Here is a 40,925-nt window from a genome sequence, read left to right as displayed (position 1 = left end):
CGAATCCTGGGTGAGCGCCCGAAATGCAGCGGGGGTAAAGATCAATTGGCAATTCTCGACCCAGGATGCCCGTCGCAGCTTTGGTCGGCACTATCAAGCTATCCGTATTAATTGAACGCTGTACTAGGTCGAGTTCCTCGGTGCTCATGCCCTGCACCATCTGCAACGTCGTGAAGCGGGCATAGTCCATCATGCCGATCAGGCGCGAGATCTGCGGCGTAAACCCCTCGCGGTCACCCAGGAATACGTTCATTTCCATAGTTCAGGGTAAGGGACAGGTGTAGGTTCACTGTACGCATGTGAGGCGCAGCTCGGGCTCAGCCCCGGACTTCGGTAATCAGGCCCAGCACGGCCTTCTTCATGTTGCCCACCGCCTCGCCTTCCACCAGCACCTCCCCTGTCGTCTTGTCCACCACGCGGGCATGAATGACGGGTTTGCCCTTCTGTCCCTGCTCCAGTACGATCTCCAGGCGCTGCTCCGGGGTCAGGCCCTCCCTGGCGTAATTCAGACACCAGGCGGCCCAGTTGACTTTCTCCTCGGGTTCGGCGGCGGCTTTGGCGGCCTGTTTCTCGTGGTACGCCTGCGTTTTCTGGTTGACGTGCTCACGCACCACCTCGAAGCGCTGGGTGGGCGAAAGGGTGCCGAGCGCCACCTCATCGCCGCTTTCCGGGTGGTACACGGTGGTGTCGGGCGTCATCTTCTTCACCACCGTCGCCATGATCTTCATTTCCGGCGCGGCGGCTTCCTCCCAGGGGGCCACGTCCCCCGTTTCCACGGCCCGGCGCTCGTCGATCAGGCGCGACACCAGGCGCTGCTGCTCGGGCTCCAGTTCCTCGTAGACCTTCACCGCCGGCTTGAATTTCCGCGCCTGCGCTTCGCTGACCGGGTCGATGCCGATGGGTTCCAGCACGCGCGCCACCTGCGCTGCGTCGATCAGTTGCCCGGCCTGCCGGGGCGTGAAACCCCAGCGGTCTTGCAGGTAAACCTCGAAGCTGCTGTGCGTTTCGCGGTAAAACTCGTTGTCCCGGATCTCGCTGAGTGCCTGCCCGGTCTGACGGAAGTCGCGCAGGCCCGCGCTGACGGTGTCCTCTAAAGATTTGAAGCGCTGTTCCTCGTGCGGCGCCAGGCTGTTGTCGGGAAAAGGCAGGTCTTGGTCGGTCATCAGGTAGGCAGTTTAGAAGAGGTGACGGGCCATGAGCTCTGGGCTATGAGGTTTTTGCCATTGAACGAACGTCATGGGAAAGAAAATGAGCAGCGCGACAAGGTAGAACTGAATCAGAATCTGAAAGCCACGGGTGATTGGCCCTGGCGATTTCACAGTCAGCAGGGCGAAGGTGGGATCTGCCGGGTCGTAATGCACGGTGACGTGATCGCCGGGACGGGCCTCATTCAGGTCAGGCCGCTCCTGCGGGTCGAAGGTGTAACACGGGGTGGAATCCGGGTCATCCCACAGGTCATCGGCGTTTACCCTGTAGCCTGTGAACAAAGTGTTGTTAACGCGATAGTTGTAAACCACCTGGCATTTATAGCCGGGTTTCTTGACGTCAGTACGCACTTTCTCGACTTTCCGAAGAATCCCAACGGTGGTGCGGTACTCACGGTTCAGGTGAAGTGAATGTCCGATGGCCGCCCACAACAGAAGTGGACAAAGCAAAATCACAATTCGGGCCAGGAGTCGTTTACTCATCCTGCTTTTTAGCTGGTTGCAACGAATTATTCTGATCGAGGAATTTGTTCTGCATCGGGATATTCATTGTCAGCATAGTAAAAAATGAACTCCAAACTCATTCTGTTGTCCCCATGGGCGTAACATATCCTCCCTGCTCGTGCCTGACCCGGTAACGCCCGCTGTGGTGACACTGCGCCGTATGATGGGAGGGTAACAAGCCCTCAAGGCTCACAAGCACAAGGAGGATTCATCCATGACGGACAAGGCCCCGAACCTGTTTGGCACCCGCGACACGCTCAGCGTGGGCGGCAAGCAACTGTACTTTTACAACCTCAACAAACTGCAAGGCTTCGACGTTTCTCGCTTGCCCGTGAGTATCAAGGTGCTGCTGGAAAGCGTGCTGCGCGAGGCCAACGACTACGACGTGCGCCGCGAGGATGTGGAAACCGTCGCCAGATGGAGTGCCACCAACCCCGAAGTCGAGATTCCCTTCAAGCCCGCCCGCGTGATCTTGCAGGACTTCACGGGCGTGCCCGCCGTGGTCGACCTGGCCGCCATGCGCACCGCGATGGTGTCCCTGGGCGGCGACCCCAGCAAGATCAACCCGCTGATTCCCGTCGACCTGGTGATCGACCACTCGGTGCAGGTGGACGAGTTCGGCACCGAGTTCGCCCTCGCCAACAACATGGCGCTGGAGTTCGAGCGCAACCGCGAACGTTACGAGTTCCTCAGATGGGGCCAGCAGGCCTTCGACAACTTCGGCGTGGTGCCTCCCGCCAGCGGCATCGTGCACCAGGTCAACCTCGAGTACCTCGCCAAGGGCGTCCAGAGCCGCCCCGAAGATGACGGCACCGTCGTGTACCCCGACAGCCTCGTTGGCACCGACAGCCACACCACCATGATCAACGGCCTGGGCATCGTCGGCTGGGGCGTCGGCGGGATCGAGGCCGAAGCCGTCATGCTGGGCCAGCCCATCTACATGCTGATGCCCGACGTGATCGGCTTCAAGATCACCGGCCAGATGCCCGAAGGCGCCACCGCCACCGACCTCGCGCTGCGCGTCACCGAGATGCTGCGCAGTGCGGGCGTGGTCGGCAAGTTCGTGGAGTTCTACGGCGCGGGCCTCAGTAACATGACCCTCCCGGACCGCGCCACCATCGCCAACATGGCCCCCGAGTACGGTGCCACCATGGGCTTCTTCCCGGTGGACGACGAGGCCCTGCGCTACCTGCGCCGCACCGGTCGCCTGGAAGACGAGATCGAACTGGTCGAGGCGTACTACAAGGCCCAGGGCATGTTCCGCACCGACGAGACGCCCGACCCCGTGTTCACCAGCACCATCGAACTCGACCTGGGCACCATCGTCCCCAGCCTGGCCGGCCCCAAGCGCCCGCAAGACCGCGTGAACCTGAGCGACATGCACAGCGTCTTTGCCGAAGCGCTGACCGCCCCCGTGAAAAACCGCGGCTTCGAGCTGAGCGGCGACAAGCTGAACGCGCAGGGCACGATCGCCGGCACCGACATCAAGATCGGGCACGGCGCGGTCACGCTGGCCAGCATCACCTCCTGCACCAACACCAGCAACCCCAGCGTACTGATCGCCGCCGGCCTGGTCGCCAAGAAAGCCGTCGAGAAGGGCCTGAAATCCAGGGCCTGGGTCAAGACCTCCCTCGCCCCCGGCTCCCGCGTGGTGACCGAGTACCTGGAAGCCGCTGGCCTGCAACAGTACCTCGACCAGATCGGCTTCAACACCGTCGGGTACGGCTGCATGACCTGCATCGGCAACAGCGGCCCGCTGCCCGAACCCACCGTCGCCGCCATCAACGAGGGTGACCTGGTGGTCGCCAGTGTGCTGTCAGGCAACCGCAACTTCGAGGGCCGCGTGAACCCGCACATCAAGGCCAACTACCTCGCCTCCCCGCCCCTGGTCGTGGCCTACGCGCTGGCCGGCACGGTCGTCAACGACATCGTGAACCAGCCCATCGGCCAGGATCAGAACGGCCAGGACGTGTTCCTGAAAGACATCTGGCCCACCAATGCCGAGATTGCCGACGCCATGGACAGAAGCATCACCGCCGACATGTTCAAGAAGGTCTACGACGGCATCGAGAAGAGCAACCAGGACTGGAACGCTATTCCCGTGGCCGAAGGCGACCTGTTCGACTGGAAGGAAGACAGCACCTACATCCAGAACCCGCCCTTCTTCGACAACCTGGCCGGCGGCGCCAGCGAAATCGAGGACATCAAAAACGCCCGCGTGCTGGTGAAAGTGGCCGATTCGGTCACCACCGACCACATCAGCCCCGCCGGCAGCTTCAAGGCCGACACCCCCGCTGGCAAGTACCTCACCGAACGCGGCATTCCCGTCAAGGACTTCAACTCCTACGGCTCCAGGCGCGGCAACGACCGCATCATGACGCGCGGCACGTTCGCCAACATCCGCCTGAAAAACCAGCTCGCCCCCGGCACCGAAGGTGGCTTCACCACCGACTTCACCACCGGCAATGTGACCAGCATTTACGACGCCAGCGTCAACTACAAGGAAGCGGGTATTCCCCTCGTCGTGCTGGCCGGCAAGGACTACGGCATGGGCAGCAGCCGCGACTGGGCCGCCAAAGGCACCTTCCTGCTCGGCGTGAAAGCCGTGATTGCCGAGAGCTTCGAGCGCATTCACCGCAGCAACCTGGTCGGCATGGGCGTCCTGCCCCTGCAATACAAGAACGGCGAAACCGCCGACAGCCTGGGCATCACGGGCGAAGAAACCTTCGACTTCATCCTGCCCGCCGACCTTAAGCCCCGCCAGGACGTGCAGGTCAAGCTGACGGACAAGGACGGCAACAGCCGCGAAATCACCGTGCAGTGCCGCATCGACACCCCCGTGGAGATCGACTACTACAAGAACGGCGGCATCCTGCAAACCGTGCTGAGAGGAATCCTGGCGCGGGAAAAAGGTGGGGTTAAGGCGTAAGCCAGCGCACCTAAATAGCTAAGCCGTCAGGCACTCGTCAAAAGCGGGTGTCTGACGTTACTTTTGTGGTTATGGATTGGACTCAGCTCAGTAGGTGACAACTTCACTTTCAGCCGCTCCTGGCGGGCAAAAAGCCTGGATTAACACCTCCAGGACCTCCATGAACTGTTCGGGTTTCCACCGTAGGGCATCCACGAGATGCTGAGCACCGTGCCGCACCAGACTGACCGCTCTCCGACCATGTTTCAGGACGGGAATGGGATGGGTCTGGCCGAGCCAGACCCCCAGCTGCAAACAGAACATCCAGGCCAATGTCACCAGGCCGAAGAGTCGCTGTAGACGGCTCCTTTCCGTCATTCCAGTCCGCTCCAGGTCGAAGCCTCGCTTCTTGAAACTGCTGAAGGTGCACTCAATCGACCAGCGCTGCTTGTAGAGCTTCCAGGTCTTCCGAGCACTGAAATCTGTGGCGATGATGACGAGGTCACCTGTGGGTGACCTCGTTGCGACTACCCGCATCAACTCCCCGAACACGAACACCTTTTCAGCGATCTCGTGAAAATGACCGTGCTGGACGTGCTCAAACCACTCTTTCCCACTCATGTCGTCCAGCATGTCGCTGTGCCGAATGCGGATGGCCCGCTTGATGCCATGCCGACGGAGAAAGCGGAACCATTCCGCACCAATGAACTCCCGATCGGCCACCAGGCCCAGCCAGCGTTTCGCTGGCAAGGCCCGAAGCAGCTTCAACACCAACCACATCCGGGCGTACGTGTGACTGTTCCCAGAGTCATCAAGAGGCACCCAAATCAGGGGCAGGGTGAAGCCATGAACCACGGCTCCAAGCACCAGAAAGTTGATAGGCGTTTCCCCGTGCTCCCAGTTGGTGCGGTCCAGACTCAGCAAAACCTTCCCTGGTGGGAGATGCACGACGAGCAGCGCGATGAAAAAGCCCATGTCCAGTTGGTCATCCCGGAAGGTGCGGTCCGCCCGCCTTTTCTTGGCTTGTGGCGTGCTGATACCGGGCATGTGGGCACTCAAATCGTGATGATTGACGCTCCTCGCGGCAATCATCGCCAAGAGGACATCGATGAGCCGCTGGAGCGTGTCGATGCGGAGGTGACTGGCGTGCGTTTTGAAGTGCTGGGTGAGTGCGGTAGCCTGCTGGGCAGCGGATTCTGTGGACTTCACACCTTCAGAAGACCGCGAACAGTCAGCCCCATCAAGCTTGATGGGGCTGACTATTGATTTTTCCCGTCTGGGACGACATCGAAATGAAGTTGTCACCTACTGAGTGGACTCAGGAACGGATCGAAGCACTGTTTTTGAAAGTCGAGGAAAGTCAGAGGCTCGATTACAAAGACGGGCGCTTCCTGAAAAAAGACTGTCAAGATGCGCTGACAAAGCAGATAACAGGTTTCGCAAATTCCGATGGTGGAACCCTGATTATTGGTGTTGCTGAAGGACAGGGAGAACAGAAGCATCTTGCAACTGGATTTGCCCCCTGTGATGGCGTCGAGTGGTCAAAGGAGCGGCTAGAAGCTCAGTAGGTGACAACTTCACTTTCAGCCGCTCCTGGCGGGCAAAAAGCCTGGATTAACACCTCCAGGACCTCCATGAACTGTTCGGGTTTCCACCGTAGGGCATCCACGAGATGCTGAGCACCGTGCCGCACCAGACTGACCGCTCTCCGACCATGTTTCAGGACGGGAATGGGATGGGTCTGGCCGAGCCAGACCCCCAGCTGCAAACAGAACATCCAGGCCAATGTCACCAGGCCGAAGAGTCGCTGTAGACGGCTCCTTTCCGTCATTCCAGTCCGCTCCAGGTCGAAGCCTCGCTTCTTGAAACTGCTGAAGGTGCACTCAATCGACCAGCGCTGCTTGTAGAGCTTCCAGGTCTTCCGAGCACTGAAATCTGTGGCGATGATGACGAGGTCACCTGTGGGTGACCTCGTTGCGACTACCCGCATCAACTCCCCGAACACGAACACCTTTTCAGCGATCTCGTGAAAATGACCGTGCTGGACGTGCTCAAACCACTCTTTCCCACTCATGTCGTCCAGCATGTCGCTGTGCCGAATGCGGATGGCCCGCTTGATGCCATGCCGACGGAGAAAGCGGAACCATTCCGCACCAATGAACTCCCGATCGGCCACCAGGCCCAGCCAGCGTTTCGCTGGCAAGGCCCGAAGCAGCTTCAACACCAACCACATCCGGGCGTACGTGTGACTGTTCCCAGAGTCATCAAGAGGCACCCAAATCAGGGGCAGGGTGAAGCCATGAACCACGGCTCCAAGCACCAGAAAGTTGATAGGCGTTTCCCCGTGCTCCCAGTTGGTGCGGTCCAGACTCAGCAAAACCTTCCCTGGTGGGAGATGCACGACGAGCAGCGCGATGAAAAAGCCCATGTCCAGTTGGTCATCCCGGAAGGTGCGGTCCGCCCGCCTTTTCTTGGCTTGTGGCGTGCTGATACCGGGCATGTGGGCACTCAAATCGTGATGATTGACGCTCCTCGCGGCAATCATCGCCAAGAGGACATCGATGAGCCGCTGGAGCGTGTCGATGCGGAGGTGACTGGCGTGCGTTTTGAAGTGCTGGGTGAGTGCGGTAGCCTGCTGGGCAGCGGATTCTGTGGACTTCACACCTTCAGAAGACCGCGAACAGTCAGCCCCATCAAGCTTGATGGGGCTGACTATTGATTTTTCCCGTCTGGGACGACATCGAAATGAAGTTGTCACCTACTGAGGGCTAGAAGCCCTTATTGACTCAAATATTTCCCCCCGAATTCCAGGCATAGTCGTTCATCCTATCCGTGTAAACGGTGATATCCGGAAGTCGGCTTACATAATTGAAATCCCGAAAAGTGATACATGTCATCAGGCATCGGACGCCCACTATTATTGCCGCTTAAATTTCTCAACTGAACCAATGAAAGATTTTCAGGTTCGAGACGTTATGAATCGTGATAAATCAACACGGTTAGAGCTGAGTTTCAGGGTAGATCGTTTGGAATATGTAGATATTGGGATACAAAATAAGGGTAAATCAATTTGCCGGAATTGGAACTTAACAGTAATCGTACCCAGAGGAGCTATCGAATTTCGCTCAAATTTTAACGGCGGGCCGATCATAAGCCCATCATCTGCTTATAAAGATATTTTACGGGCAAATATAGAATTTGGAGAAATTTCCAATCCGGCTAAAGCTCTATTTTCCTCACAAGATCATCATATCTTTCAAGAAGACCGTCTGAGGCTAGATAGAGCCGAGGCAATTTTCCCCCTAACGCGTCTAAGTGTTATCAATTTAAGAGCTGACCATATTGATAAATCTCATCTGGCAGTTTATTGGTAGGTTGATTCTGATGATGGTCGGCGAACATACGGTTTAATTACCCCCACGCAATCAGAATCATACGAATATATAGGAGGTTCTACAGATGATCTAGCCTATGTGGAAAGGTAAACTTTCAGCTCTCTGCTTTTGCCTGTGCGGGGTGTGGGGGCGGTGGGGAGCGGCGACGCGGCGTACCACCCCTCTGCCCCTTCGGGGCATCTCCCCTTAAAGGGGCGACAAGTTCGGGGGCGGGGTTTCTCGCGTTTCGTGTATTCCCTTGGCTCCCTTTTAAGGGGAGCTGTCAGCGAAGCTGACTGAGGGGTAGTCTTCGCGTATGCGGGAGCACTACTCGAAGCGTCTTGTTCCGCGTGCCCGTGAGTTGCGGCGGGAGTTGACACCTGCGGAGCGCAAATTGTGGTTCGTGTTCCTACGTACACATCCGGTGAAGTTCCGGCGTCAGGTGCCGTTTGAGCGGTTCATCCTTGATTTCTACGCGCCGTCATTGAAGCTGTGTATCGAGTTGGATGGCGCGAGTCATGATTCAGTCGAGGCTCAGGTTTACGATGCCGAGCGTTCAGCACTGCTGGCGGGTGCAGGCGTTCTGGTGGTGCGTTTCACGAATGCTGAGGTGGAACAGAATTTCGCTGGGGTGTGCGCGGCCATTGATGCGGTTTGCACTGGCGGCGTACCGTTTTAGCTTTACGGGTATACAAGAATTCCTGCCACATCCTTCCCCAGTCTCTTAAAATCTTTGGGGTTCAGGGTCAGCAGCTTCTCAGCCCCAGCTTTCAGGGCGGCCTGGGCGATCAGGGCGTCGAAAATGACGCTGCCGCTCAGGTGGTGGTCGGCCAGGCGCTGCATGACCGCGAAGTAATCCTGGTCGTCCAGGTTGATCTTCTCGTACTGGCGAGTGGTTTCTTTGATGACCTGTAATGCGATTTGCGGCGGGAGAAATTCCCTGGGGTACGTGGTCAGCACCTTGAGCACTTCTGCCAGAGTGTGCGTGCTGATCAGCACCGTCTGTTGTTCGGCCTCGGCCAGGTGTGCGTCGGCCCAGGCGTGGGCGGTGTGGTGGCTCATCAGGGCGGCGACCAGGGTGCTGGTGTCCACGAGGGTTCGTGTCACTGTCACCCCAGCTTCCCGCCGCGAATCAGCTGCTCGGTTCGTTCATCTCGCATGGCCCTGACCGGGTCGTCCCCCTCAGGCCAGGGAGCCGCGTTAGGGAACTGAATGACGGGCCTGCCGCTGGCACTTTGCGAGATCACGTACCGGGGTTCCGGGCCGCTGAGGGTGAGGTGTGGCCCGTCAAGTTCGCCTGTGACTTTGCTTCCCGCCCTGAGGTTCAGCGCGTCGCGTAGTTTTTTGGGAATGAGGATGCGCCCAAATTTGTCCATCTCCAGTTCAAACTGCGCCATGGCAAAATTTTATAAAATTGGCAATTTAGTTTGATGAGCTGCTGATGGTTCAAGCTCTCGCGTGCGCCAGGGATGAGGCGGGGTTAGAGGGTGACGCTGCCGCTCAGGTCGTGTTTGTTAACGGTGCGGGTGTTGGGGGGCCGTATTCTTGTGCTTATGGCCCGGAAACGTCCTGAATCGAGCTGGCATGTAGAAGCGAAGCCCCCTGAGGTGTGCGTGTTGTGCGGGCGGGAAGCCCCGAACCTGACGGATCATCACCTGGTGCCCAAATCGCAGGGGCGGCGGCAGGGCGTCAAGCTGGGCGAGATTCCCACTGTGAAGATGTGCCCGGCCTGCCAGGGTTACCTCTCCAAGACCTTCAGCAATGCCGAGCTGGCGAACGAGCTGAACACCGTGGAGGCGCTGCTGGCCCGCGAGGAAGTGCAGAAGTTCGTCAAATGGGTCCAGAAACAGCCGCTGACGAAAGGGGTACGGGTGCATTGAACGCGCCCCGGCCGCGCCGTTTTGGGGCTGTCACTGTCCGGGGCAATGCGGCCGAAGTGTGTGACGGCGGTTGTTTGGCGTTGTTTTTTTCGTGATAAAACTGTAAGGGAATGTTTTTATTTTGAGCTGTTTTCCGGTTCTCTTTTTTTTGACCCTTTCGTGCTGATTTTCACAAGTCAGGGCTGAAGGTCGCCAGAAAGGGCAGGAAACGCAGAAGGAAGGGAGATAACCATCGAATACGCCAATTTTGTGATCATGCTCGTCGCGTCGCTGGGGATCGGCATTATTGCCGTGATCGCCAGTGCGCTGCTCGGCCCCAAGAAAGGCAGCAAAGCTAAACTCATGCCGTACGAGAGCGGCAACGACCCCGAGCACGGCGGCGTCGGCACCGGCCAGCGCTTCCCGGTTCACTTCTACCTGGTCGCCATGCTGTTCATCGTGTTCGACATCGAGACCGCCTTCTTCTACCCGCTGGCCGCCGCCTACCAGAAACTCCCGCAGTTCGCTTTCTTCGAGGCGCTGACCTTCGTGCTGCTGCTGCTGGTCGGGTACTACTACATCCTGAAAAAAGGAGTGCTGGAGTGGAGGTAAGCGCCATTACCCCAGCCCGTTTGGAGGCCTCATGCCACTGAAGGAACTCATTGAAAAGGACTGGCAGGAACTGGAGTCCGAGGGCGTGCTGTTTTCCAGCCTGGAGAAACTGGTGGCGTGGGGCCGCAGCAACAGCATGTGGCCTGCCACATTCGGGCTGGCGTGCTGCGCCATCGAGATGATGCAGTCCACCAACGCCCGCAACGACATGGCCCGCTTCGGCAGTGAGGTGTTCCGCGCCTCGCCCCGCCAGGCGGACGTGATGATCATCGCCGGTCGCCTCAGCAAGAAGATGGCCCCGGTCTTGCGGCGCGTGTACGATCAGATGCCCGACCCCAAGTGGGTCATCAGCATGGGCGCGTGCGCCTCGTCGGGTGGGATGTTCAACAACTACGCGATTGTGCAGAACACCGACAGTGTGGTGCCGGTGGACATTTTCGTACCGGGCTGCCCCCCGCGCCCTGAGGCGCTGCTGTACGCCCTGATGCAACTCCAGAAGAAGGTACGCGGCGAAGCCTTCGACGAACTGGGACATCAACTCCCGATGGTGGACGCATGGACAAGGTAACAGCACCCAACATGCCGGGAACCTCCCAGACCACCACGGACACCGCCACCCAGCCCAACACGCCCCACCCGGCGCGGGACGTATCACAGCTTATTCAGGAATTGAAACTGACCGAGGATCACGCCGCCGAACCCACCGTGGTGGTGGAACCCGGCGAGCTGAGGGCGGTGGCGCAGAGCCTCAAGGAACGCGGCTTCATGCTGATGGACTGCGTCGGCATCGATTACCTGACGTACACCGAGGAGCGACCCAAGCGTTTCGCGGTGCTGTACAACGTCTACCACCCCCGCGATCACCGCCGCGTGTTCCTGCGCGTGTGGCTGGACAATGGCCAGCCCTGCCCCAGCCTCTACCCGGTGTGGAAGGCGGCCAACTACATCGAGCGCGAGACCTACGACCTGGTGGGCATCGAGTTCGAGGGGCACCCGGACTTGCGTAAAGTCCTGACGCCGGACGACCTCGAAGGCCACCCGCTGCGCCGTGACTTTCCCATCGGTGAGACGCCGACCCTGTTCCGCGAGGGCCGTTTTCTCGACCCGCACGCCTTCCGTGCCGGCATGAACGGCCAGCAGGCGGGCCTGACCGGCTGGCGCGGCAGCCTGCGCCGCGGCGAGCAGCGCGACATCGAGCCGCCCGTCATGCCTGAAGGAGGCCCCAAGTGACCTACCTCCCCAGCCCCAAAGTCACGCCCAACACCGCCAAACCCAGCGAAGGGGCGCTGCTGCACACCGAGATCATGTCCCTGAACGTCGGGCCGCAGCACCCCAGCACGCACGGGGTGCTGCGCCTGGTGGTGGATATGGACGGCGAACAGGTCACCCGCGTCATCCCGCACATGGGCTACCTGCACACCGGGTTCGAGAAGACCATGGAGAACCGCACGTACCAGCAGAACGTCACGTACGCGCCGCGCACGGACTACCTGCACTCCTTCGGTCACGAACTGGCCTACGTCCTGAGCGCCGAGAAACTCGTCGGGGCCGAGGTGCCCGAGCGCGCCCAGATCGTCCGCGTAATCCTGCATGAACTGGGCCGCCTGCACAGCCACCTGGTGTTCGTGGGCACCGGCCTGCTCGACCTGGGCGCCCTGACGCCCCTGTTCTTCACCTTCCGCGACAAGGAGAACGTCAACGACCTGTTCGAGGCGGTGTGCGGCTACCGCATGAACCAGGGCTACTTCCGCATCGGCGGGCTGTACCGCGATATTCCCGACTACTGGCCCCAGATGGTCGCCGCGTACTGCGACACCCAGGAGCGCGGCATCGACGAGTACCTGACGCTGTTCGGCGGCAACCCCATCTTCCTCGACCGCGCCACCGACGTGGGCATCATTCCCACCGAGGTCGCCATCGACCTGGGCCTGACCGGGCCGAACCTGCGCGCCAGTGGCGTTCCCTTCGACCACCGCAAGGACAACCCTTACAGCGGCTACGAGAACTACACCTTCGACGTGCCCACCTTCCAGAAAGGCGACAGCCTGGCCCGCTTCCAGATTCGCATTCTGGAAATGCGCGAAAGCGTCAAGATCATCCGTCAGGCGCTGAAAATGCTGCAGCCGGGGCCGATCAAAGACCCTAACCGCAAAATTTCCCTGCCGCCCCGTCAGGAGCTGGAAACCAGCATGGAAGCGGTTATTCACCACTTCAAGCTGGTCACCGAGGGCTTTCACCCGCCCAAGGGCGAGGTGTACGTGCCCGTGGAAACCGCGCGCGGCGAAGTTGGGTATTACATCGTGTCGGACGGCGGCAGCATGCCCTACCGCGTGAAAATCCGCGCCCCCAGCTTTGTCAACCTGCAAGCCCTGGAATACGCCTGTGTGGGCGCGCAGTTCGCCGACCTGATCACTATTCTGGCGACTATCGACCCGGTGCTTGGGGACGTAGACCGTTGATTTCGCCTGGTCACAACAGAGAAGAAGTGAGGCCACTTTGAGTTACTTTGCAGATAAACAAGACCTTGTCGCGGATATTTTTTCGCGCTACCCGGATTCACCGCAGGGGCGGCGCTCGGGCCTGATGCCCCTCTTGCGTGAGGTGCAGGACGCCGAGGGCTTCGTGACCGAGGAGCGCATGCACGAGATTGCGGCGCTGTGCGGCACGACCGCCACCGAAGTCCGTTCGGTAATGAGTTTCTACTCGACCTACCACACCGTGCCCACCGGCAAGTACCACCTCCAAGTGTGTAGCACGCTGATGTGCGCCCTGGCGGGTTCGGACGAGCTGTGGGACGAACTGGTGACGGAACTGGACGTGCAGCCCGGCGAGGTGTCGCCGGACGGGCGTTTCAGCGTGCAGAAAGTGGAGTGCCTGGGGTCGTGCGGCACCGCGCCGGTCGTGCAGATCAATGACGACGGCTTTTACGAGAACGTGACGCCCACGAAGTGCCGGCACCTGCTGGCGCAACTGCGCGCCGACCATAAGCCGCAGCCGGACAACCTGGTGCCGGTCAAGGTGAACAATCAGGGCCTCCAGATGATGGCCAACGGCCAGAACGCCGGTGCCCCGGGCGAGAGCCTGCGCCCGCTGGCAGTCAATGACCTGCCGGTCACGAGCGGGGGGGTGAAGGGATGACCGCCACCACACCAGCGCCGGCCAGCCCTATCGTCAGTGCCCGCGATCCGCGCTTCACGCCCACGCTGTACGCGCACGTGGGGCAGGAAGGCAGCCACACGCTGTCCTACTACCTGGGTCACGGCGGCTACGAGGCCTTCAAACGCGCCGTGGCAATGGGGCCGGACGCGGTGATCGACGAGGTGAAGAAGTCGGGCCTGCGCGGACGCGGCGGGGCCGGCTTCGCCACCGGCCTGAAGTGGTCGTTCATGCCGCTGAATGACGGACGCCAGCACATCGTGCTGTGCAACGCCGACGAGTCCGAACCCGGCACCTTCAAAGACCGCTACCTGATGTCCGAAGACCCGCACCAGCTCATCGAGGGCATGCTGATCGGCGGGCTGGCCATGCGGGCCACCAAAGGGTACATCTACATTCGTGGCGAGTATGTCCACGCTGCCGAACGTTTGTGGGCCGCCATCAAGGAAGCGCGCGAAGCCGGGTTTCTCGGGAAGAACGTCTTAGGCAGCGGTTTCGACTTCGACCTTCAGGTGCACCGTGGCGCCGGGGCGTACATCTGCGGCGAGGAAACCGCGCTGATGAACTCGCTGGAGGGCCTCCGCGCCAACCCGCGCCTGAAGCCGCCCTTCCCCGCCGCCGCGGGCCTGTACGGCCTGCCCACCACCATCAACAACGTGGAAACCTTCTGCGCCTGCACGCACATTCTGCGCTACGGCGCGGACTGGCACGCGGGCATGGGCACCGAGAAGAGCAAGGGCATGAAGCTTTTCCAGATCAGCGGCCCGGTCAAGCGTCCCGGCGTGTACGAACTGCCGCTGGGAACCACCTTCCGCGAACTGATCTACGACTGGGCCGGCGGGCCGCAGGAAGACATCAAGGCCATCATCCCCGGCGGGATTTCCTGCCAGCTGCTGAAGTGGAGTGACCAGATCCTCGACACGCCGATGGATTACGAGTCGCTGGTCGCGGCAGGCAGTTCGCTGGGCACGGCGGGCGTCACCCTGATCCCGAGCAGCGTGTCCATCGTGCAGACCACCTGGAACAGCGTGCGCTTCTACGCCCACGAATCCTGCGGCAAATGCACCCCCTGCCGCGAAGGAATTAGCGGCTGGATGGTCAAGATGTACGAGAAACTCGGGCGCGGCTACGGCCAGCCCGGTGACACGCAGCTCATTCTCGACATGGCCGACAACATCGGCGGACGGTCTTTCTGCGCGCTGGCCGACGCCTGCATGGGGCCAGTCCTGAGCAGCATCAAACTCTTCCGCGAGGAATACGACGCCGCCGAACGCGGAGAACTGATCGGAGCTGGAAAACGCTGGAGGGAAGTGTGAAAGTCACTGTAGACGGCATCGAACTCGACCTGCCAAACGGAACGTCCGCCATCGACGCGGTGTTCGCGGCGGGTCAGGACGTGCCTTACTTCTGCGCCCATTCGTACCTGAGTCCGGTGGGCGCGTGCCGGATGTGCCTGGTGGAGGCGGGAACGCCCCGCAAAGGCAAGGACGGCAACCTGGAAGTGGACGAGAACGGGCAGACCAAGATCTTCTACTTCCCGAAACCGATGGCGTCCTGCACCATGCAGGCCACGGAAGGGATGCACATTAAGACCGCCAAGACCAGCGAGACGGTCGCCAAGTCGCAGGCGGGCATGATGGAGTTTCACCTCATCAACCACCCGCTGGACTGCCCCACCTGCGACAAGGGCGGCGCGTGCGAGTTGCAAGACCGCGCTTTCGAGTACGGGTACGGTGCCAGCCGCTTTGGCTTCGACCGCCGCCACGCGGACAAGCACTACCCGCTCTCGGATTTCATCATCCTGGATCAGGAGCGCTGCATTCACTGCAAACGCTGCGTGCGTTACTTCGAGGAAGTGCCGGGGCAGGAGGTGCTGGACTTCATCGAGCGTGGCGGGCACACCTTCATCGACACGCAGGAGGGCGGGCTGCCCACCGGCTTTCAGGGCAACATCGCCGACATCTGCCCGGTGGGGGCGCTGCTGGACAACGTGGCGCGTTTCCGTGGCCGCAACTGGGAATACGACCACACGCCCACCACCTGCACGCTGTGCCCCACCGGCTGCGCCATCACAGTGGACGCCCGCAACGGCCGCCTGGAGCGCATCGTGGGCCGCGAGAACCGTGACGTGAACGAGCAGTGGATCTGCGACGCGGGCCGCTTCGGCCACACCTTCGCCTCGGAAGGCCGCCTGACCACGCCCATGATCCGGGTAGACGGCCAGTTGCAACCCGCCACCTGGGACGACGCCATCAACGCCATGAAGCAGGGCCTGGGCACGGTCAACCCCGCCGACATCGCGCTGTTCATCAACGCGGACAGCACCCTGGAGGAAGGCGCGGCGCTGGAATCGCTGGCCGACGCGATGAATGCCCGCAGCGTGGACCACTGGCCGCGTTACGCCGCCTCGGTGAAGTCCACCGCTACCCTGACCGACGTGGCGACCGCCGACGGCATCCTGGTGCTGGGCGCCGACCTGGGCGAGGAAGCCCCGGTGGTGGAACTGCGCATTCTGGAAGCCCTGCGCGGCGGCCTGCTGCCCCCCGAGTTCGACCACGGCACCGCCATTGCCGACCTGCGGCTGGTGGAACGCCCCGCCCGCAAACCCGAGAAAGTCGCGGTGATCGGCAAGCCCTCGCGCCTGTGGGCGCACGCGGGCACCCAGGTGGAAGTCCACGAGGGCAATCCGCTGGGCAAACTGATGAACGCCGACACCGACGAACTGAAGGCCGCCCTGACCATGCTGGAGAAAGCCGAACGCGCCGTGATTATCGTGGGCGCGGACGTGCTGAACAGCACCAGCGGCAGCCTGGGCGTCAACCTCAGCGACCTGGCGCAGCGCCTGAAAGCCAAAATCCTGGCCATTCCCGCTGGGGCCAATGCCAACGGCCTGGCCGCGCTGAATCTGGTGCCGCGCAGTGGCGGCCTGAACTACGCGCAGTTGCCGCAGGCCCGCGCCGCCTTCATCAGCCGCCTCGACCCCAAGACCCGCGCCGCCGGCTTCACGGTGGTGCACGATACGCACCTGACCGACACGGCGCAACTCGCAGACGTGGTGCTGCCGGCCGTGACGAACTACGAGAAACGCGGCACCACCGTGAACCTCGAAGGGCGTTACCTGGGCCTGCAACAGGCCGCCCTGAACGCCGGGGAGGGCGCAGACCTGATCCGCACCCTGACCGCCGTGGCGGAAAGCGTCGGTATCCGGCCCAAGGTGCGTGGCCTCAAGAGCGCCCAGAGCCTGCTGCAAGAGCGCCTGGGCCGCAGCCTGGACAACCTGCCCGAGCAGGGCGAAGTGCGCCCGGCCGCCCCTGAATTCACCGCCCCGGTCGGCGCGGCCTACACGCCCCGTTTGTGGACCGAGCGCATGATGGACAAGAACTGGAACGTCACCTGGGTGCAGCACGTCGAGAACCTCGCGAGCAGCGGCTGGACGCTCCCCATGGCCGGGCCGATGCCCGCAGGAGGAAACGACTGATGCCCGACTGGCTCGCCGCTGGACTCATCACGCTGCTGAAGGCCGTTCTGGTCATTCTGGGCCTGCTGACCGGCTTCGCTTACATGACGCTCGTCGAGCGTAAACTGCTGGGCCGCTTCCAGATGCGCCCCGGCCCGAACCGCGTGGGGCCGTTCGCCCTGCTGCAACCCGTCGCCGACGCCATCAAGTCCATCTTCAAAGAGGACATCAACGTCACGATGGCCGACAAACTGGTGTACACCATCGCGCCCATCATCAGCGTGACCTTCGCGTTGCTGGCCTTCGGCGGCATTCCCGCCGGCCCCGCCGGGAGCCTCTTCGGCGAGAACCCCTGGGTCTACAACCTGGACGCCGGCATCCTGATCCTGCTGGCCATGACCAGCATGGGCATCTACGGCATCTTCCTGGGCGGCTGGGCCTCGGGCTCCAAGTACCCGCTGCTGGGTGGCCTCAGAAGCAGCGCCCAGATGATCAGTTACGAACTGGGCATGGGCATGAGCCTGCTGGGCGTCCTGATGATGGTCGGCAGCACCCGCATGACCGACATCGTGCAGTACCAGGCGGTCAACGGCTGGTTCATCTTCTTCCAGGCCTTCGCGTTCATCCTGTTCCTGATCAGCGCCTTTGCCGAAACGAACCGCGCCCCCTTCGACCTGCCCGAAGCCGAGCAGGAACTGGTGGCCGGTTTTCTGACCGAGTACAGCGCCATCAAGTGGGCCTTGTACCAGATGGCCGAGTACATCGGCATGTTCACCGCCAGCGCCTTCATGGTCACCATGTTCTTCGGCGGCTGGAAAGGCCCGCAGTTCCTGGACGGCCTGATTCCCGGCATCAGCGACTGGCCCCTGATCTGGTTCATCGCCAAGATGGCCTTCTTCATCTTCTTCTTCATCTGGGTCAAGGCCAGCATCCTGCGTATCCGTTACGACCAGTTGATGCGTTTCGGCTGGAAGGTCATGCTGCCGTTTGCCCTCTTCAACACCATGCTGGTCGCCGCCTACATCGCCTTCGTCGGGCGTACCGAGTGGAAAGGCGGCAACGTGTACGAGCGCTTCGGCCTCAACCAGTCCCTGGGCTGGTGGGCCCTGGGGCTGATCAGCCTGGGGCTGGCCGCCTTCATGATCGTGCGCAGTGACGTGTTCCGCCCCTGGTTCAACAAGACGGCCCCGGTGCGCAGCCGGACGCCGCAAGTCCCGCAGACCGGGCGCGCAGGGGGAGACTGACTTGACCCCCCACCTGAAAGGAGCTATTCATGGGCGTTCTTGAAATCGCCAAGGGCATGGGCTTGACGATGAGCAAGCTGTTTCAGAAGCCCCTGACCGTCAGCTATCCGGAAGAGAGAATCACCTTGCAACCGCGCTTCCGCGGGCGTCACGTGCTGACGCGCCACCCCGGCACCGGCCTGGAAAAGTGCATCGGCTGTTCGCTGTGCGCCGCCGCCTGCCCCGCCTACGCCATTTACGTGGAGGCCGCCGAGAACGACCCGGCCAACCCGGTGTCGCCCGGCGAGCGGTACGCCAAGGTGTACGAGATCAACATGCTGCGCTGCATCTTCTGCGGCATGTGCGAGGAAGCCTGCCCGACCGGCGCGGTGGTGCTGGGCAACGAGTGGGAGATGGCCGACTACCGCTACCGTGACTTCGTGTACGGCAAGGAAGACATGCTGGTCGGCGTGGAGGGCAGCCGCCCGCAGCGCCGCGAGGCGGAGCGCAAGGGCCAGCCGGTGCGGCTGGGCTTCAAGGTCGCGCACGGCGGCGCGCGGCCCGAACTGGAGGGGGTGGATTACCCGCAATGATCGCTTTCATTCTTCTGGCCGTGCTGGCGATCGTCGGCGGGGTCGTGACCATCGGGGCGCGCAACGCCGTTCACGCGGCGCTGGGCCTGGTCAGCACCCTGCTGATGGTCGCCGGGTTGTTCGCCACCATGAATGCGTCCTTCCTGGCCGCCACGCAGGTGATCGTGTACGCCGGGGCCATCATGGTGCTGTTCCTGTTCGTGATCATGCTGCTCAACGCCAACGCGCCCATCACCGGGCAAGACCCGGTGCCGTTCGTGCGTGAAATCGGCGGCATCGGCGCGGCGCTTCTGGCGGGCGCCTTCGTGGTGCTGGCCTTCAGTTACAAAGACCCCGTCAACCTGGCCGAGCGGGCCGGGCAGCTTCAGGACGGCAGCGCCGCGAACGTTGGCGTGACCCTGCTGACCCGCTTCCTGTTTCCCTTCGAGGCCGTCAGCATTCTGCTGCTGGTCGCCATCGTCGGTGCGATTGCCCTGGTGCAGCGCCCCGAGAGCGAACCCGACGGCCAGCCCGACAGCGAACCCGAAGCGGCCACGCCCAGCGTGCTGGTCGAGGCGCGTTCTGCCGCCCTGGCCGCGCAGTCCCAGCAAGCTCAGCGCCAGCAAGAGGAGGTGCGGGCCTGATGGTCGGTACTGGAGCTTATGTGGCCCTTTCGGGCGTGCTGTTCGCCCTGGGCATGATCGGCGTCCTGACCCGGCGCACCGCGATCATGGTCTTTTTGTCCGTGGAACTCATGCTGAACGCCGCCAACCTGGCGCTGGTGGCCTTTGCCCGCGCCTGGGGTGACCTGGTCGGGCAAACCGCCGTGTTCATCGTGATGACCCTCGCCGCAGCGGAGGTCGCCATCGGTCTGGCGATCATCGTTGCCATCTTCCGCAAACGCGAAACCACCAACGTGGACGACCTCGCGCAACTGAAAGGCTGAGTGGCGACCCAGATGCGACTTTCCCTGATGCCCCTTTTCCCGCTGATCGGCTTCGCGCTGCTGATGCTCTTGCCCAAACTCCCGCGTAGCCTCGCCGGACTGATCGGCGCGGGCAGCGTCCTGCTGAGTTTCCTGGTGGCTGTGCTCAATTACCGCGCCGCCGGGGCCGCCCCCATTCATGAGGTGCTGTGGCAGTGGCTGCCCAACATGGCCCTGAACGGCACCCAGACCGTGAACCTGTCTATCGGGTTCTGGCTCGATCAACTGTCCAGCGTGATGACCCTGATCATCACCGGGATCGGTTTCCTGATTCACGTCTACTCGATGAGCTACATGTCCCACGACCGGCAGTTCAACCGCTTCTTCGCGTTCCTGAACTTCTTCGTGTCCATGATGCTGATCCTGGTACTGGCCGACAGTTACCCCCTTATGTTCGTCGGGTGGGAAGGCGTCGGCATGGCTTCCTTCCTGCTGATCGGCTTCTGGTTTAATGGCCGCAACACCGAGGCCAGCACCCAGGACGTATGGGAAGCCAACAACAGCGAAGCGGTGAACAACAGCAACGCCGCCCGCAAGGCCTTCATCATGAACCGCGTCGGGGACGCCGGCTTCATGCTGGGCATGTTCCTGCTGTTCAAGGTGTTCGGCACGCTGAACATCCCGCAACTGATGCAGAACCCCGTGCTAGGCGCACACGAAGGCTCCAGAGTGTTCCTGAGCGGCAGCATGCAAGGGCAACTGGAACTGGCCTGCCTGTTCCTGCTGGTCGGGGCCATCGGCAAATCCGGCCAGTTGCCCCTCACCACCTGGCTGCCCGACGCCATGGCCGGCCCCACGCCCGTCTCGGCGCTTATTCACGCGGCCACCATGGTCACGGCCGGCGTGTACCTGATCAGCCGCAGCCACTTTCTGTTCGACCTGGCCCCCCAGGCCAGCACCTGGGTCGCCTGGGTCGGGGCCGCCACCGCGCTGTACGGCGCCCTCTCAGCCCTGAACCAGTACGACATCAAGAAAATTCTGGCCTTCAGTACCGTGTCGCAACTGGGGTACATGTTCCTGGCGGTGGGCCTGCACAGTTACTCCGCGGCAGTGTTCCACCTGCTCACGCACGCCTTCTTCAAGGCGCTCTTGTTCCTGGCCGCCGGTGCCGTGATTCACGGCCTGCACGAGGAACAGGACGTGCGGCGCATGGGTGGCCTGGCCCGCTTCATGCCCTTCACGCACATCGTGTCGGCCATCGGCGTGCTGGCCATCGCGGGTATTCCGATCTTCAGCGGGTTCTTCAGTAAGGACGCCATCTTGGCCGCCGCTTACGCGCAGAGCCCGGTGCTGTACCTGGTGGGCCTGGGTGTGGCTTTCCTGACCGCCTTCTACATGGGCCGCTGGTACTTCCTGGTGTGGCAGGGCAAATACCGGGGCCACGTGGATCACCCCCACGACGCCGACCTGCTGATGAAGGCCCCGCTGGGCGTGCTGGCCGCCGGCGCGACCCTGGCCGGCTTCCTGAACATCCCCGCCTTCCTGGGCGGCGGCCACCGCTTCGACGACTACCTCAGCCGCGCCGTGCCGGTTCACGTCCACGAGATCAGCCACTCCACCGAACTGCTGCTGACCTTCCTGGCCGTGGCGGCGGGTGTGGGCGGCCTGGCGTGGGCCTGGTGGGAACACCGCGGCGACCACCTGTACAACGGGCCGCTGGGGCGCACCAGCACCAACGCCCTGTACCTTCAGGACGCCTACGACGGCCTGGTCGGCAACCCCAGCCGCGCCGTCGCGCACGGTCTGGACATCGTGGATCGCGGCGTGGACGGCACCCTGGGCGGCATCGGGCGCAATTTCTCTGCCCCCGGTGGAGTCTTTGCGCTGTGGCAAAGCGGATTCGTGCGGGCCTACGCCGTCAGCATGGTGCTCGGCACCGCCGCCATCATCGGCTACTGGGCCCTCAAAGTTATGGGAAGTGGACAGTGAAACGGCTTTTTAATCTCCCCAATACCCCTGCCGGGCAGGAGTTGCCCGCATGATGCACCTCATGATCTTCCTGCCGCTGCTCGCGGCCCTGCTGGTCATGGTCGTTCCTAACAAATGGCGCGAGGAAGTCGCCATCGGCAGCACGCTGCTGACCCTGGGCCTGGGCCTGGCCATCTGGCTCTCGGGCGGCACCGGCGCCTACGTGCGTGACTGGGTGGCGCCGCTGGGCATCACCTACAGCGTGCAACTGAACGGTGTCAGCCTCATTTTCGCCGTCATCACCGCGTTCATGACCTTTATCGCGGCACTGTACGCCGTGAAGCGCATTCCCAACCCCGGCACCATGCTGGGCCTGATCCTGGCCATGGAAACGGGCCTGCTGGGCATCTTCGCCTCGCGCGACCTGGTGCTGTTCTATGTGTTCTTCGAGTGGGCGCTGATTCCCGCGCTGATGATGCTGGCCATCTACGGCGGCCCCAGCCGCATGAAGGCGCTGGTGAAGTTCGCGGCCTTCACGCTGTTCGGTAGCCTGCTGATGCTGCTCTCGATCATCGGCGTGAAGTACTACAGTGGCGCCGACACCTTCGCGCTGTACGGCTTCGACGTGAGGCTGGCCGACGGCACGCTGCGCCACCTCAGCGGCCTGACCGAACGGGTCGTTCCGCAACCCGTGCAGAACTGGCTGTTCCTGGGCTTCCTGCTGGCCATGGCCGTGAAACTGCCGCTGTGGCCGCTGCACGCCTGGCTGCCGGACTTCCACGAGCAGAACCACCCCAGCGGTGTGCCGGACGTGATGGGCACGCTGTACAAGGTGGGTGGCTACGGCCTCTTCATCTTCGCCATGCCCCTCTTTCCCAACGCCATGCACGACTTCCGCCCGGTGCTGATGGGCCTGGCGGCCTTCACGGCGCTGTACGCCGCCTGGATCGCCTTCAGCCAGCAGAACTGGAAACGCCTGCTGGCCTACGCGGGCCTCTCGCACATGGGCTTCGTGGCGCTGGGCATCTTCAGCCTCAACGAAACGGCCATCATCGGGGCGATGTACTTGCTGGCCTTCCAGAACCTGTACACCGGGGCACTGTTCCTGTCGGTGGGCATGCTTCAGGAGCGCATCGGCAGCGTGGACACCCGCGTGGGCGGCGTGATGACGCAGGCCGGCGCCATGGGCGGCCTGACCATGGCCCTGTGGTTCGCCAGCATCGCCGTTCCTGGCCTGGCTGGTTTCATCGGTGAATTCAGCGTGCTGCTTGGCGCCTACCAGGTGCAACCCTGGATTACCGCCGTGGCCGCCCTGACCGTCATCGCCGCCGCCGCCTACGCCCTGACCGCCTTCCAGACGACCTTCTGGCAGGCCCGCCCGCTGGGCGCCGTCGCCACGCGGGACCTGCACGGGCTGGAGTGGTTCGTGCTGGGCCTGCCGCTGGCCCTCGCCATCTTCTTCGGCGTGTACACCCTGCCCGCCCTGAACCTCATTCAACCGGCGGTTCAGAACGTCCTGGGCCTGGCCGCCCGCGCCCTGGGAGGCAACCCATGACCTACACGCTTCCCGACGTCAACTTCCTGCCCCTGATGCCCATCCTGTTCGTGCTGCTGGGGGCCATCGTCAGCACCGTCGGCGGGTTCAACACCAGCCGACGGAACGTCACCTGGTTCAACATCGCCATGCTGGTGTTGGCGGGCCTCTCGATGACCAGCCTGCTGGGCTTCGGCCTGTGGAACCGCGACCTGAGTGCCTTCAACGGCGGCGTCCGCGCCGACAACGTGGCCCTGATGATCGGCGGCGTCATCGTGCTGGGCAGCATCATGTCCCTGCTCGTCTCGCTCGACACCGCCTGGCGCGCCCGTGTCAGCTTCCCCGAATTCGACGCCATGCTGATGTATGCCATCACCGGCTGCCTGCTGATTGCGTTCTCCGGCGACCTGATCGTCATGCTGATCGGCCTGGAGATCATGAGCCTGGCCGGCTACGTACTGGCCACCCTGCAGGATTCGCGCCGCAGCGAGGAATCCGGCCTGAAGTACTTCCTGCTCGGCTCGGCCGGCAGCGCCATCCTGATTTACGGCATTGCCTTCCTGTACGGCGCCACCGGCAGCTTCAACTACGCCGGCATCGCGGGCCGCGTGGCCGAAGTGCTGAACCCCGCCACCGTCAATGCTGCGGCCGACGCGGCCACCACCGTCGCGCTGGCCCCCAACAACATGGGCATCCTGGTGGCCGGCGCCCTGCTAATTCTGGCCGGCTTCTCCTTCAAAGTCGCCCTGGCGCCCTTTCACCAGTGGACGCCCGACGTGTACAGTGGCGCGCCCACCAGCATCAGCCTGTTCCTGAGCACGGTCGTGAAGGTCGCCGCGTTCGCCGGGATGCTGCGCGTGTTCAGCGGCGCTCTGGTCGACGCGCCCGCCTGGCACAGCGTCCTGCAGTGGCTGATTGCCGCCACCCTGATCATCGGGAACATGGCCGCGTACTTCCAGACCAACTTCAAGCGCCTGATGGCCTACTCCGCCATCGCGCACACCGGGTTCCTGGCGATGTGCCTGCTGGCGCAGCCCAGCGCCGGCGGCCCGGCCCTGGTGTACTACCTGCTGACCTACACCCTCATGAGCGGCGTGGCCTTCGCCATCATCGCTGCCCTGCAACGCAACGAAAGCGGCCTGAGCATCGGTGACATGCGCGGGTTGTTCTACCGCCACCCCGCCTACGCGGTGGCCCTCGCCATCTGCCTGGCGTCGCTGGCCGGACTCCCGCCCTTCGCCGGGTTCTTCGGCAAGTATCTGGCCTTCCAGGCCGCGTTCCAGAACGGCTACCAGTGGCTCACCGTGCTGGCCGCCATCACCAGCGTCATCTCGCTGGTGTACTACCTGCGCCCGGCCATGCTGATGTTCATGCCGGACCGCACCCCCGCCCGTGAGTACGCGCACGGCCAACGCCCCCCCACCAACGCCACCGTGCTTCTTGGCGTGCTGGGCGTCATTCTGCTGGGCCTGATTCCCAGCCTGTGGTACAACTTCGCCGCCAACCCTGGCATCTGGCGCCTCCTCGCCGGCATAGGGCAGTAAAAAGCGACGAGTCAGAAAGATCCCCTGGGTTTCGCGCCCGGGGGATTTTCATTATGGAATGCCCAGCGTGATAAGGAAGAGAAGCGTCCCGGACGTGGAGTTCTCCCTCCGGTGTTCTCCCAGGAGGAGAACAAAACAAACAGGAGGCTCAATTCTGGGGGAGACCGTCAGGCCTTGCGGCGCTGCTGGAAAAAGGCGAAAGTCAGAAGCAGGAGGATGAGCAGAAACGAACCCAGGTTCCAGAAATCCAGTGCGTCGCCGGCCTGGGCGTCTGCCAGGAGTTCGGAAGCGTACCGCAGACCGACCATCATCAGGTACACCTTGATCCCCAGTTGCCTGTGTGGCTGGCTGGTGCGGCGGGCCCTGAACCACTCGAACCAGCCCCAGCAGGCCAGCGGAAGGCTGAGCAGCAGCAACACACCGGGCCAGTTGAATCCCCCGAGCACCCCGGGGATCAGCAGCAGCACGGCGGTCAACGAGGCCAGGACGAGAAACAGGGGATCCAGGCTGTCCGTGCCGAACTTCACGCGTCGGGTTTCCCTGACTGCGGGGTCGCCCTGCAAACCGAACCGGTCGTTGGTGCTCATGGTTGATGTTACGTCTCAGCCGGCCTGAAAGCTCCGTCTCTGCCCGGTTTCAGGTGCCTGTCACAGCGGAACCTTCACTTTTGTTAAGCGCCGCGCCGCGCCAGGCGGCTTACCCTGAAGGCACTTCACCTCATACGGGCTCCGATTGAATCGCCCATTCAGGGCGATGAAATCCGACCGGAGAGAGTGGGAGCAAAACGGGTTCCGGGCGTGGAATCCGCAATCCGGCGTTTTCCCGGAGGGTGGATGCAACAGACGGAAGCCGTATCAGGAGGTCACCCCTTATGATGGATATTTTCAACATGCTCGGCGGAATGGGACAGACCCAGCAGCAGGTCAGTCGGCAACTCGGCACCGACCCCAGCCAGACCGCCTCAGCCCTGGAAGCCGCCGTGCCACTGCTGCTCGGCGCCCTGACCCGCAACGCCCAGTCCCCACAGGGCGCCGCCTCGCTGGAAAGCGCCCTGAACGACCACACCGGCAACACCATCGGCCTGTTCCAGCAGGGCCAGGTGCCGGATCAGGGCGCAGCGCAGCGCATGCTGGGGCACATTTTTGGCGGGCAGCAGAACGCCGCCGTGAACGCCGTCAGCCAGCGCGCCGGCATCAGCCCGCAACTCGCCATGCAAGTCCTGATGATGGTCGCGCCCCTTATCCTGAATTACCTTGCCCGCCAACGCGGCAGTGCCCAGAGTGGCAACATGGGCGCGAACGCGGGCGGCATCGACATCGGCAGCATCCTGGGCGGCATTCTCGGTGGCGGCGGCCTGGGCAACGTGCTTGGCGGGGCGCTGGGCGGCCAGCAGAACCAGAGTCAGGGGTATCAGCAATCTCAGGGCAGCGTTCTGGGGGGTGGGAGCGTTATTCCCGGCTATCCTGGCGCCAGCAACCAGATGAGCCAGCGCAGCGGACAGATGGGCGGGGGTGGCAACCTGGGCGGCATGATCGGCACGTTGAACAATGTCCTGGATCGTGACGGCGACGGCAACGCACTCGATGACCTGATCGGTATGTTCGGCGGACGCCGCGCCTGAGCTTCAAGCCAATGAGGGAAGCCAGGTCGGTGGGCCTGGCTTTTTCTTTTGCTGCTGGGCGGCCCCAACCCCCTATCCCCACCGGGGACAGGGGGAGCTTACGTTGCACTGGGCAGGGGTGGGATGTGGGCGGTTGTTGGTTCTGGGACGGGGCTTAAAGCAGCGGGGCCGAATGTTTTGAACGTCCGGGTTCGTGGCGTATGGCCCGTGCGCTCCGCGCCCGACGGCCTCGGTCTGATTGAACGGCGAAGTTGACTGGGACGCGAACAAGATGGACTGCTTTGCCTGTACCTGTTTGGGAGAGGGGAGGAGGCTTGCAGGTGGGGCATCCAAATCAACTTGAAGTTCTCATCTCAGTTGTCTGCCCTAAGCTATGGGGCCTGGACGTTGACGCCTGCCTGTTCCAGGGCATGCCGCAGGTTTCTGGCGATTTCGGCGGCTTCGGCGCCGTCGCCGTGCAGGCACAGGGTGTGGGCAGGAACCTTGACCTGTTCGCCCGTAACAGCGGTGACGGTACCCGTGGTGGCAATGCTGACGCCCTGCCCGATGGCTTCGGCTTCGGGCCGCAGGGCCCCTGCCTGACCGCGTGGCCACAGCGAGCCGTCGGGCGCATACCCCCGATCTGCAAAGCCCTCACCGATGGGCCGCAGGCCCTGTTTCTCGGCTTCCCGCAGCATCACGCTGCTTGCCCCCGCCAGCCCGAAGTAAGGCAAAATCCCCGACTGGGCCACGGCCTGCGCGATGGCGGCGGCCAGTTCAGGGTCTTTCACGGCCATGTTGTACAGCATTCCATGCGGTTTGACGTGCCGCAGGGGCACGCCCACCTCGGCCGCCACGGCCCCCAGGGCCTCGATCTGCTCCAGCACGAACTGCGTGACCTCGGCGGGTCGGAAGTGTAGCTCGCGCCGCCCAAAGCCTTCCTTGTCCGGAAAACCGGGGTGCGCTCCGGCCGCCACACCGTACTTCTGCGTCAGCAGCAGGCTGCGGCGCATGGTCTCTGCGTCTCCGGCGTGCCCCCCGCAGGCGATGTTCGCGCTGGTGACGTGCGGCATCACTGCTTCCTCGTGCGGGCTGCCTTCGCCCAGGTCGGCATTCAGGTCAATACTCAGTGGGGTTGTGGTCATGGTTCTCCAGCACTCTAGCGGCCCGGCTAAGCGGTGAAGCGGTGATCTCCCCGAAAGGCGACACCGACAGCACGTGCCGTTCGGCCAGTGACCACAGCGCGCGGTGAACCGCCATTTCCGCGCCCGCCTCGCCGGACGGCGCGAGGGTATCGAGCAGTTCGGTGTAACGCGGCACGCGGCCTTCACCGCCGGCCCAGGGGGTTCCCTCGATGACGCGCAGCAGCACGCGCTTCTCGTGCGGGGTGTCGGCCAGGGCCAGCAGTTGCGAGCGGGCGCGCAGCTTGCCGGCCTTCAGGTCGCGTTCCTGCCGGCGCTGGGCCAGGAGTTCGTTCGTCTCGTCGCTTCCACCGCGCCTGGCGATGATGTCCTCCAGGCGTCTATCGGCCCGGTCGCGCGCCTGGGCCTGAAGTTCCTCGGCGCGGTGCTTCAGTTGACTGCCCGTCTCGCGTATCCGTGGGTCGTCCAGCGCCTGTTTCGCCAGCCGCCGCGCCAGGCCACCCAGACCGGACGCGAGGCTGGGCGCGCCGTCCCCGCGTCTTTCGGTGTCGGGGTGCTCGTCCCGCTGGGGTTTTTTCCTCAAGGTCATGCCTTCAAGTTGCCACAGCGTCAGGGCGCCGTCATCTGACTAAAGTGAGTGCCCGTTCATGCGCCCTGAGCGTGAAGCCACTGCAAAGTCAGTTCCGTTTGGCGCAGGGTTTTTTCAGCTTCCCGCAAGGCGGCGGTGGCCTGCCCGGCGTTCACCAACTTGAATTGCACGGTGCCACCGGGCCGCAGCTGCGCCAGGCGCGGCAGATCGACCCGGGCCACCACCAGCGGCGTGGGGTAGCCGCCGTGCGTGCCGCTGTCGGGAAGCAGCAGGATGGGCCGGCCGTCTGGCGGAAGCTGCACCATGCCGGTTACGTTGGGCAGACTGACCCGCGCCGGGTCGTGCGGGGCGCTCAGGTTCTGTTGCAGGCGCACGCCCATGCGGTCGGCCTGGGTGCTGACCGTGAAAGCCCGGCGCGTCAGGTCGGCCAGCAGGGCCGGGGCGGCCTCCGCCGTCGCCAGCACCCGCAACACCTGATGGTTCGCCACGGAAGTGAGAAGGGAAGGGTGAAGGCTGGCCCGGATCACCCGGCGCGGCTCTGAAGGCAGCAGGGTCAGTTCGTCACCTTTCTGAATGGTGCGTCCCTGCCTTCCCCCGAATCCGCTCCTCAAGTCCGTGGAGCGGCTCCCGAACACCACGTCCCCGTTCAGTCCGCCCCGCAAGGCCAGCATCGCCCGCATACCCAGCGAAGTCCCGCCGATATCCAGGGTCTCGCCCGCCTGCACCGTGAGAGCGCGATTCAGGGGAACATCCAGCCCCTCCAGTTTCATCTGAAATGGTGCGCCGCACAGGGCCACGACTGCCCTTTCCCTGAAGCGTAATTTCGGCCCACTCAGTGTAATTTCCAGCGCCGCCGCGTCCGCCGCGTTGCCCACCAGTGCGTTCGCCAGGCGCAGGGCCACGCTGTCCGCCGCGCCCCCGGACGGAATTCCCAGCGCCCGCACCCGCCGCCCCGCGTCCTGAAGGGTGGACTGGAGGCCAGGCCGCAAGACCTCAACCATCTCTTACCCTCCCGCCATGAAACGCCGGATGCCTGGGGCCGCGCCGCAGAGCCTGTGAAGTCGGTCAGTCACGGCTGAATCTCACGCCGTCGCCAGGGTGCCACCACACCGGGTCAGCTCGCGCCAGATCGAAGAGTTTGATGTCCGTGGAGCCGACGATGCGCCAGCCGCCCGGGGTTTCGGTGGGGTACACGCCGGCCCACGGGCCGCCCAGGGCGACGCTGCCGGCAGGAACGCGCTCGCGCGGGGCCCTCAGGCGCGGCATCTGCAGGTGCGCGGGCAGGCCGGTCAGGAACGCGAAGCCTGGCGTGTACCCCAGGAACGCCACCGTGAGCGGCAAGCTGCACAGCTCATCGACGAACCTGTCCACGGATTGCCCGGTGAAGTCCGCACACCACCCCAGGTCCGGGCCGCCAAAGCGGACGGGCAGGTGCAGGGCCCGCCCCTCACCCACGGGCAGGGGAGAGAGGGCCGCCAGTCTCGCCTGCACAGCGTCTTGCAATTCCGTTGCGGTCGTCTCCAGGGGGCTGAACAGCAGGGTCACCACGTTCAGGGCGGGCACGGCTTCCAGCACGCCGCTGAGTGGGGCAGCCTGGCACGACAGCAGCAGTTCCCGCGCCAGGGGGGTGCTGACCATCAAAGCGCTGTCGCCCAGGGGCGCAAAGCCGGCAACGTCACCGGCCACTGTACCGCTCGTTCCTGCGTCGCTGGCCCCTGTGTCACCAGTCACCGCGTTCCCTGTCATGGCAGGCATGATGGCACACCCGGGTCGCCTACATCGGCTTGTCTCGCCGCCGCAAAATCGGTATACCGGGGGGGATGCCCCGCCACTTTCGCGCCCTTGCCGTGCAGCCCAAGTGGCACGCGCACGATTTCACCAGTGCCGCCGCCTTCAAAGCCTGGATGCGTTCACAACTGGAGATGGCCCGCCCGCACCTGGCGACGAACCAACCCAATCTGGTGGTGCTGACCGAACTGAACGGCTTGCCGCTGGTGCTGCGCGGCGGGCGGTGGGCCACGCCGCTGGGCACCTTCCAGCGGGTCGCGGCGGCCCTTTTTGTCGGGCGGCTGGCCCGCACCCTGCCCCTGATGTGGCGCGAGGGCGTGTCACCCATTCGTGCCCTGCAACTGGCGGACGCCGACGCCAACACGCGCCTTTACCTGCACACCTGCCGTGACCTGGCCCGTGAGTACGGCGTGTACCTGTGCTGCGGCAGTGCGCCCACGCCGCGCTACAGGCTGGTGGGCGGGCAGCCCAGGCGTGCCCCCGGCACCCTGACCAACCAGACGGTCATCCTTGACCCGCAAGGCCAGCTCATCGGCGTGGCCGATAAGGTGTACCTGACCCCCGACGAGGAAGCGGGAGGCGTCGACCTGACGCCCGGCGACCTGCGCGAGCTGCGGGTGTTTCCCACGCCCGTCGGCGACCTGGGGGTGGCCATCAGCCTGGACGCCTTCCGGCCCGAAGTGATCGGCCGCCTGGAGGAACAGGGCTGCACCGTGCTGCTGCAACCCGACGCCAACGGCGCCCCCTGGACAGCCAAAGAAGGCCTGCCGCCCGATCCCGCGAACCTCCGCGACCAGCCCGTGGCGTGGCTGGAATCCAGCTGGACGGCCTCCACCCGGGGCCGCAGCATCCGTTACGCCGTGAACCCCATGGTGGTGGGCAACCTCCTTGACCTGACCTTCGACGGTCAGAGCGCCATCACCGGACGCGCCGAAGACGCCCCCGAGCCGCGCAGTTACGCCCTGACCAGCCCCCGCCCCGGCTTTCTGGCCCTGACGCCCTGGGTGACCACGGGAACGCCGGAGCACCTGCGCCGCGCCGGCAGGGAGCGGGCCGCCGGGAGTGGCCACCCCCTGGAAAACGAGTACCGCACCGACGTGATCTGGGCGGACTTGACCCTCCCGGCCACAGTTCTTACCCTGCCCGCCCGCACCGCCCACGAGGAGGCGCTGAGCGCCATTCTTGGCGGCCAGGCCCCCCGAAACCCCAGCCGGGTTGCCCCTGGGCTGCTGGCTGGTCTGGGCATCCTGGCCTACCTGAGCTGGCGCGGCCTGCGCAAACGTTGACAAGTTGCGGCCCTCCCCATATACTTCCCCTCGCGCTTGAGACGGAGACGAATGAAGCGCACCCACCGCAAGGGGGGTTGGCCGAGTGGTTGAAGGCAACGGTCTTGAAAACCGTAGTGGGGCAACCTACCGGGGGTTCGAATCCCTCACCCCTCGCCACAAGGAAGGCTGCATGACAATCTGGAGAGGTGGGTGAGCGGCTTAAACCAAGCGTTTGCTAAACGCTCGTACTCCAAAAGGGTACCGCGGGTTCGAATCCCGCCCTCTCCGCCAAGCAGTCACCACATATGTACCTGTAGCTCAGCTGGATAGAGCGTCTGACTACGGATCAGAAGGTCTGGGGTTCGAATCCCTACAGGTACGCCAGAGAAAAACCCCGCCCAGCGCGGGGTTTTTTATTTTTCATGCAGCCCGGCCAGGGTCTCTATCTGGCCTTTCGTCACTACCGTGTCACTACTGGCTAATTGGGTGCCCCACCAGAGCGCGGGAACAGGTCACTGAGGTCGAAGGCGGCTTCTTCCCGCTGGTCGTCGTACAGGTGCGCGTACACGCGCAGGGTAAACGCCACGTCAGCGTGCCCCAGGCGTTCACTCACCACCTTGGGCGGGATTTTCCGGTGGATCATCAGAGAAGCGGCAGTGTGGCGTAGGTCGTGGAAACGGATAGGCGGCACACCCGCCTTCCTGACGATGTGCGAGTATGCGCGGCCCAGGCTTCGCGGGTCGGTGGGCGTGCCCAGTTCTGAGGCGAACACGTACCCTTCACACGACCAGGCTTCAGCCGCGTTGGCCTTTTCTGCCTCCTGCCGGGCCTGATGTTCCTTGAGTTTCGCTATTGTGCCGGGGGAAAGAACAATGGTGCGCCGTGATCCTGCTGTCTTGGGTGTCTGAAGGGTCAGTTCCCGCTTCGACAGGACGGGCTTCCCGTGCAGTTTCCGCCCTTCCTCTGCCTCATAGCGGGCCGCCACAAGGTTGTTCCTTACCGTCAGCCGGGCCTTCTCCCAGTCAATGTCACGCCACTTCAGGCCCAGCAGTTCCCCGCGCCTCATTCCGGTCATCAGGGCCAGGTAGAAGACCGCGTGAAGGCGATGTTCCTGTGACACGTCAAGGAAGGCCGCCACCTGCTCAGCCGTCCATACCTGCATTTCCTGGCGGTGAAAACGTGGGGCTGTGATGCCCTCAGCGACATTCCGGGGGAGCATTTGCCAACGCACCGCCTGACGCAAAGCCATTTTCAGCACCCGCAGCGCATAGGCCAGCAGTTGAGGCGATTTCCCTGCCTTCGTCATGCCGCTCAGCATGTGTTCCACGTCCAAGGGACGCAACTTCTCCAGCTTCACCCGCCCAATGTGCGGCACGATGTACAGCCGTCCGGTGTCCCGGTAGGACTGGACAGTGTTCGGTTTCACGCCCGCCCGTTCTTTCGACTCGTACCAGCGCGTCAGGTAGGCGGCCACCGTTAGCCCTTCCGTATCGGACAGCATCCCCGTGTGAATCTCGGATTGAAGGGCGCGTAACTTTTCCTGCACTTCTGCCTGAGTCTTACCGCTCACCCAGCGGCGATCCTGGGAACCGTCCGGCTTGTATCCCACAGTGACGCCAGCACGCCAGCCGATCACCTTACCGGACTTGTCTTTACGCTTACTCAGCGTTCCTTCTCCATTGGCGCGTTTAACCATGTGCCTCCTCGATGCAGGTCAAAAAAGTTACTTGGGATATGGGGAGAAGTAGGGAGGGGTGCCTTTGGGCTGTCCGCCCCTGTGACAACTCGCAAACATATAAAGGAAGGAATCAACATACACAATGTTCACGATGTTCACCCGCTCCGTCTGGCACGGCATAAAACACTGTGAATGTTGAAAAACCAATGTTCACGCCCGCCGCCCAATGTTCACGATTTGGGGCGAATGATGACTTCTAGGCCCAGGGCGTCAAGAATGGCGGGCCACGTTTTAGAGCGTTCATCCATTGGTGAACCTGCCAGGGCACGGCTGACGGTGCCGGGCAGAATGCCCAGCTTGCGGGCCAGATCGGCCTGATTCATGCCCATGCGGGCAAGCTGTACACGAATAGCGGTTGAAGCATCTGTTAGCGCGTTGTATTCATCCATATGCGGATACTAGCACGTTAAATAGCGGTAGGCGTTGACTTATTAGCGGATAGTGCTATCATAAAGCCAGCAGAAAAGGGACGCCCACCGTGGAAAGTAGCGGCCCTCTCTGACTCCCCCAAGCAAGAAAGGAATCACCATGCAAGATACCAAACGCCCCGCCCTCAGCCGCACCTGGAAGGCCGTTGTCACTTACCGCGAGTGCGGCACCGTCACCGCCGTGGACACCCACACCATTACCCTCAGCCGTGAAGTGGTCGGCGGCCCGCTCAGCGCCACCGTGGACGGCCAGCCCGTCACCGTGAAGCAAGCCGTGAACCTGCTGGAAGGTGCCCGCGTGGAAGTCCTGGCGGAAGTCCTGAGCCAGCCCAGCGCCCCGGCCACCATCGGTAAGGCCCGCGCCCACAAGCTGCACACCATCATGGGCCGCCTGGGTCTGCACGATCACTACGGAATCGCCCGGCGCGGTGCTGGCCTCGATGAGTGCTACAGCCTGGCTGCCCTGACTGAGCAGCAGGCCCGCCAGGTGTGGGCGTACCTGCTGAACATGTTCCCGCTCGATGCCCACCGCGCCGCCGCCTGAATCACGTTCAAGGGTGTGACTTGAAATCACACCCTTGTGATGGGGTAAGTCTGATCTCCCCCATGACGTGAACCTCATTCACCCCATCTGGAGAAAACACCATGCTGAACCTTGCTGCATTCACTGACTTTCTGCCCACCGTCACCAGTCTCAACGCCTGCCAGCCTCCCGTGATGGTGCTGGACACTGGCACAGTTGTCCGCCTGGCCGATCTGCCGCGCCCGCTGCTGATCCCTGAAGCGGTTCAAGGTAACGCCGTGCTGATTGGGGATTACACCACCAGCAAGCCCGCCTGCTACCACGTTCCCGCGTCACTGACTGACACTGTGCGCCGCGTCCTGAACCTCCAGGCGGTGACGGCATGAGCGGCCAGCGGTGTGATGGTTGCGGGGCACCTGACGCCGTTCAGTCCGTATGGGATGAGGTGCTTTGCCCGCAGTGCATGACTCATTACGCCCTGGCTCATGCTGCCCACGATCACCTGCGCTCACTGCTTAAAACGGCCATGAAAGATTACTTTCTCACCTGGGCCGCTCACTCCAGAATCATTCAGTATGCCGACGATGAAGCGGGCATCCTGGCGCAGGAAATAGCAGGGGAAGCCCTGGCGGAAATCCTGAACACGGCCACCCGCTAAGCCCACCTCGATCAACCGCCCCGGCCTGAGTGCCGGGTTTTTTGTGACAGAAAGTGAAGTCCCATGCCAGGGGATGAAGTTGTCAGAGCCTGTGACAACCTCGGAAATTCCGAGACTGAAAGCGCGAGGGAATAAGTACAGGAAACCTGTACCAACTCGGGGAAGCACCCACGCACGCGAGGGAATAAGGTCGTGGCAAATTGCCACAACATCAAATTCACCGAAGCACCCATGCACGCGAGGAATAAGTTTTTGGTGACGCCACCGAAAAGAAGCATCCACGCACCCGGCCAGGTGCCCCTTTTTGGGGATGCACCCAAAAACATCAGGTGTAAATACCCTCAGCGCCTTTTTGAACGGCCTTCACGGGCTTCCTGTGGCCTTCATTTTTACTGGCAGACTCGATTACTGGCAAAAACACGCTACCAGTAAAAACACCGCACCCAGCAGGGAAAAACCGATTACTGGCAAACTGGCAATACATACCAGGGCAACCGGCAAAAGTCCAGAATTTGGACATTTGGGAACCGCTCAATTTGAGCGATCTGAAACGCGAGTGCGTACAGGACAATCCCCGTTTGTAGAGGGTGCCGTTTGAAACGGAATCCCCACCAACTGCCGTTTCAAATGGAAGTTGACACTGTAGCCGGGCGTGACAGTGTGCCCCGTGCGCGTGGAGAATAAGGGTAGCGACAACATCAACACCCCTGTTTAGCCCTGTGCGCTTATTCAACTGGGGAATTTCCCCAGTCAGCACCTTCTTACCGGCGCGGGTAAGTTGGTCGGCGGCACAAATGCACAGCAGGAAGCCCGGCAAACTGTAACGATCTGCGACAGTTTGCTTCCTCTGCATTCGAGGGGAAACCCTGACGCGCTCACTTGAATTCAATACTGGCTGTGCCATCGACAATGCGACAGGTGAAGAGCTTTGTGACTTCACTTGTTCCGTCAAAATCCTTTGCCCAGCTTTCCCAAATCCAGTTATTCCCCTCGGTACGCCGCACATTTTCTATGTCCGAATCGACGTTAGGCGATGATCCGCCTAGCTTTTCGTTCACCGCCAGCACGCATTTTTCCCTGGCGTCCCACTGGGCTTGCATTTCCGGCGTCCAATCCACATCACTTTCTGCTTGTGCTGAAGCTGCTGAATTGGTCACAGGAGCTTTCTTGTTATAGGGGATGATGCCACACGCCCATAAACCAAGAAAAAGCGCTGCGATTGAAACGGTAAGGCATCCCACGCCTGTAGCGGCATTCTGGCGATCTTCTTTTTTTCGTTGGTCTGCGGTCAGTGCAGCCCGGCGTGCTACCTCTTTGGCCTTGTCTGCTTCCTGCTGTTCCTTGATGGCCTTCGCTTTTGCCTCACGCTCAGCTTGTGCCTTCTCAAGCTGAATCTGTGCAGGTGTTTTCTTCAGGTCAGACTGGACTTGCGCCCGATACTCTTCCTCGGCCCGAATCCTGGCCTTATCTGCCTCGCTCAACCCTTCAGGGGGCGGATTCTGATTGTCTGCCATATCCTTACCGTACACCGCTGCTCAATTACCGACAGGCAATATTGACCGGGCGTAGGGGGGAAGGGTACGGGGTTCAAAGGTTCAATTAACCCCCCTGTGAATTTCCCCAGCTATAGTCCCGGCTCACTGCGCCGTCAGGGGAACCCGCGTGCTGTTCCACAGCCGTACCGCCCAGCCTAAATGCTGTTTCATGCGGTGCCGCCGTTGTGCCCGGATGAAGTTCCCCATCGGCGTATCTTTCGCCCAGGGGCACACCAGCCTTTCACGCTGCGCCGCCAGGCAGAACACCCGTTCACCCAGCACATTGAAGCCCAGCAGGGAAACATGGCCTTCCTTCACCAGCCGCCTCAGCGCCCGGCGTGTGGACTCCAGAGCCGGGCGAGTCCCTGCCGGGAACAGGGCCGCGCACAGTTCCGGCGTGCTGGCCCGCCCACGATCCCCCAGCATCTCCAGCACACCGCGCATCACCCACCCATGCCCTCTACTCATGCCCTCAGTATGCTTGAAGAAACAGCGTTCAGCACGGATAGGGGACTCGTCCACCTGGCTGGACGCGCTGACGCACAGGGGTTGAGAACTGGGGAAGGGGGATAGTCCCCTCCTGCTGCCCGGCGTTCCCATGCCCCGCGTCAGACAACCCTTACACTTTCGGAGTTTCGCTGATCGTGAGAGACTTCAGACCGAAAAAAGCCCCGCTGGCGCAGGGCTAGGAAGGTATCCGGCTGACAACACTTGCGCGTGCCTTTCATCTGGGTTCTTGACCGTTCTTCAGCATCTTCCTGACAAACCGCGCCCCTTCATCCGTCAGGGTGCCGTCCGGGTTCAGGTATCCGGCACCGCCCAGCAGATTCAGCATGATGACTTCGAGAGGTCTGGTGTGCCAGCCCTGTTTTGCTCGTGGTGCTTCACGCTTTGCACGGGTCTGGGCGCGTTTGAAGGCGTCCGTAAGGGCCGCCTGGAGCTGCTCGCGTTCCTTGGTCATGCTCCACTTCCTTGCCCGTTCAGGCGCTTCAGGTGGGCTTTTGCGGCCATGCGTCCAAACTCTGTGAGCCTGCCCCGTTCCATCAGTCCGGCGTGTTCCGCCAGAGTGACGGCCACCCGCTTTGCTGTGGGCGTCAGGGCACGGTGCCGGGTCGCCTGCTCGATCACTTGCCGGGAGGGGTGCGTTGTGGGGGACAGCAGGGCGTAAGCACTCAGGACAACACATTGAAGGGGTGTCATGCCGCCCACGCCCCTCTTGCTGCCCACAAGCCCTGTAACTGGCGTTCCGGTTCACAACCCACGGCGTACAGGGCCGCGCACGCCAGCACGTAATCCCCCAGGCGGGGCACCATGCCGCCCGGCAGACTCGCAGGGAAGTTCAGGCCGGGACTGATGGCCGCCGCCACCATCCGCGCCAGGGGTTCAGGCAGGGGGGCAAGCTGGCCCTTGCTGCTGGCGGTGAGTGCCGTCATCAGTTCCGCCTTCTGTGCCCTGATCTGCCCGGCCAGTTCCGGCGTGACTGCGCCCTGTGGGCCACGGGCCACCAGCCGCCCACCCTCGACGGCCAGCCGGACACCGCGCCCCTCCAGTTCCCGCAGAAGGTCATGCGTTACCACGTCAGCACCTCTTCAGGTTTTGAATCCTGTTCCTTCAAATGCGAAATTTTTTCGCTTTTGGGTTCCTCGACGATCAGCGGCACGTCATCCGGTGACGCGGGTTCCGGCTGGACTTCTGCGCCGTACACGTAAGCCCGTGGGGCACCGCGCCCGCCCATCCTGACTTCACGCACCAGCCCGCCCAGGTTGCCCAGGGCTTCCCGGACGGCCTGCTGTGCGCTGCGTTCCTTCACGTTCCCGCCTTTGATCGCCACGGCCAGCAGCTCACCGTGAGGGACAGACTGCCCGGCACGTTCACTCAGTAGCGCGATGACAGCGGCCTTAGCACGGTCTGAGCGGGTGTCCCGGCCCTCCGGTTCCTCTGGCAGTTCGCAGGGATTCAGATTGACGCCGTACACGCGCCCTTCTGTATCTTCCAGGCGTTCTACCTCGATGCCCAAGGCGTGGCCAGACTTTGCAAAACTGTTCTTCCTGACTTCCCAGCGCAATACCTCGCGCCCTTCCACGTCACGCGGGGGAACACGGGTCAGCAGGTGAATAGCGCGGGCCTGTGCGCCCTTGCCGGTGCTGCCCATCACCCCACGATCCCCTTCTTTCTCGTTAGCGCCCTTCTTAGGCAAGTGATCCAGCACGATCACCGCCGCACCCGTCTGCGCCGCAAAGTCTCGCAGGGCAAACATGGGCCGTAGGGCGTCCTGAAGTTTGTTCCCGTCAATTCCGGGAAAGGTGCCCATGAAGCTGTCAATGATGACGCACCGCGCCCCCATCTCTTTTGCCATGTTCAGGAGTTCCGTGAATTCCTCGATGGTCAGGCCCGCGCCCGTACTCTCCAGCACCGTCACGCCGTTCATGTCCCCGTCCGGGTACGTGTTGCGGTGCTGTTCCAGCCAGTGACGCACGGAACGCGCTTCACCGTCTGCCGCGTCCGTGTTCAGGTAAATAACAGGCCCGTGCGGGACAGGTTGCCCCAGGAATTCCCCGCGTCCTGCCGGCCGCGTCATCTGCCACGCCAGGCCAGAGAAGATCATGGTTTTCCCGATTCCTTCCCTCGATGCCCCAATTGTGATGTAACCGGCGGGGATCAGGCCCGGCACAAGGAATTCAATGTGTCGGAGTTGGGCGGTAAGGTCAATGATTTTCAGGGCCACGCTTACCACCCGCCCCGGTCAGCCGCACCCCAGCCGGAAGCGTCAGAAGCGCCCCATCCCTGGTATGTATTGCCAGTTTGCCAGTAATCGTTTCCCGCGTGCTGGACAGCATTGTTTACTGGCAGGCCATTTTTGCCAGTATTGCCTTTTTGCCAGTATTGCCAGGGTTCCGCTGCCTCCATACGGTGCGCCAGAATGCCCGCGAAAGTGGACACGCCCAGGCGGCCTAGCAGGTCGCAGAAGTCCTCAGATTCTGAAAGAAGCACCTTCACTTCACGGGCACCAGCACTGCGGGTCACCTGGCCGACACGATCAACGCAGGCCACCCCGGCGGGGTCAGGATCGGCGTACAGGAATACGGGCTTCCCATGAAGGCCATGAAGGAACGGGGTTCCACCGGCACCGGCCAGCCCTTGCACGTCCACCTTCAGCCCCGCCTCACTGAATGCCCGGCTGGCCGCCGCGCCGTTCAGTTCCCCCTCGACGATCAGCACGGCGTCACCGTGGCCGTAATCCGGGCTGCACCATGCCGGGGCACCGTGCCCGGCAACACGGTACACGTATCGCTGCATTTTCTGAGCTTCCAGGGCGTCCTTGCTGCCCAGGTTCCGCACTTTCACGCCCCATACCTGCCCGTCAGGGCCACGGATCAGCAGGACAGGGGAACCGGCACGGGCCAGCAGCTTCCCGTCACGGGTGCGAAAGTTGCTAGCCAGCGTCAGCACTTCCAATCCATCCCAGTTCAGCAGGCCGCGCCGCTGAAGGTCACGCGCTGCCACGCTGGAAAGTGGCAAGGTCAGCCGGGCCACCTTCTCCATTTCCGCCGGGGTGAGCGGGCTGCACTTCTCCAGCGTCCAGCGGGCTTCCTGAAGGGGATCAGGGGCAAAGCGGGGGGTCTGCGGACTGGACTCCCACGCGGGCACCGTCACGCCCTGGAAGCGTGCCAGGTTCTCCCAGGCGGCTTCAGGGGCGTACCCCATGCGGAGAAGGAAGCCGTAAGCGTCCCCGCCTGCGTCATCCCCTCCATGACGTTTCCAGCGCCAGCGGTTCCCCTTGCGGTACACGCTGAAACTGGGGTTCTGTTCTTCATGGCCGGGGCACGGGTCGCAGATCACCCCGCCGCGCTGCGGGTTCAGGCCGCGCACGGCATCAGGGCCGCACTCCTGCGCGATCAGGTAAACGAGGTTTACCCCGTCCAGCAGTTCACCGCGCTTCATTTGTTCACCTGCTCGGCCAGCACGTCAAAGAGCTTGACTTTTGCCTGCCACACATCTTGAACGGCGTGCATTTCACGCATTTCCTGCTCAATTTCGGCCAGCATTTGAGCCTCGACGGGATCACCGTCGAAATTGCACAGCAGTCCTTCACGCTCCTGGCTACGCAGGGCGTACACACGGGCCGCCTCGTTTGCCCAGAACAGGCAACTTTCACGGGTCTGGGGGCTTCCATCGGCGTGCTTCAGGCCCAGCACGTCCGGTATACTGCTGGCAGTTGCCGCGCCGCCCTCTTGCTCAGGGCGGTTCATTATTTGGCCTCCTGCTGGCCGTTCAGGAACTCGTCAATGGCAGAACGGGGAATAAGGATTTTCCGCCCTACTCGAATGCTCCTGATTTGCCTGGCGCGGATCAATTGGTAGATACTGCCACGCCCAATGCCCAGCATGGGCGCTACTTCTTCAGGCTGAAAGGTCAGGCGGGGCGCGTCATTATTTACGGTCATGGAGGTTTCTCCTTCGCGTGTGGGGTAATACATGCCGACGCTTCACCCACACGCTGAATTGTGAAACGCTCGACAAGACAGCCCGCGCAAAAGCGCGGGCTAGATGCTATTCATCACTCAAGGAAACCACCACCAATAAAAAAGCCGCCTGACCGTCCTCCATTTCTGGGGGTTGGCCTGGCGGCAGAAAACGAAAAAGCCCCGCTACACTGCGGGACATCTTAAGCAAAGGTACGGTTTTTTAGTAACTGCTCAGCACGAGAAATCGAGTTTGGGTAGGACACCGCGAAAAACATCCACTAAACCGTCCCAAACGGATAGGCCCTGCTTGTGAAGGGTTGACACGAAACTCCGAATGCGACAGAACGCCT

General features: G+C 62.6%; 46 protein-coding genes, 3 tRNA genes and 1 pseudogene. 27 read left to right on the top strand and 23 right to left on the bottom strand.

The window, feature by feature from the left end:
* From E5Z01_RS15405 to E5Z01_RS15395, 3 genes and pseudogenes are all read right to left on the bottom strand, one after another.
* Window positions 1-253, bottom strand: a pseudogene (locus tag E5Z01_RS15405) (hypothetical protein); the annotation flags it as partial.
* A 64-nt stretch (window positions 254-317) separates the two neighbouring features.
* Window positions 318-1,163, bottom strand: a complete 846-nt coding sequence (locus E5Z01_RS15400; protein WP_135230171.1) for a hypothetical protein — start codon at window positions 1,161-1,163, stop codon at window positions 318-320.
* Between the two features lie 12 nt (window positions 1,164-1,175).
* Entirely contained in the window at window positions 1,176-1,688 is a 513-nt protein-coding gene (locus tag E5Z01_RS15395; protein WP_135230170.1) for a DUF3592 domain-containing protein, read from the bottom strand.
* Between the two features lie 235 nt (window positions 1,689-1,923).
* Here E5Z01_RS15395 and acnA point away from each other — a divergent pair, with 235 nt between their 5' ends.
* The gene (gene acnA, locus E5Z01_RS15390) at window positions 1,924-4,638 is read left to right on the top strand and encodes an aconitate hydratase AcnA (protein WP_135230169.1); all 2,715 of its coding nucleotides are present in this window, start codon (window positions 1,924-1,926) and stop codon (window positions 4,636-4,638) included.
* Window positions 4,639-4,725: 87 nt separating this feature from the next.
* Here the strand turns inward: acnA and E5Z01_RS15385 are convergent, their stop codons facing one another.
* Window positions 4,726-5,709, bottom strand: a complete 984-nt coding sequence (locus E5Z01_RS15385; protein WP_135230176.1) for an IS4 family transposase — start codon at window positions 5,707-5,709, stop codon at window positions 4,726-4,728.
* A gap of 170 nt (window positions 5,710-5,879) precedes the next feature.
* Between E5Z01_RS15385 and E5Z01_RS15380 the strand changes: the two genes are divergently transcribed.
* Entirely contained in the window at window positions 5,880-6,185 is a 306-nt protein-coding gene (locus E5Z01_RS15380; protein WP_135230168.1) for an AlbA family DNA-binding domain-containing protein, read from the top strand.
* On the opposite strand, the gene E5Z01_RS15375 is transcribed toward E5Z01_RS15380, so the two are convergent.
* Entirely contained in the window at window positions 6,179-7,162 is a 984-nt protein-coding gene (locus tag E5Z01_RS15375; RefSeq protein ID WP_135230176.1) for an IS4 family transposase, read from the bottom strand. The two genes, E5Z01_RS15380 and E5Z01_RS15375, sit on opposite strands and share 7 nt — an antisense overlap.
* A gap of 403 nt (window positions 7,163-7,565) precedes the next feature.
* Here E5Z01_RS15375 and E5Z01_RS15370 point away from each other — a divergent pair, with 403 nt between their 5' ends.
* A complete protein-coding gene (locus tag E5Z01_RS15370; RefSeq protein WP_135230167.1) occupies window positions 7,566-7,991 on the top strand; it encodes a hypothetical protein in 426 nt (141 codons plus the stop codon).
* A gap of 316 nt (window positions 7,992-8,307) precedes the next feature.
* Window positions 8,308-8,670, top strand: a complete 363-nt coding sequence (locus E5Z01_RS15365) for an endonuclease domain-containing protein (RefSeq protein WP_135230166.1) — start codon at window positions 8,308-8,310, stop codon at window positions 8,668-8,670.
* A gap of 2 nt (window positions 8,671-8,672) precedes the next feature.
* Here the strand turns inward: E5Z01_RS15365 and E5Z01_RS15360 are convergent, their stop codons facing one another.
* Both E5Z01_RS15360 and E5Z01_RS15355 read right to left on the bottom strand, forming a co-directional pair.
* Complete coding sequence (locus tag E5Z01_RS15360; protein WP_205750502.1) at window positions 8,673-9,098, bottom strand: type II toxin-antitoxin system VapC family toxin; 426 nt, start codon at window positions 9,096-9,098, stop codon at window positions 8,673-8,675.
* A 2-nt stretch (window positions 9,099-9,100) separates the two neighbouring features.
* Window positions 9,101-9,388 carry an AbrB/MazE/SpoVT family DNA-binding domain-containing protein gene (locus E5Z01_RS15355; RefSeq protein WP_135230165.1) on the bottom strand — a complete coding sequence of 96 codons (288 nt, stop codon included), beginning with the start codon at window positions 9,386-9,388 and terminating at the stop codon, window positions 9,101-9,103.
* 156 nt (window positions 9,389-9,544) lie between these two features.
* On the opposite strand from E5Z01_RS15355, the gene E5Z01_RS15350 reads away from it, so the two are divergent.
* The 15 genes from E5Z01_RS15350 to E5Z01_RS15280 all read left to right on the top strand — a co-directional run bounded on the left by E5Z01_RS15350 (window position 9,545) and on the right by E5Z01_RS15280 (window position 24,841).
* A complete protein-coding gene (locus tag E5Z01_RS15350; RefSeq protein WP_135230164.1) occupies window positions 9,545-9,871 on the top strand; it encodes an HNH endonuclease in 327 nt (108 codons plus the stop codon).
* Window positions 9,872-10,126: 255 nt separating this feature from the next.
* Window positions 10,127-10,462: an NADH-quinone oxidoreductase subunit A gene (locus E5Z01_RS15345; protein WP_135230163.1), complete on the top strand. Its 336-nt coding sequence runs from the start codon at window positions 10,127-10,129 to the stop codon at window positions 10,460-10,462.
* A 31-nt stretch (window positions 10,463-10,493) separates the two neighbouring features.
* Window positions 10,494-11,030, top strand: coding sequence for a NuoB/complex I 20 kDa subunit family protein (locus E5Z01_RS15340; protein WP_135230162.1), 537 nt, complete (start codon window positions 10,494-10,496; stop codon window positions 11,028-11,030).
* On the top strand, window positions 11,018-11,692 hold the full coding sequence (locus E5Z01_RS15335) for an NADH-quinone oxidoreductase subunit C (RefSeq protein WP_420810853.1): 675 nt from the start codon (window positions 11,018-11,020) through the stop codon (window positions 11,690-11,692). Before E5Z01_RS15340 ends, E5Z01_RS15335 begins: the two co-directional genes overlap by 13 nt.
* Window positions 11,693-11,766: 74 nt before the next feature.
* Window positions 11,767-12,921 (top strand): NADH dehydrogenase (quinone) subunit D, encoded by a 1,155-nt coding sequence (gene nuoD / locus E5Z01_RS15330; protein ID WP_135230173.1) that lies wholly within the window; start codon window positions 11,767-11,769, stop codon window positions 12,919-12,921.
* 37 nt (window positions 12,922-12,958) lie between these two features.
* Window positions 12,959-13,600 (top strand): NADH-quinone oxidoreductase subunit NuoE, encoded by a 642-nt coding sequence (nuoE, locus tag E5Z01_RS15325; protein ID WP_135230161.1) that lies wholly within the window; start codon window positions 12,959-12,961, stop codon window positions 13,598-13,600.
* On the top strand, window positions 13,597-14,934 hold the full coding sequence (gene nuoF / locus E5Z01_RS15320) for an NADH-quinone oxidoreductase subunit NuoF (RefSeq protein WP_135230160.1): 1,338 nt from the start codon (window positions 13,597-13,599) through the stop codon (window positions 14,932-14,934). The genes nuoE and nuoF overlap by 4 nt, the downstream gene beginning before the upstream one ends.
* Complete coding sequence (gene nuoG / locus E5Z01_RS15315; protein WP_135230159.1) at window positions 14,931-17,096, top strand: NADH-quinone oxidoreductase subunit NuoG; 2,166 nt, start codon at window positions 14,931-14,933, stop codon at window positions 17,094-17,096. The genes nuoF and nuoG overlap by 4 nt, the downstream gene beginning before the upstream one ends.
* On the top strand, window positions 17,096-18,319 hold the full coding sequence (gene nuoH / locus E5Z01_RS15310) for an NADH-quinone oxidoreductase subunit NuoH (RefSeq protein WP_135230158.1): 1,224 nt from the start codon (window positions 17,096-17,098) through the stop codon (window positions 18,317-18,319). The genes nuoG and nuoH overlap by 1 nt, the downstream gene beginning before the upstream one ends.
* Window positions 18,320-18,348: 29 nt before the next feature.
* Entirely contained in the window at window positions 18,349-18,891 is a 543-nt protein-coding gene (gene nuoI / locus E5Z01_RS15305; RefSeq protein ID WP_119762471.1) for an NADH-quinone oxidoreductase subunit NuoI, read from the top strand.
* Window positions 18,888-19,514 carry an NADH-quinone oxidoreductase subunit J family protein gene (locus E5Z01_RS15300; RefSeq protein WP_135230157.1) on the top strand — a complete coding sequence of 209 codons (627 nt, stop codon included), beginning with the start codon at window positions 18,888-18,890 and terminating at the stop codon, window positions 19,512-19,514. The genes nuoI and E5Z01_RS15300 overlap by 4 nt, the downstream gene beginning before the upstream one ends.
* The gene (gene nuoK, locus E5Z01_RS15295; RefSeq protein WP_119762467.1) at window positions 19,514-19,816 is read left to right on the top strand and encodes an NADH-quinone oxidoreductase subunit NuoK; all 303 of its coding nucleotides are present in this window, start codon (window positions 19,514-19,516) and stop codon (window positions 19,814-19,816) included. Before E5Z01_RS15300 ends, nuoK begins: the two co-directional genes overlap by 1 nt.
* Window positions 19,817-19,828: 12 nt before the next feature.
* Window positions 19,829-21,784, top strand: coding sequence for an NADH-quinone oxidoreductase subunit L (gene nuoL, locus E5Z01_RS15290; protein WP_135230156.1), 1,956 nt, complete (start codon window positions 19,829-19,831; stop codon window positions 21,782-21,784).
* A 49-nt stretch (window positions 21,785-21,833) separates the two neighbouring features.
* Entirely contained in the window at window positions 21,834-23,318 is a 1,485-nt protein-coding gene (locus E5Z01_RS15285; RefSeq protein WP_135230155.1) for an NADH-quinone oxidoreductase subunit M, read from the top strand.
* A complete protein-coding gene (locus tag E5Z01_RS15280; protein WP_119762463.1) occupies window positions 23,315-24,841 on the top strand; it encodes an NADH-quinone oxidoreductase subunit N in 1,527 nt (508 codons plus the stop codon). Before E5Z01_RS15285 ends, E5Z01_RS15280 begins: the two co-directional genes overlap by 4 nt.
* Before the next feature lie 167 nt (window positions 24,842-25,008).
* Here E5Z01_RS15280 and E5Z01_RS15275 read toward each other — a convergent pair whose 3' ends face one another.
* Window positions 25,009-25,428, bottom strand: a complete 420-nt coding sequence (locus tag E5Z01_RS15275) for a hypothetical protein (RefSeq protein ID WP_135230154.1) — start codon at window positions 25,426-25,428, stop codon at window positions 25,009-25,011.
* A 284-nt stretch (window positions 25,429-25,712) separates the two neighbouring features.
* Between E5Z01_RS15275 and E5Z01_RS15270 the strand changes: the two genes are divergently transcribed.
* Complete coding sequence (locus tag E5Z01_RS15270; RefSeq protein ID WP_135230153.1) at window positions 25,713-26,462, top strand: DUF937 domain-containing protein; 750 nt, start codon at window positions 25,713-25,715, stop codon at window positions 26,460-26,462.
* Window positions 26,463-26,833: 371 nt separating this feature from the next.
* On the opposite strand, the gene pxpA is transcribed toward E5Z01_RS15270, so the two are convergent.
* The 4 genes from pxpA to E5Z01_RS15250 all read right to left on the bottom strand — a co-directional run bounded on the left by pxpA (window position 26,834) and on the right by E5Z01_RS15250 (window position 29,918).
* On the bottom strand, window positions 26,834-27,586 hold the full coding sequence (gene pxpA, locus E5Z01_RS15265; RefSeq protein ID WP_170311959.1) for a 5-oxoprolinase subunit PxpA: 753 nt from the start codon (window positions 27,584-27,586) through the stop codon (window positions 26,834-26,836).
* Window positions 27,561-28,172 carry a hypothetical protein gene (locus tag E5Z01_RS15260; RefSeq protein ID WP_135230152.1) on the bottom strand — a complete coding sequence of 204 codons (612 nt, stop codon included), beginning with the start codon at window positions 28,170-28,172 and terminating at the stop codon, window positions 27,561-27,563. The genes pxpA and E5Z01_RS15260 overlap by 26 nt, the downstream gene beginning before the upstream one ends.
* Before the next feature lie 56 nt (window positions 28,173-28,228).
* Window positions 28,229-29,173, bottom strand: coding sequence for a 5-oxoprolinase subunit C family protein (locus E5Z01_RS15255; protein ID WP_135230151.1), 945 nt, complete (start codon window positions 29,171-29,173; stop codon window positions 28,229-28,231).
* 64 nt (window positions 29,174-29,237) lie between these two features.
* Window positions 29,238-29,918 carry a 5-oxoprolinase subunit B family protein gene (locus tag E5Z01_RS15250; protein ID WP_135230150.1) on the bottom strand — a complete coding sequence of 227 codons (681 nt, stop codon included), beginning with the start codon at window positions 29,916-29,918 and terminating at the stop codon, window positions 29,238-29,240.
* 74 nt (window positions 29,919-29,992) lie between these two features.
* Between E5Z01_RS15250 and E5Z01_RS15245 the strand changes: the two genes are divergently transcribed.
* The 4 genes from E5Z01_RS15245 to E5Z01_RS15230 all read left to right on the top strand — a co-directional run bounded on the left by E5Z01_RS15245 (window position 29,993) and on the right by E5Z01_RS15230 (window position 31,612).
* Window positions 29,993-31,246 carry a nitrilase-related carbon-nitrogen hydrolase gene (locus tag E5Z01_RS15245; RefSeq protein ID WP_135230149.1) on the top strand — a complete coding sequence of 418 codons (1,254 nt, stop codon included), beginning with the start codon at window positions 29,993-29,995 and terminating at the stop codon, window positions 31,244-31,246.
* 71 nt (window positions 31,247-31,317) lie between these two features.
* Window positions 31,318-31,405: transfer RNA gene (locus E5Z01_RS15240), tRNA-Ser, on the top strand.
* A gap of 23 nt (window positions 31,406-31,428) precedes the next feature.
* Window positions 31,429-31,519 (top strand) — tRNA-Ser (locus E5Z01_RS15235).
* Window positions 31,520-31,535: 16 nt separating this feature from the next.
* A tRNA-Arg gene (locus tag E5Z01_RS15230) sits at window positions 31,536-31,612 on the top strand.
* A gap of 94 nt (window positions 31,613-31,706) precedes the next feature.
* On the opposite strand, the gene E5Z01_RS15225 is transcribed toward E5Z01_RS15230, so the two are convergent.
* Entirely contained in the window at window positions 31,707-32,924 is a 1,218-nt protein-coding gene (locus tag E5Z01_RS15225; protein ID WP_135230148.1) for a tyrosine-type recombinase/integrase, read from the bottom strand.
* 212 nt (window positions 32,925-33,136) lie between these two features.
* Complete coding sequence (locus E5Z01_RS15220; protein ID WP_135230147.1) at window positions 33,137-33,355, bottom strand: helix-turn-helix domain-containing protein; 219 nt, start codon at window positions 33,353-33,355, stop codon at window positions 33,137-33,139.
* Window positions 33,356-33,494: 139 nt separating this feature from the next.
* Here E5Z01_RS15220 and E5Z01_RS15215 point away from each other — a divergent pair, with 139 nt between their 5' ends.
* The 3 genes from E5Z01_RS15215 (at window position 33,495) to E5Z01_RS15205 (ending at window position 34,575) form a co-directional block, all read left to right on the top strand.
* Window positions 33,495-33,938 (top strand): hypothetical protein, encoded by a 444-nt coding sequence (locus E5Z01_RS15215; RefSeq protein WP_135230146.1) that lies wholly within the window; start codon window positions 33,495-33,497, stop codon window positions 33,936-33,938.
* A gap of 101 nt (window positions 33,939-34,039) precedes the next feature.
* Window positions 34,040-34,303: a hypothetical protein gene (locus E5Z01_RS15210; RefSeq protein ID WP_135230145.1), complete on the top strand. Its 264-nt coding sequence runs from the start codon at window positions 34,040-34,042 to the stop codon at window positions 34,301-34,303.
* 77 nt (window positions 34,304-34,380) lie between these two features.
* Window positions 34,381-34,575 carry a hypothetical protein gene (locus tag E5Z01_RS15205; protein ID WP_135230144.1) on the top strand — a complete coding sequence of 65 codons (195 nt, stop codon included), beginning with the start codon at window positions 34,381-34,383 and terminating at the stop codon, window positions 34,573-34,575.
* Window positions 34,576-35,450: 875 nt separating this feature from the next.
* Here E5Z01_RS15205 and E5Z01_RS15200 read toward each other — a convergent pair.
* The 9 genes from E5Z01_RS15200 to E5Z01_RS15160 all read right to left on the bottom strand — a co-directional run bounded on the left by E5Z01_RS15200 (window position 35,451) and on the right by E5Z01_RS15160 (window position 40,554).
* Window positions 35,451-36,089 carry a hypothetical protein gene (locus E5Z01_RS15200; protein WP_135230143.1) on the bottom strand — a complete coding sequence of 213 codons (639 nt, stop codon included), beginning with the start codon at window positions 36,087-36,089 and terminating at the stop codon, window positions 35,451-35,453.
* Between the two features lie 123 nt (window positions 36,090-36,212).
* Window positions 36,213-36,578, bottom strand: a complete 366-nt coding sequence (locus tag E5Z01_RS15195) for a hypothetical protein (RefSeq protein ID WP_135230142.1) — start codon at window positions 36,576-36,578, stop codon at window positions 36,213-36,215.
* Between the two features lie 256 nt (window positions 36,579-36,834).
* Window positions 36,835-37,071: a hypothetical protein gene (locus E5Z01_RS15190; protein ID WP_135230141.1), complete on the bottom strand. Its 237-nt coding sequence runs from the start codon at window positions 37,069-37,071 to the stop codon at window positions 36,835-36,837.
* Complete coding sequence (locus E5Z01_RS15185; protein WP_135230140.1) at window positions 37,068-37,310, bottom strand: hypothetical protein; 243 nt, start codon at window positions 37,308-37,310, stop codon at window positions 37,068-37,070. The genes E5Z01_RS15190 and E5Z01_RS15185 overlap by 4 nt, the downstream gene beginning before the upstream one ends.
* Window positions 37,307-37,687 (bottom strand): TubC N-terminal docking domain-related protein, encoded by a 381-nt coding sequence (locus tag E5Z01_RS15180; RefSeq protein ID WP_135230139.1) that lies wholly within the window; start codon window positions 37,685-37,687, stop codon window positions 37,307-37,309. Before E5Z01_RS15180 ends, E5Z01_RS15185 begins: the two co-directional genes overlap by 4 nt.
* Window positions 37,681-38,835 carry an AAA family ATPase gene (locus E5Z01_RS15175; protein WP_135230138.1) on the bottom strand — a complete coding sequence of 385 codons (1,155 nt, stop codon included), beginning with the start codon at window positions 38,833-38,835 and terminating at the stop codon, window positions 37,681-37,683. Before E5Z01_RS15175 ends, E5Z01_RS15180 begins: the two co-directional genes overlap by 7 nt.
* A gap of 2 nt (window positions 38,836-38,837) precedes the next feature.
* Window positions 38,838-40,052 (bottom strand): hypothetical protein, encoded by a 1,215-nt coding sequence (locus tag E5Z01_RS15170; RefSeq protein ID WP_135230137.1) that lies wholly within the window; start codon window positions 40,050-40,052, stop codon window positions 38,838-38,840.
* On the bottom strand, window positions 40,049-40,360 hold the full coding sequence (locus E5Z01_RS15165; RefSeq protein ID WP_135230136.1) for a hypothetical protein: 312 nt from the start codon (window positions 40,358-40,360) through the stop codon (window positions 40,049-40,051). Before E5Z01_RS15165 ends, E5Z01_RS15170 begins: the two co-directional genes overlap by 4 nt.
* Window positions 40,360-40,554 carry a helix-turn-helix domain-containing protein gene (locus E5Z01_RS15160; protein ID WP_135230135.1) on the bottom strand — a complete coding sequence of 65 codons (195 nt, stop codon included), beginning with the start codon at window positions 40,552-40,554 and terminating at the stop codon, window positions 40,360-40,362. Before E5Z01_RS15160 ends, E5Z01_RS15165 begins: the two co-directional genes overlap by 1 nt.
* Window positions 40,555-40,925 lie beyond the last annotated feature (371 nt).

The organism is Deinococcus fonticola, assembly GCF_004634215.1.
Taxonomy (GTDB): Bacteria; Deinococcota; Deinococci; order Deinococcales; family Deinococcaceae; genus Deinococcus; species Deinococcus fonticola.
Note: the sequence above shows the minus strand (reverse complement) of the source record. Positions and strands in the feature narration are given on the sequence as shown.

What these genes read in the sequence shown, in the direction of transcription:
- nuoL (WP_135230156.1), top strand. Translation starts at nt 19,829, where the DNA reads ATGCGACTTTCCCTGATGCCCCTTTTCCCGCTGATCGGCTTCGCGCTG.
- E5Z01_RS15270 (WP_135230153.1), top strand. Translation starts at nt 25,713, where the DNA reads ATGATGGATATTTTCAACATGCTCGGCGGAATGGGACAGACCCAGCAG.
- nuoD (WP_135230173.1), top strand. Translation starts at nt 11,767, where the DNA reads ATGTCCCTGAACGTCGGGCCGCAGCACCCCAGCACGCACGGGGTGCTG.
- E5Z01_RS15395 (WP_135230170.1), bottom strand. Translation starts at nt 1,688, where the DNA reads ATGAGTAAACGACTCCTGGCCCGAATTGTGATTTTGCTTTGTCCACTT.
- pxpA (WP_170311959.1), bottom strand. Translation starts at nt 27,586, where the DNA reads ATGACCACAACCCCACTGAGTATTGACCTGAATGCCGACCTGGGCGAA.
- E5Z01_RS15185 (WP_135230140.1), bottom strand. Translation starts at nt 37,310, where the DNA reads ATGACACCCCTTCAATGTGTTGTCCTGAGTGCTTACGCCCTGCTGTCC.
- E5Z01_RS15335 (WP_420810853.1), top strand. Translation starts at nt 11,018, where the DNA reads ATGGACAAGGTAACAGCACCCAACATGCCGGGAACCTCCCAGACCACC.
- E5Z01_RS15220 (WP_135230147.1), bottom strand. Translation starts at nt 33,355, where the DNA reads ATGGATGAATACAACGCGCTAACAGATGCTTCAACCGCTATTCGTGTA.
- E5Z01_RS15260 (WP_135230152.1), bottom strand. Translation starts at nt 28,172, where the DNA reads ATGACCTTGAGGAAAAAACCCCAGCGGGACGAGCACCCCGACACCGAA.
- E5Z01_RS15200 (WP_135230143.1), bottom strand. Translation starts at nt 36,089, where the DNA reads ATGGCAGACAATCAGAATCCGCCCCCTGAAGGGTTGAGCGAGGCAGAT.
- nuoI (WP_119762471.1), top strand. Translation starts at nt 18,349, where the DNA reads ATGGGCGTTCTTGAAATCGCCAAGGGCATGGGCTTGACGATGAGCAAG.
- E5Z01_RS15250 (WP_135230150.1), bottom strand. Translation starts at nt 29,918, where the DNA reads ATGACAGGGAACGCGGTGACTGGTGACACAGGGGCCAGCGACGCAGGA.
- E5Z01_RS15385 (WP_135230176.1), bottom strand. Translation starts at nt 5,709, where the DNA reads ATGATTGCCGCGAGGAGCGTCAATCATCACGATTTGAGTGCCCACATG.
- E5Z01_RS15365 (WP_135230166.1), top strand. Translation starts at nt 8,308, where the DNA reads ATGCGGGAGCACTACTCGAAGCGTCTTGTTCCGCGTGCCCGTGAGTTG.
- E5Z01_RS15170 (WP_135230137.1), bottom strand. Translation starts at nt 40,052, where the DNA reads ATGAAGCGCGGTGAACTGCTGGACGGGGTAAACCTCGTTTACCTGATC.
- E5Z01_RS15300 (WP_135230157.1), top strand. Translation starts at nt 18,888, where the DNA reads ATGATCGCTTTCATTCTTCTGGCCGTGCTGGCGATCGTCGGCGGGGTC.
- E5Z01_RS15195 (WP_135230142.1), bottom strand. Translation starts at nt 36,578, where the DNA reads ATGAGTAGAGGGCATGGGTGGGTGATGCGCGGTGTGCTGGAGATGCTG.
- E5Z01_RS15225 (WP_135230148.1), bottom strand. Translation starts at nt 32,924, where the DNA reads ATGGTTAAACGCGCCAATGGAGAAGGAACGCTGAGTAAGCGTAAAGAC.
- E5Z01_RS15245 (WP_135230149.1), top strand. Translation starts at nt 29,993, where the DNA reads ATGCCCCGCCACTTTCGCGCCCTTGCCGTGCAGCCCAAGTGGCACGCG.
- E5Z01_RS15275 (WP_135230154.1), bottom strand. Translation starts at nt 25,428, where the DNA reads ATGAGCACCAACGACCGGTTCGGTTTGCAGGGCGACCCCGCAGTCAGG.
- E5Z01_RS15210 (WP_135230145.1), top strand. Translation starts at nt 34,040, where the DNA reads ATGCTGAACCTTGCTGCATTCACTGACTTTCTGCCCACCGTCACCAGT.
- E5Z01_RS15370 (WP_135230167.1), top strand. Translation starts at nt 7,566, where the DNA reads ATGAAAGATTTTCAGGTTCGAGACGTTATGAATCGTGATAAATCAACA.
- E5Z01_RS15165 (WP_135230136.1), bottom strand. Translation starts at nt 40,360, where the DNA reads ATGAACCGCCCTGAGCAAGAGGGCGGCGCGGCAACTGCCAGCAGTATA.
- E5Z01_RS15350 (WP_135230164.1), top strand. Translation starts at nt 9,545, where the DNA reads ATGGCCCGGAAACGTCCTGAATCGAGCTGGCATGTAGAAGCGAAGCCC.
- E5Z01_RS15160 (WP_135230135.1), bottom strand. Translation starts at nt 40,554, where the DNA reads ATGACCGTAAATAATGACGCGCCCCGCCTGACCTTTCAGCCTGAAGAA.
- E5Z01_RS15205 (WP_135230144.1), top strand. Translation starts at nt 34,381, where the DNA reads ATGACTCATTACGCCCTGGCTCATGCTGCCCACGATCACCTGCGCTCA.
- E5Z01_RS15280 (WP_119762463.1), top strand. Translation starts at nt 23,315, where the DNA reads ATGACCTACACGCTTCCCGACGTCAACTTCCTGCCCCTGATGCCCATC.
- E5Z01_RS15215 (WP_135230146.1), top strand. Translation starts at nt 33,495, where the DNA reads ATGCAAGATACCAAACGCCCCGCCCTCAGCCGCACCTGGAAGGCCGTT.
- E5Z01_RS15345 (WP_135230163.1), top strand. Translation starts at nt 10,127, where the DNA reads ATGCTCGTCGCGTCGCTGGGGATCGGCATTATTGCCGTGATCGCCAGT.
- E5Z01_RS15285 (WP_135230155.1), top strand. Translation starts at nt 21,834, where the DNA reads ATGATGCACCTCATGATCTTCCTGCCGCTGCTCGCGGCCCTGCTGGTC.
- E5Z01_RS15375 (WP_135230176.1), bottom strand. Translation starts at nt 7,162, where the DNA reads ATGATTGCCGCGAGGAGCGTCAATCATCACGATTTGAGTGCCCACATG.
- nuoH (WP_135230158.1), top strand. Translation starts at nt 17,096, where the DNA reads ATGCCCGACTGGCTCGCCGCTGGACTCATCACGCTGCTGAAGGCCGTT.
- acnA (WP_135230169.1), top strand. Translation starts at nt 1,924, where the DNA reads ATGACGGACAAGGCCCCGAACCTGTTTGGCACCCGCGACACGCTCAGC.
- E5Z01_RS15400 (WP_135230171.1), bottom strand. Translation starts at nt 1,163, where the DNA reads ATGACCGACCAAGACCTGCCTTTTCCCGACAACAGCCTGGCGCCGCAC.
- nuoK (WP_119762467.1), top strand. Translation starts at nt 19,514, where the DNA reads ATGGTCGGTACTGGAGCTTATGTGGCCCTTTCGGGCGTGCTGTTCGCC.
- E5Z01_RS15255 (WP_135230151.1), bottom strand. Translation starts at nt 29,173, where the DNA reads ATGGTTGAGGTCTTGCGGCCTGGCCTCCAGTCCACCCTTCAGGACGCG.
- E5Z01_RS15340 (WP_135230162.1), top strand. Translation starts at nt 10,494, where the DNA reads ATGCCACTGAAGGAACTCATTGAAAAGGACTGGCAGGAACTGGAGTCC.
- nuoF (WP_135230160.1), top strand. Translation starts at nt 13,597, where the DNA reads ATGACCGCCACCACACCAGCGCCGGCCAGCCCTATCGTCAGTGCCCGC.
- E5Z01_RS15355 (WP_135230165.1), bottom strand. Translation starts at nt 9,388, where the DNA reads ATGGCGCAGTTTGAACTGGAGATGGACAAATTTGGGCGCATCCTCATT.
- E5Z01_RS15190 (WP_135230141.1), bottom strand. Translation starts at nt 37,071, where the DNA reads ATGACCAAGGAACGCGAGCAGCTCCAGGCGGCCCTTACGGACGCCTTC.